The sequence below is a fragment of the Neobacillus drentensis genome, from assembly GCF_036965645.1.
Classification (GTDB): domain Bacteria; phylum Bacillota; class Bacilli; order Bacillales; family Cytobacillaceae; genus Neobacillus; species Neobacillus drentensis_D.
Map to the genome: position 1 here is coordinate 6,315 of NZ_JBALPZ010000074.1, position 41,857 is coordinate 48,171.

The window sequence follows — 41,857 nt, forward strand, 5'->3', positions numbered from 1 at the left end:
CTTGAGGCGACTCCTTATCCCCCGAACGACCTTGCCTTCCTCGGCTTCGACGCTTGAGGCGACTCCTTATCTCCCAAACGAACTACCCTTCCTCAGCTTCGACGCTTTATAATGCCTATCGTTTAAAATGGTTGAGTAATTGAACATTACTGATTTTTTTTGATGAGGAGGCTACCACTTTGCCTTTTTTTATTAGAACTCCATTGAAGAAAACAGCCAACAAACTGGTTGTAAAAATAATTACTCCTAATGGAAAAGCAGAATATTCACCCTCTATTCCCACTAATGGAGAAGCAACAGATCCCAACAAAAATGGAAGAATCCCTAGCAGTGCTGAAGCAGTTCCCGCAATGTGTCCTTGAGACTCCATCGCTAATGTAAATGAAATCGGTCCTATGATACCGTTTGATGAATTGAATAGGAAGAGTGAAATAACTAGTGCAACTAACGGTCCATGGAATAAGACCACAATTAAAACTGCGAGACTAGCTATAAATGCATACCACAAGCCAATCAAAAAAATATGACGTGGATTCATCCGTCCGGCCAGGTATTTAGTGAGTTGAGCAGCTAACATTAAACTAATTCCATTCAAGGCGAATAGTAGCGAAAAAACTTGAGGGGATACACCGTAAATTTTTTGGTAAATAAAAGGACTTCCCGAAACATAAGCAAATACACCTGCAAAGATAATTCCTGATACAAGCGCATATCCCATAAATGTTCGATCGAAAATCAACTTTTTGTAGTTATTCAATAACTCGCTAAAGTTACTCTGTATCCATTTGTCCACAGGTAAAGTTTCTTTTATCTTCCACGATGTTTTGATTGTTAGGTAGATCCCTAAAAGTGCTGTAAAAATGAACACACCCATCCATGAGGTAAAGGATGAGACGGCACTTCCTGCAAGTGGGGAGAGTAATGGAGTGACACTAGTAATCGTACTGAGTAGTGCAAAAAACTTCGTTAGTTCAACTCCGCTATATAGGTCCCGAACAATGGCGCGTGAGATAACCAGCCCAGCAGAAGCGACAAATCCTTGAATGAACCGTAAAGCAATAAAAATTTGAATATTTGCTGCAAAAGCACAGCCTATCGAGGAAATAAAATACAGAAACATGGAGATTAACAAAGGTTTACGTCTACCATGAACATCACTTAAAGTACCGTTTACCATTTGACCAATGCTCAGTCCTAATAGACTAGCAGTTAAACTCATCTGAACCATAGATGCATTTGTTCCAAAGGAGTTCATAATTTGTGGGAATGAAGAAAGATACATATCGACGGTAAATGGTCCTAACGCACAAAATACCACTAACATCAGGGCAAAACTAAGTTGATGTTTACTCGTTTTTGCATTCAATGATAACCACCCCTACTTAATTTTCCTTATTTTTTATTATTAACAGAAAAAGGAAGATGTCTTCAATGGTTAAATCAAAGAAGTTTGTTGTTTATACAACAAACCAACCGAATTTGTTGATTATCATTAAGAGATTAATTGGAGTTTTTCAACCTGTCAGTTAGCATACCAAGAAAAAGGACTGCATCAGCTGTCCCCTCATTAACTCTTGCCTTTTACCGCTCTGTTCTTAATAATAAGAGAGAGGCTAGGAAAGGAATCATGAAAAAAATAATGATTTATTTATTCATTTTTTTAGTTATATTATGTGTAGTCATAACATTGTTTTTGAATTTAAATCCAGTATTCGGCGGAACACCAAGTAAAGAACAAAGTGAGACTTATCAAACATTTAATAATTATGTTAACGGAAAGTTTGCCAATCAGGTGCCAACTAGCATGGCTATGAGCTTTTCTGATAATTTCTCGATGATGAAGGAATCTATTTCTGGTGGTGTTAACCGCACTCCTGCCAGTCAAATTCCTGTTTCCAAGATTGATTGGAACAAAATTAACAGTAAAGAAGATAGTTTAACTTGGTTGGGTCATTCTGCTTTTTTACTTAGTATCGATAACAAAAAAATCCTCGTAGACCCTATGCTAGGTCCAATTGCATCACCTGTTTCATTTGCAGGAAGCAAACGCTACACGGGAGATTTATTACCTATTATTAATAGTCTGCCGCCTATTGATGCTGTCCTTATTACCCATGATCATTACGATCACTTAGACTATCCATCCATACGAAAGCTGAAGGACAAGGTTAGTCATTTTATTGTTCCTCTTGGCGTTAGTAACCACTTAATTCGATGGGGAGTACCCAAAGAAAAAATTACTGAACTTAATTGGTGGGATGAAACGGAATTACAAGGTTTAACTGTTGTCTTGACTCCATCCAAACACTTCTCTGGAAGAGGGCTTTTTAATCGGAATTCGACGCTTTGGGGTGGTTGGGTCATTCTCGGTAAGAATATACGTTTCTTTACCAGCGGAGATGGTGGTTATGATGCACATTTCAAGGAAATTGGAAAAAAATACGGACCTTTTGATATCACGTTAATAGAAGGCGGTCAATATGATCGACGATGGTCTTGGGTCCATATGACACCCGAAGAAGCCGTACAGGCACACTTAAACGTAAATGGGAAGAATATGATGTTAATTCATTGGGGTGCTTTTACTCTTGCCTATCATAGTTGGACAGAACCAATAGAAAGAGCATTAAAAGCGGCAAAAGAAAAAGAAGTCAATCTAATCGCCCCTGAAATGGGTGAAACTGTTCAGTTAGATTCTGATCTGCACATTCCTATTTTTTCTCCATGGTGGGGATTTTTAGCATAAAAGGGCATTGTGAATAAATAAGTCGATTTCTTGTGTGTTTTAGAAATCGACTTATCAGGTTTTAAAAATCACTCTAAATGATTATTAATTTCTTTTATAACTCTTGCTGGTACTCCAGCAACAACAGTATTTTCTGGGACATCCTTAGTTACAACTGCTCCTGCCGCAACAACAGAGTTGTCCCCAATCGTCACACCGGGTAGTATTGTTGCGTTTGATCCAATCCATACATTTTCGCCTATCATAACTGGAGATGGGTATGTAATGTTTCTAGTTTCTTTGGGTAACCCATGATTAAGAGTGGCAATCGTAACATTCATCCCTATCATAGTGCCGTCTCCTATTTGAATTCCACCTCTATCTTGGAATGAACACCCTGTGTTAAAAAACACATTTTTTCCAATAGTGATATTTTTACCAAAGTCTGTATAAAATGGCGGAAAACACAAAAATATGAATCGACTTGGTTTCCGGTCAATTCACTAAAAATCTCTACGATTTCTTCTCTTGAATGGTAGGAAGTATTCAATTTCATTGTTATCTTTTGGGCTTCATAACTACATTGCTTTAGTAGTTCATGTAATTCCTTATCCTGACCTGAAATTGGATTTCCTTTTTTACAGAATACTATAAATTCCTTCATTTCCATCTTTTAAAATCACCTATCTTTTTTTCCTGCTAATTTCATTATACTTCTTGTTCTTGTGGGCGAATAATGGTCCTCAAATCTTCTTTAATTTAACGTCTCTACGGACTGCTAATACTAATTTAACCCTATTTTTCAAATGGAGGTGTACCTAAATAATCAACGGATGCACTGAAATCTTTTACGAAAAGAAGTATATAGAAGTATAATCAGAATTCCCAAAAGTCATTGACAAACATTCCATTAAATTATTTATATTTCTCTATTTGTTCTTTAATTGGGTTTCCGCCAAATACTGGAAGTAGAATTAACTCACCTGCTTTATAAAACAAGTGAATAACAATGAATAAACTAAGTTTTCACAGGCACATCTTACCGTTATTCACTGACGGAAAATGTAACCTTTACGCTACCTGAACCTAAAGCTTCAGTAAGACCTGTCGTATTGTCTATGTGTCCGAGCTTTACATAGCTATAGGAAGTATTGAATGTCTTGTAGAAAAGAACAAGACAGTTGTTACCATAGAGCATTAAATCGCCTTCGTTGATTCTGCCTGGAGAGGTTGACTTATCTGCACGCAGATTACCTGACAAATTATTATATTTTTCATTGCCATTGAGTTCAGACATATCTACTGTTAGCGGCAGCTGTTTAACAAGCGCTTTAGCGCTATCGTTATCCTCAAAAGTTGCGGTGAATGTCTTATCTCCGACTCTGATATTTAAGTTTTTCATTATTTTCGTCTCCTTCGCACGATCTGTTAGGCTTTTATCGTGTTCATCGGTTGAATTGTTTTTAGAAACATCAGATTTTTCAGATGATATTTCCCTATGGTTTGGTGAGGTATTACTGCATCCAGCCAAAGTCAAAATAACAACGAGAGTAAAAAATACTGGAAGGATTTTATTCATTTTTAACTGCTCCTCGTATAGCTAAGTTTTATACTGATCTACACGGATTTTCCCTCTTACCAATCGATTCGTTTTCCATCTCTGAAAAATCCCCCATTAGGTCCCTCAGGTCCATGTGTCGCCAGCCACAGGATAGACTCAGCTGCTTGCTTAGGAGTTCTTGGAGCAGATGGTCCGCCCATATCTGAGCTCACCCATCCTGGATCGACTGCATTAATTTTAATATCCCCATTGATTTCAGCTGCTACCAATCGTGTCAATCCATTTAGGGCAAATTTAGACAACTTATAAGCGCCTACTCCTGGATATGACATATCGCTCATCGCCCCATATTCTGAGGAAACATTAATAATTCTCCCATAACCTTGTTTTTCCATGAGGGGAATAAAGGAACGGATTACATGGTAAGCACCGAAGAAATTGGTTGTCATTGTTCTCTCCAGAATGTAGGGGTCTATAGCCACTAACTTCTTATTTTCCTCCAGATACACGCCCGCATTATTAATCAATACGTCCAAGGTTCCATACCGCTCATTTACTGTAATGGCAGCTTGACGGATGCTTTCTTGATTATCTACATCCATCAGCACAAACGAAACATCCAGATTTGATTCCTTAAGTTTTTGCACAGCTTCATGACCCGTTTCTGGCTCACGACCTGCCAAAATGACCTTAAAACCTTGCAAAGCTAATTGTTTAACCAGCTCATACCCAATACCTCGATTTCCACCGGTGACAAGTGCAACTTTTATATCTTTTGACATTTTAAATCCTCCATTTCTCATTCTCAGATTGAGTAGTATCTAAGTATCCTAATAGGCATATTCCTATTTTGAAAGTTGTTGTGCAGGGGTAAACATGTTGTTTCTTAGTAAAATAGTTACCAAACTTAATAGCAATGATAGGAATCCTACCAATACGACGTATTGTATGCCCATATCCGATATAATTAACCCTCCTACAGCAGCGCCAAATGTTGTTCCTAAATTAGCGGATGTTAAAAATAAGCCATTTGCAAAATCAGGAGCTTCGGGAGCTGAAGACGTAATCCAATATTGGTTAATATTGCCCCCTATTCCAGCTAAAATCCCCCAAATTAAAGTAATGATCGCCATTGGTAGGGTAAATTGGCCAAAAAAGAATAATAGGATGTAAACAACTCCCAATGTAAAAGGAAATGTCACTACAGATTTGATTGCATTTTTAGTAAGTAACTTCCCTGCGAGAATGGTTCCAATAATATTGGCTCCCCCGTATACGAACAATATTAGACTGATGGTATTGGAAGACATATTCGTAACAGTTTTCAGATAATCTGCAAGATAACTATAAACTCCAAATACGGCTGAGTTTAATAAAATGACAGACACAATCGAAAGCCAAGTAATAGATTTTTTTAATACCGATACTTGTGCTCCGTAAGAAAGTCTTTCCTTAACAGGCATAGAGGGTACAAAAAGTAAGGTAGCTACGAATGCCAACATATTTACAATAGCAAAGAACACCATCGCCATTTGTAAAGAAGTAGCACTAGCAATAAAACTTGCGATTGGTACACCGACTACCATACCGGCAGATACTCCTATAAATACTTTGGAAACAGCTTTTGGAGCTTCCTCTTTCCTTACTGAGGCAGCTGCCACTGTAAATGCCAACGAACAATAAATAGGATGAAAAAAAGCTGGAATGATCCGTGCCATTAATAGAATGGTAAAGTTAGTTGTAAAAATAGATACGATATTCCCCATTACAAAAACACCTAATACAAGTAACATGACCTTCTTCCGATTGATCCCTGAAAACAATAAAGGCATCGTTGGACCAGATACTGCAACCACAAGTGCAAAAAAACTCACCAGCCATCCAGCTTTTGCTATACTGACTTGAAAGTGATCAGCAATGGAAGGCAATATCCCAATAACCCCCATTTCGGTATTTAAGATGCCAAAGACTCCAATGGTTAATATAAAAATGAGTAAATTATTATGTTTTTGCAAAGAAGTTCCTCCAAACTCTTCCTCGAATTGACCTTTTCAATGCGAACGGTGAAATACCCATATATTTTTTCAAAATTTTCTTTTCCAGAATCCCCATAACCTTTATTAAAACGGATTAATTTCCCTACAAGAAAAATAAATATTGATTAGATTGTCTGTTCTGCTCTTGTTTCCTGCTTTTGGATAAATTTTAAAGCATAATGTGTCCCACAAATATAGATTCCCATAATAGATAAGTGATCAATTAAAAAAACTAGAGTAGAATTATCATTGAACCAATTACCAAATGGATTATAAATGAATAGCTTTGCACCAATTTCTCTCTTAAAGGAAGCATGCACCCCATATGCAACAATTAACACCGCCAAAATACGCAGCCCAATGGTGCGAAAACGGCTAGTTCCAGTTATTCCAGTCATCCTCCGCACTGAATTGATAATAATGTTCCAGGAAAATCCTACATGTACTGCCATGATGATAAATCCCAAATAAGCAGTCTGAGCATGTAACTGCCGTAGCATCATGTCGTTATTTATAGGAATATAGGGAAATAAATCACTTGAAATTAGCACAGCACTTATCATCATTACTGCCATCGTTACAAGAAAAAGTAGATTGATTACTATTTGTAGTTGGCGCCGTAAATGATGGCCCCCCTTTAAGATCACTTTATACCAACGTCCATTTAATAAATTATGGAGGATAAATAATAAAAGTACGACAACTCCAACGAGTTCATGTATTGTATTTCCGGTAATATAGTAAGCCATTGCTATCAACATGAGAACTGTCATAACAACGTCATTTACTAACTTGAATAACATCTTGCGATTCATAGTATTCACCTCTTTCCATAGCCTATTTATCACTAGATTTTGTTTCCATTGTGAGCATTTAAAATATCTTGTAAGGGCTACACAACCATTAGCTTTCATATTGCTGTAAATACATCTTCAGCAGAACTTCCTGAATCCTTTTCGCTGTTTCCTCATCATCTATTAATTTACTTTCTTCTTTATTTACATCCTTAGAATTCTTCCTATGTCCAGTAACCTTCCAATGATCTGTAGAGATTGATGCGATTAGGGATTCTGAGCTGCTGTTCTTCGAAACATTTCCTAAATCAAACTCTTTCAGTTGATCTAGTGAATTTATATATTGATCCCTTTCCTGATTTGCGTGGCACGAGAAGCAACGTCCAATATTATCTTTAGCCACTTCTCGCTCAGGAGTAAAATGCTGGTATTCCCATTCCCCATTTCGTTCTTCCGGCGAATATTGGGAACCCCAGCCGGTACGCTTTTCCATCACTAAATAGTGTTCAATCTCTCCATCCTTATAGCCAACTAGAGTAATAACGGTGCCGCTGGGAAGCTCCTTTCCGTTCTGCGCTGCTTCAATCGCTTCCTGACTATTTACGTAAATATCTTCATGAATATCTCCGCGATCGTAAGTGGCAAACACGATTCCCTTTTCAAGGTCTTTAGGAAATTTAACAAAGTTAGCCCCAGATCCAATCTCAGCGTATTCTCCAGACTTAGTTCCAAAGGAATTCTCTTCTTCTTGAGAAATGACCTTTATTTCAGTATCATTTTCGTTGCAAGCAGTAAGGATGAGGGTTAAAAACAATGCAAATGTATTAATGAATCGTCTTTTCAAATCTTTTACCTCCTCTAAGTTTCGTTTTATTGTCTCGTTAATTCATTGTGACTGCTGATTTACAAAGATAATTCCTGAAAGACTAGTTTCAATGAATGGGGATTATCAGAAACTGCTATAAGAAAAAAATTGCCTCAAACAAGCTATGAGGCAATTTTTAATCATTCATTAATAGCTCATCCATTAGTTAACTTGTTTCGTTAGACGAATAATGATTACACTTACCGCAATGTATGCTTTCACCACATTTTGATTCTTAAAGATACTTCACAACGAACTCGGTTGACTTTAGTCTTCAAGCTTATGCATCCGCGTAAGAAAGTGAAATCGAAAGGTCCCGATAGGCATTAATCTGGTTTTGAAGCTCTGCAACTTTCTGCTCAGCACCAGCAAGGGCATCTGCACCAGCGATCCAGCGAGATGGTGGTTCCTCCTGATTTACAATGGTGATTAAAGCCTTAGCAAGTTTGACAGGGTCTCCTTCCTGCTTTCCATTTTTTTCTTTCCAGAAAGTCTGGTATTGTGCATTACGCTCGGCGTAGTCATCAATAGATGGCTCGGCAAGGAATGTTGATTCTGGCTCTAAAAGTTCTGTACGGAAGAAACCTGGTTCAACAATGGTCGTTTTGATACCGTATGGAGCGACATCCTGATGTAACGACTCCATAAAACCCTCAAGACCGAATTTCGAAGCAGCGTAAGCGGCATTGTACTCAAATCCTACTAAGCCAGCAAGAGAAGAAATAGAAATAATATGTCCGGAACGAGCCTTACGCATCACAGGCAATACAGCACGAGTGACGTTCATTGGACCATAGAGATTGGTATGGATTTGTCGTTCAATCTGCTGTGAGGTCAACTCCTCGAAAAATCCGCCATAAAAGCGGCCTGCGTTGTTGACCAACACATCAATGCGTCCAAATCGGTCAATAGCCGACTTGACGGCAGCCTCAGCATCTGTTGGGTCAGTGACATCCAACTTCACAATTAACAGATTTTCGTCATCGCCAATAACTTTTGCTACCCTATCAGTATTACGACCAGTGGCGACGACCTGGTAGCCTGCGGCAAGGGCAGCTTTTACGAACTCAACGCCCATTCCACGCCCTGCACCTGTGATAAACCAAACTTTCTTATTATTAGTCATATTTATTTCCCCCCTAGATTTTCTTTAAAAAATATTCCTTTTACTCAACATCCACTAATCCACTCGTTGTGTCGGGCGGATGATAATTTTGATGCACCCATAATTACAACCACTTTATCTTTAATAGTAGGCACACTAAACACCATCTTTTCTAATGTGTTATTACTATTTATTTTAGCTACGGCTCTTTGATATAGCCAATGCTTATATCTCATATCATGATATGCTTGATGGGCATTTCAAAAACGTATATACTAAAACATCATAAAGGAGGGTTTTTTTATTGGAACTAAGAGTTTTGCGCTATTTTCTTACTGTTGCAAGAGAAGGAAGCATGACGGCTGCTGCAGATTTTTTGCATGTTACCCAGCCAACCTTGTCAAGACAATTAAAAGACCTTGAACAGGAGTTAGGGAAAAAATTATTTATTCGGAGTAGTCACAGTATCATTCTTACAGATGAAGGAATGCTTCTGCGAAAAAGAGCAGAAGAAATCATTGATATGGTCGATAAATTAGAGACAGAGTTTAGTTCCATGGAAGAAACTATAAGTGGTGATGTATTCATAGGTGGTGGGGAAACAGATGCGATGCGACAGATTGCACGGGTAGTAAAAGATTTACAGTTACGTTATCCCCATATCCGGTATCACCTCTACAGCGGAAACGAAGACGATGTGACTGAACGGCTTGACAAGGGATTGCTTGACTTTGGCATTTTAATTGAACCTGCAGATTTATCAAAATACAATTATTTTAATCTCCCTGGTAAAGATGTTTGGGGCGTTGTGATGAGGAAAGACAGTCCTCTTGCTTTGAAAGATACCATTCAAGCAGTGGATTTATTAAATGTTCCGCTGATCTGTTCACGCCAGGCTATGAAACAGACATTTTCAAAAAATGAATTTGCGGATTGGTTTGGTGAAGATTTTGATAAATTAAACGTCGTGACTACCTACAATCTTGCCTATAATGCAGCCATTATGGTTGATGAAGGCATTGGTTATGCCATAACTCTTGATAAAATAGTGAATACGTCTAGTGATAGTAACCTTTGTTTTAGACCCCTAGAGCCAAGACTTGAATCCGGCTTAAATATTGTTTGGAAAAAGCATCAGGTTTTTTCCGCTGCTGCAGAGATGTTTTCAAAAGAAATCCAGGAAAATTTTTCAAATTCTATCAATTGATGATAGACTCGGTTGGGTCAGTAATTCCGATTTTCAAATGAATTGCTTTTGTTTGATTTCACCTTGGACTTACCACTTTGGAGCTACTATATAAAAGGATGTCCAAAAAGCTAGGCTTATTGGACATCCTTGAAATTACCATTAGAATTTTTCAACTTACATTGTGTCAATGTCAATTACGAATCGATACTTCACATCTGAAGCTAATACCCGTTCGTAGGCTTCGTCAATTTGGTCGGCTGAAATGACTTCAATCTTAGGAACTATGTTATGTTCTGCACAGAAATTTAACATTTCCTGAGTCTCACGGATGCCTCCAATCATTGAACCCGCAAATGAACGGCGATGACCGATGAGAGAGAACACATTTAGTGACAGTGGCTCTGCTGGCGCACCGACGTTGACCAATGCACCATCTAGTGCCAGCAACGAAAGGTAGGCACTAATTTCAATCTTAGCGCTTACTGTATTAATAATAAGGTCGTACGTTCCCGCCAGTTTCTTAAACGTCTCTGGATCACTTGTGGCATAGTAATTGTCGGCTCCTAATTGCAAGCCATCGTCTTTTTTCTTCAATGATTGTGATAAAACGGTAACCTCGGCACCCATGGCATGTGCAATTTGGACAGCCATATGACCAAGACCGCCTAAACCAACAACCGCTACTTTCTTACCTGGACCAGCTCCCCAATGGTTTAATGGAGAATATGTCGTAATACCTGCACAAAGTAATGGTGCTGCGGCATCAAGCTCAATGCTATCAGGAATTCTGACTACGAAATCCTCGGTTACGACAATATGGGTTGAATAGCCACCTTGAGTTGGCTCGCCGTATTTGTCAACCCCAGCGTAGGTAGGAACATTTCCATTGAGACAGTATTGTTCTTCACCTTTTCGGCAATTTTCACATTCGCCACAGGAGTCAACCATACATCCGACTCCTACCCGGTCCCCGACCTTGTATTTTGTAACCTCTGCACCTACGGCTGTGACAATACCCGCAATCTCATGTCCAGGCACAAGTGGATAATTCACAGGACCCCATTCGCCGTGAGCAGTATGGATGTCAGAATGACAAATGCCTGCAAATTTAATTTCAATCAGAACATCTTGCGAATCAAGGTCGCGTCTTTTAATTTCAGCAGCTCGAAACGGTTTGTCTGGACCATCTACAGCTCGTGCTTTTGCAGTTATCATAAAAATAACCTCCAATAATTTATATTTTTCAAGAGAATGGCTTGTAACGGATACAAATGAAGCTAAAATTCCCCTTCATTCCCTTCTATCCTTACTTTCCTCTCTTGCAAAACCATCTTAATCCTTATAGTTAACTCTAGGTCAAGAGATTAGTTTTGATTCTTTTTGAAGATCTACTAATCAAAAAGGTTGGAAACCCATCATTTCCCTATTACTACCTACTTTTTTTCAGCAAGTATTTCTCGATAAAAAAGAGACAAGTTATCCTTTCCCGGAAAGTTGACTTTGACTTATAAAAAAGACCGTGATAAAATCTCCTCAACTATAGAGTTAACTCGAAGTCTATAAGAATAGGAGATATATGATGAAGACATATTCTATAAGTGAAGTTGCAAAAGAATTGAATCTTACAGTTTATACCTTACGTTACTACGACAAAGAGGGGCTAATTCCTTATGTAGAACGGACAACCAGCGGAATACGAGTATTTAAAGAATCCGATATCGACGCCTTAAAGGTAATTGAATGTTTGAAAGCTACCGGGATGCCTATTAAGGAAATCAAAACTTTCATTGATTGGTGTTCTGATGGGGATTCCACGCTGCAACAAAGATATGATATGTTTTTAGACCGAAAAGCTCATGTAGAAGCACAGATGGAAGAACTAAAAAAAACGATGGAAATCATTGATCATAAATGCTCCTATTACAAGAATGCATTAGATGCAAGAACGGAAGATATTCATAAAAATACTAAAATAGGAATCTCAATTCCTAATTAACAGAAAGTCACCGGATATCATAAATGTGGATATAAATTACAGGTCTCTACAATTTATTTCTATTGTAAATAAAATATAAGGAGAAGAAAATGCACGCATTAGTAATAGGAGCAACGGGAGCCACAGGTAAAGACTTGCTGGATTTATTGTTAAAAGACGATTCTTTTCATCAGGTAGATATTTTTGTCAGGCGTGATTTGGACGTCCAACATGAAAAATTAAAGATACATGTTATTGACTTCGATCAACCAGAACAATGGAAGCATTTAGTGAAGGGCGATGTTTTGTTTTCGTGCTTGGGAACTACCCTTAAAGCGGCAGGAAGTAAAGAAGCTCAATGGAAAGTTGACTACGATTTTCAATACCAGTTTGCTAAATTTGCCAGAGAAAACCATGTGAATAATTATGTATTGGTATCTTCCGGCTTTTCTTCCCCTAATTCTGTCTTCTTTTATACACGGATGAAAGGTCAGTTAGAAGAAGCTGTAAAGACTTTGGGGTTTCCAAAGTTGTCCATCTATAACCCGCCTGTATTGATACGAAAAAATAGTGATCGAACAATGGAAGTTGCCGGTTTGAAAGCCATCCAGTTTTTTAATCAAATAGGAATTTTTCGCTCTCAAGAACCTCTGCCGACAGAAAAATTGGCTCAAGCCATGATCAATTCCGCCAAAACAAAAGAAAACGGTATTTTTACGCTACAAGGCAAAGCGATTTGGAAATGTGCCGAAGCAAATAATTAATATTCTATTAATAAAACAATCTAGAACAAATCTTAAGTCAACCAGCCCCAAATAGGGCTGGTTTTTGATTTAGGTTTGTAAAATGAGTAACTGTTGTACCAAATAAGTATAATTAAATCCCCACATTTCCACTGTTAATGCCCTGAGTATTGTTTTCTAGCGGAAGCCAATTTAGCACTTTTTTAATATATTGATCCCAGAAATCCCAATCATGGCCGCCTGGTCCTTCTTCATACGTCACCGGAATGCCAATATCCTGCAAGTAATTCTTGAAATCTCGGTTTGCTTCGAGCAGCATGTCTTGATCTCCGCATGCCATATAGATTTTCGGTATGTTTGCTTTTTCCTCAACCCGTTTCCGCGGAAGCCATTTCGGGTTCATGTCACTGTCTATGAGCTTAGTAAGATCACCAAAAACACCTTCAGAAAAGGAACGGTTCAAAAAGCATAATGGACTTTCGTCTGTTCTTTTTACAATGCTTTCTGTCTCCAGAGCAGAAGATAATCCTGCAATACAGCCAAATGTATCATGGTATTTCAAGCCATTTCTGATTGCGCCGTATCCTCCCATTGAAAGACCTGCGATAAAAGTATCCTCTCTTTTATTCGATAGAGGGAACATTTTTCTCGTTATCTCGACAAGTTCTTTTCCAATAAACTCACCGTAATAATTGTGGCCGCTTGGATTGTCTACGTAAAACCTATTGTCACCGGAAGGCATGACAACGGCAAGGTCCTTTTCTTCTGCCCATCTCATAATATTCGTTCCGGTTATCCAGTCCGTGTAATTTCCTAAAACACCATGTAAGAGATATAGGGTCTTGAATGGTTTATTTTCTTTTACAGGCATCCCCGGAATTGACAATTTATCTACTGGTAATATGACATTCATAGGAACCGTTCGCCCTAATGTTTTCGACAAAAAATTAACTTGTAATAATGCCATGGTAATTCCCCTCTCTTATACTTTATATAACCATATTAATGTAAACGGGGTTCACCATCTTGTCCTTTTTTGCCTTATTAAAGGCAATTTCTTGACCTTTTAGTAAAACCTTTTATTTTGATTTTAGTATCCTATTTTCCTTTCGATATTGATTTGGAGTCACGGTATATAAAGTCTTAAATACCCTGTTAAATGATTTCTGATTAGGAAAACCATGTTCTAATGCTATTTGTATAATAGAATGATCCGTATTTACTAAATCGCGATACGATTTTTCAATGCGAATTGAATTAATATAGTCAAGTACAGTCATCCCCATGTACTTGATAAAGAAACGGGAAAGATAGGAGGGGGATAAATTAAATGTTGTCGCAATGAGATCAAGACTCAAATTCTGTTTATAGTTTTCTTTCATATAATCGGTAATCTTCGTTAGCCGGTCCAAATATTTATCTGTATTTATGTCACCGCCCCCTTTTTTCTTTACCTTAAAATTTTTTAATAGTAGATAAATTAACTGAAAGGACAACTCTTTTATTTTTATAAGTGCCAAAGAATCATTTTCTTTAACCTTGTAAACTTCAATCATGGAATCCAAATTTTTTCGTATTTCGTTAAATTGAATGGCCTTCTTTTCATCCGTTTCAAAAATCGAAATACAGTCAAATGCAAACGGATCAGTGTCATGATAGTTTGCTTTTATAAACTCTAAAGGAATGAAGACAGTCACTGCCTCACGATCACCTTTATCGACAGAAAATGAATGGATGGAGTTAGAATTTATGAGAACAATGTCACCTTGTTTGGATGTATAATCAACGCCATCAATATAGATATGATCAATTATTCCCCTTAGGACATAGGAGATTTCTATACTCTCATGCCAATGTCTTGGGATAAAATGCGGCTCGCCTGTAGATTGATGCAGAATGATTTTTATAGGTAAATCCTCTTCGAGTTTTATATGTTCATATTTGTATTCCATCTTAACCACCTATACTTAATCATATTTCCTTTAACACTCCTAGATTAATAAAATACTTTCCAGTAAAAATTGTAAAGAAAAAAACGATAATCTAATTAGAAAAACCGGCATTGGATAACCCATCATTTCATTTTGATTGTTTACACAGTCGTCTATAAAGTTGCACAGATGAACATTCAGCCCAGGCAAATTCCCCCTCTCTTGTTATGGGATTAACTTCCTTCATGCATAACAGTTGAATCTTACCTATTTCTTACAAATTTTTAAAAATTCCAAACAATAGTCTGATATAATGTAAAAAAGGTAGGTATATAGATCTATTATAATAAATTGATCTGTAGGATGAAAGTTGTCTCCAGATTCGTTTTTTCTAGTTAAAGCACGAACAACATGAAAATAACAAAAAGCAGAATCTGAAGGTTACCAGAAATCATTCAAAATTTCGTGGGTGAGAATATGAAAATTTCAATAGAAGAAATAAATAAAGAACTGGCTGAAGAAATCCTCATTAGGTGTCATGAGGTAGATGACGAAATAAATGAAATCGTAAACAAGCTGAAAACTGAAGACCTCATTATACTCGGATATCAAAATGATAAAGTTCACCGCATTAAGCTGAGAGATATCTATTATTTCGAGGCAGTTGATGGAAAGGTTTTTATTTACTGCAAGGACAACATTTTTGAGGTAAAACAAAAGCTATATGAGTTAGAGGAATTATGTAAGGGCAAGAACTGTTTTCGAGCATCAAAATCCACTATTTTGAACATAGCTAAAATTTCATCTATTTATCCGTCCTTAAGCGGCCGATTTGAAGCGGTGCTCGATAACGGAGAACGTGCTGTTGTATCAAGGCAGTATGTTCCTGTCCTAAAAAAAATGCTTGGATTGTAAAGGAGGATAAATATGAAGATGTCCGAATTCATACAAAAAATGATGAAAGATTGCTTAATCATCTTTGCATCCATCATCATTATTATTACTATTTTGAGACAAATTTATTATCCTAATATGGTCTTTGATTTGAAGTCGATTTATATCATTATGGGATTTTCATTGATAAGCTCATTAGTGGGATTTATTTTGTATTCTCCGAATGATATAAGTGAGAAGAACATGCAGATAAGAAGGGTCATTCATTTTATCACTTTAGAAATTCTATTGATTGCCCTTGGCAGCGTTTTTGGCATTGTAAATCGTGCAGAAGATGTAATCATTTTTTCACTGGAAATAGCAGTTATCTATATCCTAGTTCGACTGCTGTCATGGAAACATGATAAAAAAGAGGCCCAAAAAATCAACGATAAACTTAAGGCATTAAAGAAAGATGTGTATGAGTAGTTAATAAAATCATAAAGCGGTTGTTATCTGCAACCGATTAATTTGCGGTAAGCTATATGCTTTACCGCTTTTTTTGCATCTTATTTGCCTGTGGATACCACTTACTGATTTTCTCTATACTTCCTTTCACCAGTTTACTATGATGAGTTCATAAAAAATTATTCGAAAGAGAAGGTGTATCTACGATGGGAACTTTATTATTATTTATCGCTTTGATATTTGAAATTGCCTTTGCCATCTACTGTATGATAACTAAGCAAAACGATAAAAAATTTAAGAATTGGATTAGAGTTGCTTTATTTATTGCATTTGTTATTCTCACACTTTCATCAGTTATTGTGTGGAGTTTCCGCTGGATTATGCCAGCCATACTGCTTTTTATTTTAGCGTTCACGGGGGCAGTTTCTCTTATCCGTAACAAAACAAATACAAGAAAATACAAAACATCTAAAACTGTGTGGAAATCTATGATGATGATGTTGGCATCGATCATTGCACTTGCACTTGCACCTGTACTAGTTTTTCCGCTACATAAATCACCAAAAGTGACAGGAAAATATGAAGTGGCAACCGCTGCTTACACCTATATTGATAAAAACCGTATGGAGGAATTTACCGACAAAGGTCAGAACAGATTTGTTAATGTAGAATTTTGGTATCCCAAAAACGCAAATGGAACATATCCTCTATTGGTGTTCTCACATGGAGGATACGGTATTAAGGCAAGCAATACCTCTACCTATACTGAGCTTGCAAGCCACGGTTATGTAGTCGTTTCAATCGATCATCCTTATCATTCCTTTTACACTCGTTCAGAGGATGGTACGGTTGCTATGATCAATACAGATTATAACCGTGAAATCAGCAATCTCAATAAAGAAGGCATTTACACGAATGAAGAACTCTATGGACTCATTCAAAAATGGATGAAACTTCGAACAGACGATATGAATTTTGTTATAAATACAATCCTAAAAAAAGCTGAAAGTGATCATAATCCCCTTTATCAACTTATCAATACAGAGAAAATTGGTGTGTTTGGGCACTCCATGGGCGGCGCAGCAAGTGTTTGGCTAGGCAGACAACGGGAGGATATTCGTGCTGTGGTAAATATTGATGCCCCGTTCTTTAGTGAGCTTGATTATCAGCAAGAAACGAATGCTTTTGCTGCAAGAAATGAAGCCTACACGACCCCACTTCTTAACATTTATTCTGACGATGTTTGGGGACAGCTTGATCGTACTCCCTTTTATGTAGCGAACAATCCCAATAATGAACAATTCAAAGAAGCATATACGACTCATTTTCAAGGGGCAAAACATTTAAGCTTAACTGATTTACCGCTTTTCTCTCCTATTCTTGCAAATATCCTGCAAGGCGGAAAAGCAAAAATCGATAAATATTACTCTATTGACACTGAAAATGAACTAATTCTTAAATTTTTTGACTATGAGTTAAAGGGCATCGGCCAGTTCACTCCCAAGAAAACATATTGATTTTACCTAGTAGCTATAGAAGATATGGGTTTGACCTATTCTTTCCATCACTTGGTATGTCGTGGTAATAGTTGAAACGGCTGCCCTTCTGGATTTTATATTTGTATTCACCTTTTTCATTCGCTGCACAGAAAAGTTTCTCTAGGTGGCACACCGTCCAAATCTATTATATAGAACACCACATATAAAAAATTTATATAGGGCCCGATAGTTAATTGTCCGATTAAACAAAGTTTGGTAGAATTTAGATGGAACATTAGAAAGCGTTTTCTTTAATAGAACAATACGAAACGGTTATGGTTATGAAACGGAGGCAATATTATGGGACAGAAAAATGAATTTGCACACCGTATGGCCAGCAAGACCATCAGACTTTTGGATGTATCAGGAAATCCTGTTGCAGGAAAAGAAGTAGAACTTAAACAGACAAACCATAAGTTCTTATTTGGCTGCGGCATTTTTGATGTAATTCAAGTGGCCAATAAAAATGTGCCAGCAGACAGACTTACCTTTTTAGAAGAAAAACTGGATAAGTTCTTAGACGTATTTAACTCTGCAACATTACCTTTCTATTGGGGGACATTCGAGCCTGAAAAAGGTAAACCACTTACTAAAGAATTAAAGGCCGCTGCACAGTGGTTAAAGGAAAGAAACGTAACCGTGAAAGGACATCCTCTTTGCTGGCACACCGTAACGGCTCCATGGCTTCTGGATTTAAGCAATGAAGAAATTTTAAAAGCACAATTTGCTCGAATTGAACGTGAAGTATCAGATTTTAAAGGATTAATAGATATGTGGGATGTGATCAATGAAGTGGTGATCATGCCTATCTTTGATAAGTATGATAATGGCATTACTAGAATTAGTAAAGAACTTGGGCGTGTTGGGATTATTAAAGAAATGTTTGCCAAAACACGTGAATTTAATCCTGGTGCAACCCTTTTATTAAATGACTTTAATACATCTATTAACTATGAAATCTTAATTGATGGATGTTTAAATGCAGGTGTTCCAATTGATGCGATTGGTATTCAGTCCCATCAGCATCAGGGATATTGGGGACGTGAGAAATTAGAAGAGGTCTTAGACCGTTTCTCACACTTTGGTCTTCCCCTTCATTTTACAGAGAACACATTGACATCCGGTCATCTGATGCCGCCTCAAATTGAAGATCTGAATGATTACCAGATTCCCGAATGGCCATCAACACCAGAATTCGAAGAACGTCAGGCAAAAGAAATAGAAGAAATGTATTCTATTCTGTTTAAACATCCTCAAGTAGAAGCCATTACTGCTTGGTCCTTCAGTGATGATGGGGCATGGCTTGGAGCTCCTGCTGGATTTATCAGAACAGATAATAGCCCAAAACCATCATATGAAGTAGTAAAGAAACTGATTAAAAATGACTGGAATACAAATGTAACATGCAAGACTGATGACAGCGGAAAGTTTTTATTTGAGGGATATCTTGGTGATTATGACCTTGTTTGTAGAGATAAGAAAGTAAGCTTTAAATTAGATAAAGAGCCTGAAATAGTACAGATGGTAATCTAATTGAGCTGTATAGTTGAAAGAGCTTCCGGCCAAATCTAGGCCGGAAGTTTTGCATAAGGTAATATAGAATTCTTTTTAAAGTCTAGCTACAGTATGGCTTCATGAAACTATACTAAACGATAGAGCCGATCACGTTCTTATCTGTGGATAAAGAATTTTTCAAGAAATTCAAGGAAGTTTCTATCCGATTTTTAGCTACTTCATCTAATTCATACTGATTATTTTCTAATTTGTTTATTTGACTATCCAAAATAAAAGCACCTTTTAACAGATGGGTTGCGCCAAGCGCAGACAGCACTGGCTTCAATGCATAATCTAACATTAATAGATGGCCAAAGGTTCCCCCAACCGCAATCGGTAAAACAGTCTTACCTTCAAGACCATTTTGCGGTAATAGATCAAGATAGGTTTTTAAAACCCCTGTAAAAGAAGCTTTGTAAACAGGTGTCAGAATGACAATGATGTTTGAATCTTCGACCTTTTTATTAGCTTTAACTATTTCTTCACTATCAAATTTCGCTTGAATTAAATCCTCGGCTGGAAGATTTCGAACATGGATGATTTCAGGAATGATATTCTCCCCTTCTAAATGCCTGACAACTTCATCCAACACCCCATTTAATCTCGTATATTCAGAAGGACTTCCAGAAATAATTGTTATTTTACTCATCATTAAAACTCCCTTTCTTTAGTGAACTCGCTATTTTATCTCGAGCTCTTTCTATGTTCATATAAATTATGACTTCCAATTTACTAACGGTGAAAATCCTGTTTGGACAGTCCGCTATCTCATGAATCCTAATACTCTATTTTGTTAGTCTTAAATCACTTGTTGACAATTTGTCTTTCCCCAAAATTCGGTTTAATATTTGGCTCACGGTTGGAGAAAACATTGGATGTTCTCTCTGCCTAGGATATGGTAGTTTAATAGGCTGATTCATCACAATTTCCCCATCTTCAATTAAGATGACTCTATTCGCGAGCGCAACCGCTTCTTCGACATCATGGGTCACCAACACGGCAGTAAACTTTTTATCCATCCATAAATCCTCAATGAGCTGATGCATTTCGATCCGTGTCAGGGCATCCAGGGCCCCAAGTGGTTCATCTAATAATAGAATATTGGGCTCATGAACTAATGCTCTAGCAAGTGCTACTCTCTGGCGTTGTCCCCCTGATAATACAGATGGCCAATCATTTCCCCGGTCAGCTAATCCAACTTGTTCCAATACCTTTTCAGCACGCTGCCTCCAGTCTGTTTTCAAACCCAAACCAACATTTTGGACCACTCTTTTCCAAGGGAGGAGTCTGCCGTCCTGAAACATGATTTTTGCTAATTGATTTCTACCTTCTAAACGTTCACCATCCGTATAGATTTCTCCATCACTAGCCGTCTCTAATCCAGCAAGTAAGCGTAATAACGTACTTTTACCACATCCGCTTTTTCCTACAATTGCAATAAATTCTCCTTTTTGAACCTTTAGATTAATGTTGCGGAGTACTTTATGATTGCCAAATGATTTTTCCAAGTTAGAAATTTCTAATATAGGTAGTTCTCGTTCTTTTTTTTCAGGCATTATTTACCCTCCTTCCTATTTTCGATAAGATGGATTCCATTGTAAGAATCTCTTCTCAGCTATTTTCGCTATAAGGTCTGATAGTTTTCCGAGAAGTGCATATAGAATAATACTTAATACGACGATATCCAGTCTCATAAATTCTCTAGCGTTCATAGCCATATACCCTATACCAGAATTCGATGCAATTGTTTCAGCGACAATAAGGGTAACCCACGTAATACCTATTGCATAGCGAACTCCAACTAAGATAGAAGGAAGCGCGCCGGGCAAAATAATGTTCCAGAATAACGAAAACCCTTTAAGTCCATAAACATTTCCCATTTCAATTAGAGATTTGTCGATCGAACGGATTCCATGAAAGGTGTTTAAGTAAATCGGAAAAAAAGTACCTAATGCGACTAGAAAAAGCTTTGCCTCTTCTTCGATTCCGAACCATAAAATTACAATCGGAATTAACGCTAGATGTGGAATATTCCGAATCATTTGTAAGGAACTATCCAACAGACTTTCTGAAATTCTCGACAAGCCGTTCAACAGACCTAAAGCAAATCCTATTCCCCCGCCGATCAAAAATCCTATGATAGCTCGTTTACCACTTGCACCAATGTATTCGAAAAGCTGACCAGATCGGGCTAGCTCAACCGCTGACTTAAACACATCTACCGGGTTTGGCAGCACACGTGAAGATAATAGGCCAAATTGGCTTGATACTTGCCAGGAAGCAAGTAATAAAATGGGAACAATCCACGGAACGATCTGTTTTCTATTCATGTTCATTACCCCCTTACTTTAAGACTTTCGGCAATTCGTTGTTTGCCACAATTTCTCCAAAAGGACTGATAATATTCGTTGAATCCGATTGAGGAGCATCCTTGTCTAATGGAAGATGCGGGAATAATAATTCAGATACACGGTAAGCTTCTTCCAAGTGTGGATAACCTGAAAGGATAAAGGTTTCAATTCCAAGGTCAGCGTATTCCTTCATTCTTTGTGCGACCGTTTCAGGATCGCCTACTAATGCTGTCCCCGCTCCTCCTCTAACAAGACCTACTCCTGCCCATAAGTTCGGACTGATTTCTAATTGGTCCTTACTTCCATTGTGTAATTCCGACATTCTCTGCTGTCCAACCGAATCAAACCGCGAAAAGATCTTTTGAGAGGAGGCAATTAAATCATCATCTACATATTTAATCAAATCATTCGCTGCCTCCCAGGCTTCTTGATCGGTTTCTCTCACAATGACATGCAATCGAATCCCAAAACGAACGGTCCGGCCCTGCTGAGCTGCTAATTTTTTTACCTCGTTTATTTTTTCTGCCACTTTTGCAGGCGGTTCTCCCCATGTTAAGTAGTAATCCACATGCTTCGCAGCTATTTCTTGCCCAATTTCAGAAGATCCTCCGAAATAAAGAGGCGGATAAGGTTGTTGTACAGGTGGATATAACAATTTTCCATTATCGATAGTTAAGTAGTCCCCAGAAAAGTTGGCCTCTCCTTTTTCCAACAAGTCCCTCCATATTGTTAAAAATTCATCCGTTAATTCATAGCGTTCCGTATGATTTAAATGAAGACCATCTCCTGCCAGTTCCACAGGATCTCCGCCGGTTACCACATTGATTAATAGCCGGCCATTTGATAAGCGATCAAATGTGGCTGCCATTCTGGCGGCTTGTGATGGTGAACTTAAACCAGGCCGTACGGCAACTAGAAATTTCATACGTGAGGTAACGGAAATTAAACTTGATGCTACCACCCATGAATCTTCGCAAGATCTTCCTGTTGGAAGTAAAGCACCAGTAAAACCTAACTCATCTACTGCCTGAGCCACCTGTTTTAAGTAAGGCAAGGTAACTGCTCTGCCTCCTGTAGTTACTCCTAAATATCTTGAATCACCGTGTGTTGGAATAAACCAAAATACATTCATTTTTTAATCCCCTTTATTAATTATTAGTTTTTAAAAGTGCTTCTTGTACTTCAATATCTTCTGGAATTAATTTAAGCTTATAAAATGCATCAGCGATTTGTTGTTGATCCTTTGCTGTCTGGTCACTTACTTTTTCTAATCCAAAGGTTCTTCTATTGAGTGTTAATTCTAATGTATCCACACTCATTCCGATTTGAGGTGCTAGAAATTTGGCTGCTTCTTTTGGATTCGCTTGAACCCATTGATCGGTCTTTTCCAACTCCTTAAAGATAACGTCTAATACTTTAGGATTGGCCTTTGCAAATTGATTGGCAGCTAAGAAAAATTCGCGGTTGCTTACTAATCCTTCTCCATCTGCTAAGATCCTTGCTTTCGTAGCCAGCTGAGCATCTGCTAAGAAAGGATCCCAAATCACCCAGGCATCAACATCTCCTTTTTCAAATGCAGCCCGCGCATCTGCAGGTGTTAGAAAGATTGTCTTAATATCACTGTACGGGATACCTGCTTTTTCCAATGCTTTGACTAATAAATAATGGACATTTGAACCTTTATTTAACGCGATTTTTTTTCCCTTTAAGTCTTTCAGCGATTTAATTGGAGAATTTTCAGGTACGATAATCGCTTCCCCTTTTGGATTTGCAGTTGCATTGGCATAGTACACGAGCGGGGCTCCTGCCGCTTGAGCAAAAATTGGCGGCGCTTCTCCTGTATGACCAAAGTCTAAACTGCCTACATTTAATGCCTCAAGCAACTGAGGACCTCCAGGAAACTCGGTCCATTTCACCGTATATCCAAGTGATTTTAGATCTTTATCCAAAGTTCCTTTTGCCTTTAAAATGTTTAAGGTACCGAACTTTTGATAACCAATATTAATGACCTTTGATTCCTTACTATTTGAAGCCGTTTCTTTGCTTTCTCCTGAAGTAGAAGAACTGCACCCACTTACCAAAAAGGTCAAAAGTAAGATGAATGCCAACCACCATTGATTTTTATTTTTTTTAATCACGTATGACTCCTCCATTTTCTCTATTATTCTCGTAGATTCTGAAATATTTTTTCACTTACACACAATGAATCACTTCCTTTCAGTGGACTGATCAGAAAATATGTTTAATTAAAATTAACTACATTAAACCTATTTATTTAATCGGAATAAGGTGAATAAAAAAGGCCCCTGATCTCATTAATTAGAGAAAAGGAGCCTTCGGTAGTCCGATCAGCTTTTTTATGTATTTTCGTGAGCCTGGTAACCAAGTTAATTAATAGAAAATTTAAATATTATTTTATTCATACTTTTCCGACCTGTCAAGATAGAAATAATTATTTTCTAACTTAACCCACTTGTTTACTTGGTTTTAAAACTATGACTAAACTTTATATTCCTACGCTTCAATTGTCAACTGATTTTTTAAAATATTTTAAAAAAAAGAAAAAAATAATATTCCTACTTGACTCATCGGATTAATTGGTATAAGATTAATTAAAATTATATGAATTGTATGGCTGATTGGTCAACCAAAAGCACCTAACTCTATTGAGGAAGGTGCTTTTTTATTACAAAAGAAAAGAAAGAAAGGAGTTTTTTGATGTTAGAGAGATATCCCATTTTACCAGGAGCTGAACCATTTTTCTTTAAAGGTAATCATATCGGTATCTTGATTTCCCACGGATTTGTGGGAACACCTCAAAGTATTCGGTTTTTAGGAGAGTATATTGCTTCTCAAGGTTATACGGTCTATGGACCTAGATTAAAAGGACATGGAACACATTATGAAGATATGGAAAGATGCAGCTTCCAAGATTGGGTTCAAAGTCTAGAAGATGGATATCTCTTCTTACGCCAACATTGCAGTGATATCTTCATTATCGGTCAATCCATGGGTGGTACCTTAACACTAAATCTTGCAAGTAAATATTCTGACATCCAAGGGGCGGTGTTGATAAATGCTGCGATGACGACTATTCCTGTAATGGAGGAGTTTAGAGTAAAGCAGACGCCTCGGTTTATTGAGGAAGGCTCTCCTGATATTAAGGCAGCTGACGTATATGAAATTGCCTATGAAAAAGCACCAACCCAATCCATACAACAGTTGTTGTTATTAATGGATGAAACACGCAAAAAACTATCGAATGTTAAAAGTCCTGTGTTGGCCTTTCAATCAGTAGAAGACCATGTCGTTCCTCAAGAAAACACAGATTATATCATGGATCGTATTCAATCGGACTTCAAAGAAAACATTCCACTTTATAACTCTTATCACGTGGCTTCTATGGATAATGAAAAAGAATTTATTGCTAAACAATGCTGTGTATTTATTGAGAAATTTGCTGGTAACCAACAGAAAATGAGGATTTTATAATCCTTTTTAATCATAAAGAATGATTAAAATATAACTAGAGGATTTTCGGAGGTGTTTTGGAATGAAAAATATGCTTCGCCAGGCTGTTGAGATGAAAAAAAAAACTTAATAGATAAGTTGATATCCCTGAGGGCTTATAAAATTAATGACAAACATCTTTTTGAGTTGACATTGAGTGAACTTGAAGAGGAATATAGGTCCTTTAGAAAAGCAAGATAGACATATTGGGTGTTTAGATTAAATGTTGAATAGACCTATCCGACATACGGAAGGTCATCATTTTATTTTGATAAATGCAAATCAGATTTTTGGAATTCCATGAATAACCCCTTTATCCCTCAACGTAATCACCATACCCTTCTTCTGTAATATGTACTATAAACGTCACTTTGTAATCCTCCGAATTTGAACTTCAATTAATGATCCAGATGTCCACGACTGCAATTAAAGGTTTCATGCCCTTGTTTATAATAAAAAACTGTAGAAAATTTCTTCTACAGTTTTTTATATTTATTTCCTTTCACTTCAATGAACTTTCCACCACTTTTTTATAAGGCAGTCGATCTTTTGTGTTTAATGCCCATTCTTCTCCGTCAATTAATAATACATCCACTGCTTCATTATAAAAGCTTAGCAATCCTTTTATTTCATGCACCTCTGGAAGTGGTTCCTTATAGCTCCAGACAACATCCTTATATTCCTTTCCATTAATGAAAACTGACCAATACTTTGCAAATCCCTTATATGGGCACTGAGTTTGTGTTTGGGTCGGAATTAATAAATCCAGTTTTATATCTTCTGGCGGCAAATAATACCTAGCTGTCAATCCTGTCTCGTATAGAATAACAGGCCGCTTGCTGTCCGCAACAATCTCACCGTCGATTATGACTTGGACATGCCGAGTACTTTGAATGGCATCAATTCTTGAGTACGGATCCCTTGCATGGACAAACACTTCTTCCTCTTCTTCGTTCCATGCGTCTGCCTTATTCCAAACAAAAGATACTAGACCACTAATCACGGAACTTTTCTCTGGAGGATTTGGAAAACTCCAAGCGGCGTTCTCAATCACTTTATCGCCGGCCTTTATATGCCAATAAATGGCCTCTCCCTTGTTTGGGTCAACCGTTCGTTTATCAGATTTTATCAACTGATTTTGCCGAATATCTGCTAAGGGAAAATAATAGACTGGCAGTTTTCCTGTTTCCGTCACGGTAACGACACGTTTACTGTCAGCGATGAACTCACTCCCAAATTTCACTCGAATCCATTTTGGACTCTTTTCAGCTCTGATTTGCCATCCTTCACGATCGCCATCTCTCAATGACCATTGGGGGTCATGATGAACCATTAGCCTCACTCCTATTATTTCATTAAACTATATCTAGAAACTTCTCATTTTTAAAGAGCGTGTAAATTTTCTCAATATCGATGGTTAAATTTCGGTCCTCTGAATAAAATGGAACCACTGAGCGAATTGCCAGATAGGCTGCTTTTGTGCCCTTTCCTAACTGACTGGAACCGCGAAGATCGATGGCTTGAGCAGCATGAATGGCTTCAATTCCTAAGATAGTAAAGAGTTTATCCAGGATTTCTCTTGTTTTTGAAACAACAAACGGTGCATTAGTCCCATGATCTTCTATATCCCCTGCAAGTGAATAGTAATCGGCTGAAGCGGGATTGGATAAATGACGAATCTCCGCATCCAAGGCCGTAATTGTTTTCTGCAAGGTACAGAATCCGATCGACTCCTGTTCATTGGGTGTTAAGAAACGTGACAGACCCGTAAAAGAAGGATTTCCTAACTTAATCGTCCGGTAACAGGAACTTTTTGAAATATGGTGTAAAGCATTTCCTGCCATTTCAAAACCAAGAACCCACGAGAGAGGATCAAAATTGGCACAAGAAACAATTCGCTTTTCCTCTACGAGGACACATGGATTGTCATCGGAACTATTTATATGTAGTTCCAGCTGCTCTTTACAATAATGGTAAGCATCCCGAGCCGCACCATGAATTTGGCAAGCATCTCGAAAACTAAGCGGATCTTGCAGCGATTCTTTATTATAGCTGGTCCATAAGTCGCTGCCTTCAAGTATCTTTCTGATATTTTTTAAACTCCCTAATTGTCCAGGAAAGGGACGGACTCGATGTACCGCCTCATCGAGCGTGCTAATATTCCCTCGAATGGCCTCTAACGATAACGCATAAACCATATCGGCCCATTCTATCACTCTCTTAAAATCCAATAATGCGATAGCACCTGTCCCGGCTGATAACGCATTGGAACTTACGATGGCGAGGCCATCCTTTGGTCCGAGTTTAAGCGGCGCTAATCCCTCATTTTGAAGAGCTTTGGCCGCTGACAAGCGCACTCCATTCACTTCTACCTCCCCTTCACCAATCATGGCGAGACCAATATGAGAAATAGTCGAAATGTCTGCAGCACCTACCGACCCTTTTAAGGGCAGCACCGGATGGATACCTAAGTTGAGAAAATCTACATATCTCTCGACAATCTCAGGTTGAACACCCGTACAGCCTAACAGTAAACTGTTCAGCCTCGCAAGCATAACCGCGCGGATTTCCGCCTCTTCTGCCATTGGTTTTACACCAGCAGAATGAGAGAGAAGTAGATTACGATTATATAGTTCAAAGGAGGCTGGTCCAATGACTTTATCCTTGTTCCAGCCTACCCCCCGATTAAATCCATAAATCGGGACATCCCTGCTTGCAAGTTCATAGATTAGTTTCCTAGATTCACGAATTTTTTGTGTTACTTCCTCTTTTATTACTACTCTTCTTTTTTCAAATACAACAGAAAAAAAATCTTCAATTTTAAGATGATGGCCATCCAGTATCAATACTGAGCTCTGATCATTTTGAGCCGTACTGACCTTGACCGCAGTGGTTAGATCACACATTGATTTCTTTCTTTTCTTTGAAGGCATATTTATAGAGTTCGATGCCTAATACTTCCTCTACTTCTGGATAAACTGATGGGTCTTTCACGCTAGAACTTAGAGGAATCTTAGATTTATCAATCGCAAATACAGCGATTTCTGCCCCTTCTTCTAAATAGCCAACGCTGACAGGCTGACCTGTCTCTATGGAAAAGGTTGTAATGACATCAGGAAATGTACCATATCGTTTTCCGCCCTGATCCTCTACGGCCATATATTCATTCATTACATGGAGAATGAAGGTATTATCTGCACCTTCTACCTCAATCGTACCAATATCAAATGCGCCGGAATAATGGATATCTTTTTTACTTACCTTTCCCTTGCCAATAATCCTGCCGCCTGTTTTTTCCGTAATGGTCTCCAATACATGTGCCGGTCCAAAAGGCTCTGCCTCGATTATGGCTCTGCCTAAATCAATGGCAATGGAGATACCTCCAATCGCTGCATGTTCTTTTATATATTTAGCAGGAAGGGGATGTCTTGCAGCAGCAATAAATCCGCCAGCCATATCGGAGGCCGTACGCAAGATATTGGATGTCCTCGCTACCGTTCCTTTGACTACGAGTTCCAAATAGCTGCCGATCTCTGGTTTCCCCCCTGCCACAGCCTGTATGGTTTCGTATTCAATATTAGAAGAAAGTCCTAAAGAACCCATTTTTCCTGTAGGATGTGCTCTGATATCACCGGTAGCATCTACCACTACCAGGTCAAGAGCAGCAGCCGGCAGCCATCCGTTAATGGTACTTGACATCCCGTTTTGTGGAGTCATCACACCCACAATTTGCCCTTCATATTTTTCAATAATCAGCTGGACCGCTTTTATATAATCCTTCCCTAACATTTGCCAATCTCTTCCTGCTGGTGCCCCTATCGCAGTACAAGTCAAAATGATCGCATCATCCGGGAGCTCATCCACTGAAACCAGCTTTGGTTTTCCAACAGCTAGTGCTGCGCCTCCGATTTCTAAACCATGATCAACCCAACCGCCGCCGCCACTTGCAAATACCGATCCTCCCTTTACAGCTGCTAGCACATCATCTTTCGTTAATTCACGCATGAATGTTCTCCTCCTCATTTGTATTCACTCGATTGATACCCTTTTTGGATATTTCATCAAATGATTCTTCATAACCTGCATCCGCATAACGTAAAACGCCTAAACCAGTATCATTTTGCAGGAGTGTTTGAATTCGAATATCCGTCTCCTCCGAACCATCCGCCACAATCGTTACTCCTGCACTAGTCATAAAACCTGTGTAACCGCCTCCTCCCGAGTGTATCGCGACTAAATCAGCCATGGATGAGCAATTCAACATCGCATTTAGTAATGGCCAATCAGATATGGCATCACTTCCATCCTTCATCCGTTCTGTCATGATATTAGGATGGGACATAGCACCTGCATCCAAATGATCCCGCGAGAACGCAATAGGACCAGACAATTTCCCTTCTCTCACTAAACGATTAACCGCAAGTGCCAGTTTGGTTCGATCCTCATGACCTAACCATCCGATTCTAGCTGGGAGTCCCTCCACTGGAATATACTGGTTTGCTAGTCTTATCCAATTAGTAACAATTTCATTTCCGCTAAATTCCTCCAATAGATATTGATCAATAGTGCGAATATCTTCCGCATCACCACTAAGTGCTATCCAGCGGAATGGACCGATTGCTCTGGCAAAAAGTGGTCGTAGAAAGGCTTCTGTAAAAATATCAATATCAAAGGCCTCTTCTACCCCATATTGTTTTGCCTGTGTTCGAATGTTATTGCCATTATCAAATACGACCGCCCCTCTTTCTTTAAAGCCAAGCATGGCTTTCACTTCTTTTGCAATAGAGATCCCTGCATCTTCTTGAAGCTTTTCAGACCGTGTTTCTCTTGCTTTTGCTAATTGCTCAAGAGTGTAGTTACTTGGAACGTATCCATATAAAAGATCATGTGCTGACGTTTGATCCGTTACAATATCAGGTATGATGTTTCTTCTTAAAAGCTCCGGATAAACATCTGCTGCATTTCCCAGCAGACCAACTGACAAACTTTCCTTATTTGTCACCGCTTGTTGAATCCAGTTTAAGGCTTCAACCAGATTCTCCGTTTTTCTTTCCAGGTAACCTGCTGCTATTCTTCTGTCAATTCTTTCCTCGGATACTTCTACACATAGAATTGCCGCATTCGCCATTTTTCCTGCTAATGGCTGAGAACCGCCCATCCCCCCCAAACCTGCTGTTAAGATAAATCGTCCGGTTAAATCTCCTCCGAAATGAAGGCGCGCTATTCTTTGAAAGATTTCATACGTTCCCTGTATCACACCTTGTGAACCGATATATTGCCACGCCGCTGCTGTTAACCCACCCCAGATAATTAACCCTTTTTCCTGGAGCCGATAGAAGTTTTCACTTGTGGCCCATTTTCCTACTAAATTACAGTTGGCCATGATCACCAACGGAGCTTGGCGATGAGTTTTAAATATCCCAATCGGTTTACCAGATTGAATGACAAGAGTTTCGTCTTCCTCTAATTCCTTTAATGTACGAACGATTGCATGATAAGAAGGCCAGTTTCTCGCTGCCTTTCCTAGTGATGCATAAACAATCAGTTCATTAGGGTTTTCCCCATTTTCGAGTACGTTCTCGAGCATCCGCAATAGGGCTTCTTGTCTCCATCCTTTACAGCGGAGCTCTGTTCCTCGTTTTGCTAAAATAGTCGTCACTTTTTCACCTGATTTCTTTTATTTAACAGACGTTGTGGTAAAACGATTTTTAGGGCGTTCTAATCCAAGATTTTCACGAAGTGTTTTGCCGCTATATTCGGTTTTATACAGTCCCCTTCGCTGCAGTTCTGGAACCACCAAATCCACAAACTCATCAAGTGCACCTGGCAAATAGGGAAAGGCAATATTAAATCCGTCTGCTGCTTTGTTTACAAACCTTTCTTCTAGTTGATCTGCAATCTGTTCAGGGGTTCCTGCCATTCCTCGTGAATTAAACCTTTTGCACAACTGGCGAAGCGTTAAATTTTCTTTTTCCATCAATGTTCGAACAGCCAAAAGTTTGCTTTTACTTTTGTTAGCACTCTCGATATCAGGAAGAAAAGGTAATGGCTCGTCAAGTGGATAAACAGAAAGATCCTCACCAATCTCATGAGAAAGTAAATCGAGGCCTAACTGCCATGGTATTAAATTATCAATAGCTGCTAATTTTTCTTCAGCCTCTTCCTTTGTTTTTCCAATTACCGGCATAATGCCAGGCAGGATTTTCAAATGCTGATCTAACCGGCCATACTTCGCCATTCTTTCCTTAATATCTTGATAGAGATGAATACCTTCTTCTAATGTTCCTATAGGTGCAAATACAACTTCGGCCGTTGCTGCCGCTAATTCTTTTCCCGCTTCAGATGCACCCGCCTGAATTAGAACTGGATAACCTTGTGGCGTTCGTGCCACATTCAAGGGACCGCGCACGGAAAATTCTGGCCCCTTGTGCTGTAAATAATGAAGCTTATTGATATCTGCAAAAAGGCCGCTCTCTTTATCAAAAAGGAGAGCATCATCTTCCCAGCTATCCCATAATCCTTCCGTTACATCGATAAACTCTTTCGCCCGTTCATAACGTTTTTCGTGCAAAAGGTGCTTTTCTTTCCCAAAGTTTTGAGCTTCTTCATCGGTTCTGGAGGTCACAATATTCCATGCGGTTCTACCGCCGCTTAAGTGGTCAAGTGTCGCCAGTTTTCTGGCTATATGATACGGCTCATTGTAGGTAGTGGATATAGTAGCACCTAATCCAATTTGATTTGTAATAACAGAAAGGGCTGAAAGAAGCGTAAACGGTTCTGGCCGAATACTATTGGCATATTTCACACTGGATTCAAAGTCATCCCAAACATATAACTCATCCGCATAGAAAAAGAGATCAAATTTACCCTTTTCTGCTGTTTGAACAATCCGCTTGTAATAGTCAAAATTTAATAATCCCTCTGCCTCAGCATTCGGATGTCTCCAGCTGGAAATTTGCTCTCCAGCTGGAAAAAACATCATGGCACCAAGGATCATTTGACGTTTTTCTCGTTCCATAATCTCCTCCTTATTTCATATGGTTATGAAGTCAACCAGGACAGACGACGTTGATTGAAAATTTTATTTGATTAGCCCCTGCGCTTTTAACCATTCCTTAGCTACATCAAGCGGCGGTCGTTGGTTTAACTCCACTTCGCCGTTTAATTTTTGCATTTCTTCGTCGGTAATTTTACCAGCCAATTTATTAAGAGTCTTCTCGAGTTCTGGGTGTTCTTTGAGTACACTTTCTCTAATTAAAGGAGCCGCATAATAGGGTAAAAAGACATTTTTGTCATCCTGTAACACTTTCAGACCAGTTTCAGATATTTTGCTGTCTGTTGAATATACAATCATGGAGTCGATCAAATTTTGTTTAACAGCTTGATATTGCAAAGACTGTTCCTGTATTGTTTTGATTGCTTTGTATTTAAGGCCATATGTTTTTTCAATAATGGGCCATGAATCAGGTCTGTTCATATACTCCTGGCTGGCTCCAAAAACAAGCTGATCCGATACTTTTGCCAAATCTGAGATTGTTTTAATACCTAATTTATCCGCTTCTTCTTTCTTTACAGCTAAGCCATACGTATTATTAAAACCAATCGGCTCCAAAATTTTTAATTGATATTTCTCATCTAGTCCCTTTGACACCTTTTCATAAACTTGATCGGCATCAAATATCGGATCCTCTTTTAATAAATTAAGTAAAGCAGTCCCTGTATACTCCACATATGTATCTGCTTTCCCAGCCTTAATCGCATCCCATAATAGTTTGTTATCCAGCGTCTTCACTTCTGTTTTCAAATCCGTATCATTCTCAATGAGAAGTTTTTCCATGTTTGCTAAAATATCTGATTCGGCAAAGCCTTTTGTTGCAATCACGATGGTGTCTGTTTTACTAGTTCCTGAAGCCTTTTCATCTTGTGCACCGCATCCCGTTATGACAAACAACAGGGTGGCTATCATGGCAGCGAATAAGGTGCTTTTTGCTTTTCTCCTGTTATGAAACTTGAAAAATGTTTTCATCAATTTTCCCCCCTAGAAATCTATTATTATATTTTTGTTTGACCTCTTAACCCTTTCGGAGTTAAGAAATAATTAGCACCCAGTAATATTAGATTAACGACGATAACCAGAATTGATACGGGTATGGCTCCTTCTAAAATCGTAGCGGTATTCACCATTGAAATACCACGTGTAATGATATCCCCTAACCCTCCTGCAGCAATATAGGTAGCAATCGTGGCAAGACTAATTGTTTGGACCACAACAAGCCGAATCCCCGCCAAAATGACCCCTCTTGCGATGGGCAGCTGAATCATTCTAAGAATTTGGCGCTTCGTCATTCCCATTCCTGTTCCTGCTTCAATCAATGCCCCATTGACATCTAGAATTCCCACGTAGGTGTTCTGAAGAATTGGAAGTAATGAATATAACGTTAAAGCAATAATGGCGGGTGTTGTGCCAATTCCAAAGAACGGAATTAAAAAACCAAACAGGGCCAAGCTTGGTATCGTCTGAATAACGGAAATAAACGTAATAATCACGTTTGCCAGCTTTTTCTGACTGGTTAAAAAAATACCAAGTGGTATGGCAATGACACAGGCAATCAGGACCGAAATCAGCGAAAGATACATGTGTTCACTTGTCTTTTGTAGAATTAATTGCCAATCCGCTCTTAATGTTTCCCAAAAATAATTCATAACATCACCTCCTCTTAATTCAATTGCTAATCCTTCTACGGTTTCCTAATCCCACTGAATCGATTGTTTGGTATCTTTCTTCACCCATAAATTGTCGGACAAAGTCATTTGCAGGAGATTTTAGTATCTCTGCAGGTGTTGCATACTGAACGACCTGTCCCTGATGTAAAAGAATAATTTGATCCGCTATTTTTAATGCTTCGTCAATATCATGTGTGACAAAGATAATCGTTTTCTTCAGCTGCTTATTTAACTTTTTCAATTCATTTTGAAGTTGGACCCGGCTAATCGGGTCAAGGGCACTAAATGGCTCATCCATCAAAATAATAGACGGATTCGAAAAAAGCGCCCGGGCAACACCGATCCTCTGCTGCTGTCCACCGCTCAACTCGTGAGGATAGCGATTTCGGAAAGCCTTAGACTCTAATCCAATTAACTCCAATAACTCTTCTACACGACTTGTTAATGCCTTTCTCTTTTCACCCTTCAGCCGGGACACGATAGAAATGTTTTCTTCTATTGTCATATGTGGAAATAATCCGATCTGTTGGATCACATACCCGATATTCCTCCTTAATTGCACCGGGTCTAATCCTTTGATATTACTACCATCGATGATAATACTTCCCTCATCGGGCTCAATAAGCCGATTCACCATTTTAAGTAATGTGGTTTTGCCACAGCCTGAGGGACCGATAATGGTAATGATTTTCCCCTGGGGAATGGAAAGGCTGAAATTAGAAAGAACAGATCCAGAACCATAATCTTTACTAACTTCTTTAAACTCTACAGCTGTTTGGCTCACTTCCTTCATTCCTCTCAAAAAATATAAAAGGCCACATCCTCATGTGTGAGAATGTGACCTCCATTGGCATGGTCGATCTATGTTGATTTAATTGATTGATAATAACGTTTTTTAACAAAGTTCTATTTAGGCAAGAATAATTAAATCTCACTTGCATTAAAAAAATCTAGAGCAGAATAATGCCATTCGGGTTTTTTCTGCAATTCACCATCCACATATATTTCTACTCTTTCATTATAAAATGAGAGTAATCCCGCGATTTTTGGAATTTCTGGTATCGGGTTAGGGTAACTCCAAACAATATTTTCAAAACTCTTTCCCTCAATTTTGACGGACCAATACGATGCGATTCCCTTATAGGGGCATTTTGTTTTTAAATTGGATGGTTCAAGAATTTCCTGGGCAACGTCTTCTTTTGGAAGATAATATCTAACCGGGACTCCCGTTTCAAATACAATAACTGGTCTCCTGCTCTCAGCTATTGTTTTTCCCTCTAGGACTATCTTGATATGTCTTGAACTTAACAAGGCATCTACTCGTTTATATGGATCTCGTGGATGAACAAATATTTCCTCTTCTTCTTCAAACCAAGCATCTACCTGATTCCAGTAGAAAGAAAAATAGCCTTTAATCTCTTGACTCTCAGGAATAGGGTTCTGATAACTCCAAACCGCATTTTCTGCTGTTCGCTCCCCCACTTTAATCGTCCAATAGCTGGCATCTCCTTTTAATGGGCAGTGGCTGGTTTTATCGGTAGAAATCAATACATCTTTATTTACATCTTCTTCAGGAAAATAATAGACTGGCAGGTGCCCGCGTTCATGCAGGACCAATACTTTCTTACTATCTGCTATTATTAATCCATTAAATTTAACTCGTATCCATCTGGGTGTAGAATCTATTTTGATTGAACGTTGGGTTACACTTTTTTGAGGATCTCTTTTTAGCTGATTAATAGACTTTGACAATTTACTTCCCTCCAGTAATAAATTTTTATAACTTAGATTTTTTTCCGCCATGCTTTTGTTGGCAGTTCGTTTTTCCCTTTCTCATTTATTGAAAAATAAGAGGCCCTCAATTCAAGTTGATCTCACCTTGAATTGAGAGCCTCTAGTTAACCAGTCGGCATATAAATTATTGACCAAATATTTACTAATATCTTATACCCGACAATCCCTATCAGTCAAGTATAATTTAAACATTTTTACCAAATTTAACTAGGACCTTCGCCCGTTTAAAAACAGAGGGCTATACTCATCCCCCATATAAGGAGTTAAAAACGTCCCCTTGCTAACCTTGAATTTCAGTCTTTCTCAATGTAAATTGATTTTGCGGTATTTTGAGGCCAAGATTTTCTCTTAGCGTGTCCCCTTCATATTCAAATCGATACAACCCTCTTTCCTGCAAGATAGGGACAACCAACTTGACAAAATCTTCAAGGTCATAAGGGAGCAGTGGAAATTGGATCATAAATCCGTCTGCAGCTTTTTCAGTAAACCATTTTTCCATTTCATTCGCTACTTGTTCAGGAGTTCCGATAAAGCCGTCTTTTTTAGCTGCCCCGAAAAATCTTGTGTAAAGTTCACCGACTGTTAAATTCTCTTCATCAATGATTTTTTTCATTTCAAAAAACTGGCTTTGAATGCTATTTACAGGTGGAAACTCGACTTTCTTTGCGGGAGTAGTTAAAGAGTATTTTGAAAAATCCACATTCCCCATATATCCGGAAATAAATTTCAACGCTTCATATGGATCTATCCCTTTTTGCAATTCATGATATTTTTCTATTGCTATTTCTTCAGTTTCCCCCACAATCGGTGAAATCCCATGGAGGATCAATAGTTCATCTTCATTCCGTCCATATTCAGGTAGCCTCAATTTTAACTCTTTGTAAAATCGTTTTGCTTCCTCAATATCGTCACGGTGGGCAAATACAACCTCTGCGGTTCGTGCCGCCAAACGTTGGCCAGGCTCTGACGATCCTGCCTGAATAATGACAGGTTGCCCTTGCTTGGACCGAGCTATATTTAAAGGGCCTTTGACTGAAAAATATCTTCCCTGATAATGAAGTTCATGCATTTTCTCAGGATCAAAAAACTGTCCAGTTGTCTTATTGTATAAAAAAGCATCATCTTCCCATGAGTCCCACAATCCCTTGACCACATCAATAAATTCCTCGGCACGCTCATAACGTTGGTCATGTTCCCAATGCTTTTCCAGGTTAAAATTCAAAGCTGTTTCCCCTGTTGCATCTGCAGTAGTCACCATATTCCATCCAACTCTCCCACCGCTGACATGGTCCACTGAGGAAAATTGCCTTGCTAATATGTATGGCTCATTGTACGTTGTTGAAGACGTTCCAGCGATGCCGATTTTTTTAGTCGCCGCCGCCATTGCCGTAATAATAACAACCGGGTCAAACCTGTTTAAAATCTGGGGATGTGACTCTTTATTCACTGCCAAACTATCAGCAATGAAGGCAATATCAAATTTTCCCTTTTCTGCAAGTTGTGCATACGTGATATAAGCGGAGGGATCAATACTAGCGTTTGGCTTTGCTTTTGGATGCCGCCATGAGGCGACGTGCATTCCACTGCCAATTAAATAGGTAGCAAGCTTAATCTGCCTTTTTGTTGTCATTTACCTCGCTCCTCTTTCCAACTACTTTGTTTGAAAAGTTTCTTTGTAAGTACTTAATTCTTTTAAACTAATAAAGGTAGGGATATAGTTTCCTTTATACGTTTTCTTTATGAAATTCGCTGTATCTTCAGATTGATAGATAGATACCAGTTTTTTTAATTCTGGTCTATTTTTATCTTTCTTATTAGCAGCAATGATATTAATGTATGGCTTAGCGGTTTTGCTTTCATGAACCAGGGCATCCTTCAGGCCGAGACCTGCTTCAACTGCAACACCGTTATTAATGATCGATCCAGCGGTATCCTGCATCACGCGCGGAGTGTTCGCTGCCTCAACTGGAATAATCTTGAGCTTTTTAGGATTTTCCTTAATCTTATCCTGCCCGCCATTGCCGTCAAAATCATCGGTTACTTTAATGAGTCCTGCTTCCTGTAGGAGTAATAGAGCACGTCCCCAGTTAGGCGCGTCATTCGGAACAGCGATTTGTGCTCCCTGTGGAATCTCGTTGATTGACTTATATTTTTCAGAATATAAACCAAGCGGAGCGATAATTGTTGTGCCAATAGGTACGATATTAGTCCCATTTTTTTGATTAAACGAATCTAAATAGGCCACATGCTGGAAGGCATTTACATCGATGTCCCCTTCCGCTAAGGCTTGGTCAGGATCATAAGCAGAAGAAAAATTGACTAGTTCGATGGTTAAACCATCCTTTGCAGCCTTTTTCTTTATAAACTCCCAAGTCCTCAGCTCTGAACTTCTGATACCCACCTTAATTGTTGTACTGCTCTTAGTAGGCTGGTCTGATGTCTGGGTTGAGCATCCGGTGATAATAATGGTAATAATAAGCAATAAAGGAAAAATCCATTTCTTCATTTTTGGTATCCTCTTTTCTATTACGTAATCTCTATTTTTGATTTGATGTTAAACATCCAACTCTTATACCCTTCGCATTTTTCGTTCAAGAAGATTTCCTAACGATTGAATACCCTGAACAAGAATTACGAGTATGACAACTGTCACAACGATCGTAATCGTACTAAACCGTTGATAGCCGTAAGTGATCGCTAAATCACCAAGCCCCCCGCCGCCAATGGCCCCCGCCATCGCTGTTGCACCAATTAGACCAATCGTTACCGTCGTAATACTTAGTAGCAGTGAAGGAAAAGCTTCTGGGAATAAAAAGCGAAAAATAATTTGGGCTGGAGAAGCCCCCATAGCTTTTGCCGCTTCAATAATCCCGTCATCTACTTCGAGTAAGGAATTTTCAACCAGTCTTGACATATAAGGTCCAATATGTAGAACAAGAGGAACAATGGCAGCTGTGGTTCCAATTGATGTTCCTACAATAAATCTAGTAAAAGGAATAATAGCTACCAACAAAATAATAAAGGGAATAGACCGGAAGATATTTACAATTGGATTAAGAACGGAAAATATCAAGCGGTTCTCAAGAATATGACCTTTTCGAGTTACAACAAGCAAAACGCCTAGTGGGATACCGATCAGCGTTCCAAACACCAAGGAAATGCTAACCATGTATAAGGTTTCCCACATGGACGTGAGAATTAGTTGCGGACTTACCTCCAACATTTCCGGTCACCTCTCTTACTGTTATATTCTGTCGTTCTATATAGTCCCGAGCCTTTTCAATTTCTTTTTCAGAACCGATAAAATCTACAATTAAATGCCCGAACGGTACGCCTTGAAGTTCATTGATACTTCCAAACAAGATATTTGCTTGTACATCGAATTGTTTGGCCACTTGCGAAATGACCGGTTGCCCGGAATGAATTCCAAAGAACTTTATTTTGTAAATCTTGTGGTATTGATCATCGTTCTCTAGCAGTTCCCATAAACTAGCAGGAATTTCATCACGGACAACCGACCTGACAAAATTTTTAGCTGTTACCGTGCGAGGCTGGGAAAATATATCAAAGACACTGCCTGATTCAATTATGTTTCCATCCTCCATCACCGCAACCCGGTTGCAAACTTGCTTGATGACCTCCATTTCATGAGTAATAAGGACAATCGTAATCCGGTATTCCTCATTAATTCTTTTTAGGAGCCTCAGGATGGACTCGGTGGTCTGTGGATCGAGTGCCGAAGTAGCTTCATCACACAAGAGGACCGATGGATTAGTAGCAAGTGCACGTGCAATCCCGACACGCTGTTTTTGTCCTCCGGATAGCTGATTAGGATAACTTTCCAACTTGTCTTCTAACCCGACAAATTGAAGCAATTCTTCAACCCGCGGTTTGATATCCTTTTTCTTTTTGTTGCTTAGCAAAAGTGGCATAGCGACATTTTCAAACACCGTTTTTGACTCTAGTAAATTAAAATGTTGAAAGATCATCCCAATGTTTTTTTTCGTCTCACGGAGTTTCTTTTCAGAAAGCTCCGCCAAATTTATGCCGTTCACAAGTATTTCGCCAGCTGTTGGGTACTCCAGCAAATTAATCGTTCGGATCAATGTACTTTTACCCGCACCGCTGAACCCTATTACACCAAAAATATCTCCCTTTTCCACAGTCAATTGGATATTCTTTAATGCTGGTACCTTTTTCCCTTTGCTTTCAAATATCTTGGAGACATTATTAAATTGAATCATGCTGATGCTCCTTTTCCTATTAACTTTTGACTAGCAGAGAACTTAGAATGCTGGCACTACTGCACCCTGATATTTATCTTCAATGAATTTTCTAACCTCCTCAGATGTCAGTGCTTTGGCCAATTTTTGAATATTTTTATCATTTTTTCTTGATTTATCTGCAACTAAAATATTGACATATGGTGATTGGTCACCTTCGATAATAAGGGCATCCTTTTTGGGTTTAAATCCTCCCTCAAGGGCGTAATTCGTATTGATGGCAGCCGCTTCAACATCGTCAAGGGAGCGCACAAGTACGGGACCATCCACACCAATAAATTGAAGATGCTTGTCATTCTTAGTGATATCTTCAAGTGTATAATCAAAGTTGTCTTTCTCTTTTTGTTTAAGTTCGATTAACCCATTTGTAGCAAATAGCTGCAGGGCGCGGGAAAAATTCACTGGATCTTTAGGAATCGCAATTTTTGCGCCGTCTGACAAATTATCAATCGATTTAATTTTTTTGGAATATACACCGAATGGCTCAATATGTATTCCTTTAACACTGATTAAATCAAGACCGCTGTCCTTATTCACCTGGTTTAAATAAGGGATATGCTGAAAGTAATTGGCATCTAATTCTCCGTTTGCTGTTTGCTGATTGGTTTGAATTCCATCGTTAATCACTACGATATCTAACTTAATTCCCTGCTTTTTTAGTTCTGGCTCGATGAACTTTAAAATTTCTGCATGCGGAGTAGAAGAAGCGCCTACTTTTAGGACTACCTCCTTCTGTGAATTGTCTTTCGCTGTCGTTGAAGTCTCTTTGTTAGCACCGCAGCCTGACAAAACAACCCCGATTAATATAAGTATTGGTAGCAATGGTAATAAAATCTTTTTCATATGCTTTTTCCCCCTTCTTTTTTATGTCTATAAATGATTAATCTAATTGATGATGTATAAAATAATAGAGACCAAAACATTCTGTTGTTTACAGCAACAAGTGTTTTTGTCTCCAGATGTCTAGTGGACTATTAATCTTTTTATTGATGAATTTTATTACTTCCCTGCTTTTGACTAGCTTTAATTGCATGTTCAAGGTCAAAGATACTATCATCAAGTGCTTCGGTTCCCACTGATAAACGGATTAATCCAGGGGTAACACCTGCATCTAATTGCTCTTGAATGCTTAATTGTTGATGGGTGGTGCTGGCTGGATGAATAATTAGTGATTTTGAATCCCCTACATTGGCTAGGTGTGAAAAGAGCTTGACGGAGTTAATAAGTTTCTTCCCTGCCTCTACTCCTCGTTCCACCTTCAAGTGCAGTGATCCTTCTTTCAAATGCATCAGTTGTTGGATTCATAATCCTGGTGTAAACAAATCCTTCCTCTTCTAAATTAAAAAGCTTTGCTGCATGATCACTATCCTCAAAAACATAGGATGAAGTTTGATAAATAGGCACCACCCTTGATAGTGTTGTTGGATCCACCTCCTGACCAGCATGAACGGCAAATGTTTCAAATTGAAATTTTTTTACAATGGTCATCATATTTCCTCCTAACAATTTAGTTCTAGATTTTTCTTAGCTCATCTATCCTCACTTTGGTCAAAAGTATATCCTGTGACTTTCCCCAACCATTAACCAGCTGCAGCTATTTTTATTTAGGGAGACTGAGGCGTTCATTTGAAGAAGTTATAAAAAAAAGAGGCTCTCCATTCAAGAAAGGTTATCTTGAATGGAGAGCCTCTAATTGCCTAGTCGGCTAACAATTTAAATTAAAAGTTAATTTTGAATTATTTGCATTTTATATCAAATAATCCCTATATGTCAAGTGGGATTTATGGAAATATTCTTCTGCATCAGTAGTATTTTATAATTTATTATTCCAATTGAAT

42 protein-coding genes and 1 pseudogene are annotated in these 41,857 nt (G+C 38.5%); 10 read left to right on the forward strand and 33 right to left on the reverse strand.

Annotated features, from left to right (window positions below; genetic code table 11):
- Nucleotides 1-115 precede the first annotated feature (115 nt).
- Nucleotides 116-1,366, reverse strand: a complete 1,251-nt coding sequence (locus V7266_RS14790; protein ID WP_335468660.1) for a multidrug effflux MFS transporter — start codon at nt 1,364-1,366, stop codon at nt 116-118.
- Between the two features lie 273 nt (nt 1,367-1,639).
- On the opposite strand from V7266_RS14790, the gene V7266_RS14795 reads away from it, so the two are divergent.
- Nucleotides 1,640-2,746, forward strand: coding sequence for an MBL fold metallo-hydrolase (locus tag V7266_RS14795; protein WP_335468712.1), 1,107 nt, complete (start codon nt 1,640-1,642; stop codon nt 2,744-2,746).
- Between the two features lie 68 nt (nt 2,747-2,814).
- On the opposite strand, the gene V7266_RS14800 is transcribed toward V7266_RS14795, so the two are convergent.
- The 8 genes from V7266_RS14800 to V7266_RS14835 all read right to left on the reverse strand — a co-directional run bounded on the left by V7266_RS14800 (nt 2,815) and on the right by V7266_RS14835 (nt 9,107).
- Complete coding sequence (locus V7266_RS14800; protein WP_335468713.1) at nt 2,815-3,138, reverse strand: DapH/DapD/GlmU-related protein; 324 nt, start codon at nt 3,136-3,138, stop codon at nt 2,815-2,817.
- On the reverse strand, nt 3,087-3,395 hold the full coding sequence (locus tag V7266_RS14805; protein ID WP_335468714.1) for a hypothetical protein: 309 nt from the start codon (nt 3,393-3,395) through the stop codon (nt 3,087-3,089). The genes V7266_RS14800 and V7266_RS14805 overlap by 52 nt, the downstream gene beginning before the upstream one ends.
- A 375-nt stretch (nt 3,396-3,770) precedes the next feature.
- Complete coding sequence (locus V7266_RS14810; protein WP_335468661.1) at nt 3,771-4,304, reverse strand: cyclophilin-like fold protein; 534 nt, start codon at nt 4,302-4,304, stop codon at nt 3,771-3,773.
- Nucleotides 4,305-4,360: 56 nt separating this feature from the next.
- The gene (locus V7266_RS14815; protein WP_335468662.1) at nt 4,361-5,068 is read right to left on the reverse strand and encodes an SDR family oxidoreductase; all 708 of its coding nucleotides are present in this window, start codon (nt 5,066-5,068) and stop codon (nt 4,361-4,363) included.
- A 63-nt stretch (nt 5,069-5,131) separates the two neighbouring features.
- Complete coding sequence (locus V7266_RS14820) at nt 5,132-6,301, reverse strand: MFS transporter (protein ID WP_335468663.1); 1,170 nt, start codon at nt 6,299-6,301, stop codon at nt 5,132-5,134.
- Nucleotides 6,302-6,447: 146 nt separating this feature from the next.
- The gene (locus tag V7266_RS14825) at nt 6,448-7,137 is read right to left on the reverse strand and encodes a DUF4405 domain-containing protein (RefSeq protein ID WP_335468664.1); all 690 of its coding nucleotides are present in this window, start codon (nt 7,135-7,137) and stop codon (nt 6,448-6,450) included.
- Between the two features lie 88 nt (nt 7,138-7,225).
- Entirely contained in the window at nt 7,226-7,960 is a 735-nt protein-coding gene (locus V7266_RS14830) for a cytochrome P460 family protein (RefSeq protein WP_335468665.1), read from the reverse strand.
- A 301-nt stretch (nt 7,961-8,261) separates the two neighbouring features.
- Nucleotides 8,262-9,107, reverse strand: coding sequence for an SDR family NAD(P)-dependent oxidoreductase (locus V7266_RS14835; protein ID WP_335468666.1), 846 nt, complete (start codon nt 9,105-9,107; stop codon nt 8,262-8,264).
- A 283-nt stretch (nt 9,108-9,390) separates the two neighbouring features.
- Here V7266_RS14835 and V7266_RS14840 point away from each other — a divergent pair, with 283 nt between their 5' ends.
- Nucleotides 9,391-10,293 (forward strand): LysR family transcriptional regulator, encoded by a 903-nt coding sequence (locus tag V7266_RS14840; protein ID WP_335468667.1) that lies wholly within the window; start codon nt 9,391-9,393, stop codon nt 10,291-10,293.
- A gap of 156 nt (nt 10,294-10,449) precedes the next feature.
- Here V7266_RS14840 and V7266_RS14845 read toward each other — a convergent pair whose 3' ends face one another.
- Complete coding sequence (locus tag V7266_RS14845) at nt 10,450-11,490, reverse strand: NAD(P)-dependent alcohol dehydrogenase (RefSeq protein WP_335468668.1); 1,041 nt, start codon at nt 11,488-11,490, stop codon at nt 10,450-10,452.
- A 364-nt stretch (nt 11,491-11,854) separates the two neighbouring features.
- Between V7266_RS14845 and V7266_RS14850 the strand changes: the two genes are divergently transcribed.
- Together V7266_RS14850 and V7266_RS14855 are read left to right on the forward strand one after the other, a co-directional pair.
- Complete coding sequence (locus V7266_RS14850; RefSeq protein ID WP_335468670.1) at nt 11,855-12,271, forward strand: MerR family transcriptional regulator; 417 nt, start codon at nt 11,855-11,857, stop codon at nt 12,269-12,271.
- A gap of 89 nt (nt 12,272-12,360) precedes the next feature.
- The gene (locus V7266_RS14855; RefSeq protein WP_335468672.1) at nt 12,361-13,014 is read left to right on the forward strand and encodes an NAD(P)H-binding protein; all 654 of its coding nucleotides are present in this window, start codon (nt 12,361-12,363) and stop codon (nt 13,012-13,014) included.
- A 112-nt stretch (nt 13,015-13,126) separates the two neighbouring features.
- On the opposite strand, the gene V7266_RS14860 is transcribed toward V7266_RS14855, so the two are convergent.
- Nucleotides 13,127-13,960 (reverse strand): alpha/beta hydrolase, encoded by an 834-nt coding sequence (locus V7266_RS14860; RefSeq protein ID WP_335468673.1) that lies wholly within the window; start codon nt 13,958-13,960, stop codon nt 13,127-13,129.
- Between the two features lie 112 nt (nt 13,961-14,072).
- A complete protein-coding gene (locus tag V7266_RS14865) occupies nt 14,073-14,945 on the reverse strand; it encodes an AraC family transcriptional regulator (protein WP_335468674.1) in 873 nt (290 codons plus the stop codon).
- A gap of 456 nt (nt 14,946-15,401) precedes the next feature.
- Here V7266_RS14865 and V7266_RS14870 point away from each other — a divergent pair, with 456 nt between their 5' ends.
- The 4 genes from V7266_RS14870 (at nt 15,402) to V7266_RS14885 (ending at nt 19,336) form a co-directional block, all read left to right on the forward strand.
- A complete protein-coding gene (locus tag V7266_RS14870; RefSeq protein WP_335468676.1) occupies nt 15,402-15,839 on the forward strand; it encodes a LytTR family DNA-binding domain-containing protein in 438 nt (145 codons plus the stop codon).
- Nucleotides 15,840-15,851: 12 nt separating this feature from the next.
- Nucleotides 15,852-16,286, forward strand: coding sequence for a DUF3021 family protein (locus V7266_RS14875; RefSeq protein WP_335468677.1), 435 nt, complete (start codon nt 15,852-15,854; stop codon nt 16,284-16,286).
- 185 nt (nt 16,287-16,471) lie between these two features.
- Nucleotides 16,472-17,782, forward strand: coding sequence for an alpha/beta fold hydrolase (locus tag V7266_RS14880; protein WP_335468679.1), 1,311 nt, complete (start codon nt 16,472-16,474; stop codon nt 17,780-17,782).
- A 321-nt stretch (nt 17,783-18,103) separates the two neighbouring features.
- A complete protein-coding gene (locus V7266_RS14885; protein ID WP_335468680.1) occupies nt 18,104-19,336 on the forward strand; it encodes an endo-1,4-beta-xylanase in 1,233 nt (410 codons plus the stop codon).
- A 112-nt stretch (nt 19,337-19,448) separates the two neighbouring features.
- Here the strand turns inward: V7266_RS14885 and ssuE are convergent, their stop codons facing one another.
- From ssuE to V7266_RS14910, 5 genes are all read right to left on the reverse strand, one after another.
- Complete coding sequence (ssuE, locus tag V7266_RS14890; RefSeq protein ID WP_335468681.1) at nt 19,449-20,006, reverse strand: NADPH-dependent FMN reductase; 558 nt, start codon at nt 20,004-20,006, stop codon at nt 19,449-19,451.
- 136 nt (nt 20,007-20,142) lie between these two features.
- On the reverse strand, nt 20,143-20,913 hold the full coding sequence (locus tag V7266_RS14895) for an ATP-binding cassette domain-containing protein (RefSeq protein WP_335468683.1): 771 nt from the start codon (nt 20,911-20,913) through the stop codon (nt 20,143-20,145).
- A 15-nt stretch (nt 20,914-20,928) separates the two neighbouring features.
- Nucleotides 20,929-21,687 (reverse strand): aliphatic sulfonate ABC transporter permease SsuC, encoded by a 759-nt coding sequence (gene ssuC / locus V7266_RS14900; RefSeq protein ID WP_335468685.1) that lies wholly within the window; start codon nt 21,685-21,687, stop codon nt 20,929-20,931.
- A gap of 13 nt (nt 21,688-21,700) precedes the next feature.
- Nucleotides 21,701-22,840: an FMNH2-dependent alkanesulfonate monooxygenase gene (ssuD, locus tag V7266_RS14905; RefSeq protein ID WP_335468686.1), complete on the reverse strand. Its 1,140-nt coding sequence runs from the start codon at nt 22,838-22,840 to the stop codon at nt 21,701-21,703.
- Nucleotides 22,841-22,856: 16 nt separating this feature from the next.
- Nucleotides 22,857-23,846: a sulfonate ABC transporter substrate-binding protein gene (locus V7266_RS14910; RefSeq protein ID WP_335468688.1), complete on the reverse strand. Its 990-nt coding sequence runs from the start codon at nt 23,844-23,846 to the stop codon at nt 22,857-22,859.
- A 580-nt stretch (nt 23,847-24,426) separates the two neighbouring features.
- Here V7266_RS14910 and V7266_RS14915 point away from each other — a divergent pair.
- The gene (locus V7266_RS14915) at nt 24,427-25,200 is read left to right on the forward strand and encodes an alpha/beta hydrolase (protein WP_335468689.1); all 774 of its coding nucleotides are present in this window, start codon (nt 24,427-24,429) and stop codon (nt 25,198-25,200) included.
- 117 nt (nt 25,201-25,317) lie between these two features.
- Nucleotides 25,318-25,419 carry a Fur-regulated basic protein FbpA gene (fbpA, locus tag V7266_RS14920; RefSeq protein ID WP_335468690.1) on the forward strand — a complete coding sequence of 34 codons (102 nt, stop codon included), beginning with the start codon at nt 25,318-25,320 and terminating at the stop codon, nt 25,417-25,419.
- Between the two features lie 301 nt (nt 25,420-25,720).
- On the opposite strand, the gene V7266_RS14925 is transcribed toward fbpA, so the two are convergent.
- The 16 genes and pseudogenes from V7266_RS14925 to V7266_RS30755 all read right to left on the reverse strand — a co-directional run bounded on the left by V7266_RS14925 (nt 25,721) and on the right by V7266_RS30755 (nt 41,510).
- A complete protein-coding gene (locus tag V7266_RS14925; protein ID WP_335468692.1) occupies nt 25,721-26,551 on the reverse strand; it encodes a DUF427 domain-containing protein in 831 nt (276 codons plus the stop codon).
- Between the two features lie 22 nt (nt 26,552-26,573).
- Nucleotides 26,574-28,124: an HAL/PAL/TAL family ammonia-lyase gene (locus tag V7266_RS14930; RefSeq protein WP_335468694.1), complete on the reverse strand. Its 1,551-nt coding sequence runs from the start codon at nt 28,122-28,124 to the stop codon at nt 26,574-26,576.
- Nucleotides 28,117-29,223, reverse strand: a complete 1,107-nt coding sequence (locus V7266_RS14935; RefSeq protein ID WP_335468695.1) for a DUF917 domain-containing protein — start codon at nt 29,221-29,223, stop codon at nt 28,117-28,119. Before V7266_RS14935 ends, V7266_RS14930 begins: the two co-directional genes overlap by 8 nt.
- The gene (locus tag V7266_RS14940; RefSeq protein WP_335468696.1) at nt 29,216-30,877 is read right to left on the reverse strand and encodes a urocanate hydratase; all 1,662 of its coding nucleotides are present in this window, start codon (nt 30,875-30,877) and stop codon (nt 29,216-29,218) included. The genes V7266_RS14935 and V7266_RS14940 overlap by 8 nt, the downstream gene beginning before the upstream one ends.
- 18 nt (nt 30,878-30,895) lie before the next feature.
- Entirely contained in the window at nt 30,896-32,236 is a 1,341-nt protein-coding gene (locus tag V7266_RS14945) for an LLM class flavin-dependent oxidoreductase (RefSeq protein ID WP_335468698.1), read from the reverse strand.
- Between the two features lie 63 nt (nt 32,237-32,299).
- The gene (locus V7266_RS14950; RefSeq protein WP_335468700.1) at nt 32,300-33,244 is read right to left on the reverse strand and encodes an ABC transporter substrate-binding protein; all 945 of its coding nucleotides are present in this window, start codon (nt 33,242-33,244) and stop codon (nt 32,300-32,302) included.
- Nucleotides 33,245-33,270: 26 nt separating this feature from the next.
- Nucleotides 33,271-33,921 (reverse strand): ABC transporter permease, encoded by a 651-nt coding sequence (locus V7266_RS14955; RefSeq protein ID WP_335468702.1) that lies wholly within the window; start codon nt 33,919-33,921, stop codon nt 33,271-33,273.
- Between the two features lie 19 nt (nt 33,922-33,940).
- Entirely contained in the window at nt 33,941-34,726 is a 786-nt protein-coding gene (locus tag V7266_RS14960) for an ABC transporter ATP-binding protein (RefSeq protein ID WP_420491409.1), read from the reverse strand.
- A 140-nt stretch (nt 34,727-34,866) separates the two neighbouring features.
- Entirely contained in the window at nt 34,867-35,694 is an 828-nt protein-coding gene (locus V7266_RS14965; protein ID WP_335468704.1) for a DUF427 domain-containing protein, read from the reverse strand.
- Nucleotides 35,695-36,016: 322 nt separating this feature from the next.
- On the reverse strand, nt 36,017-37,366 hold the full coding sequence (locus V7266_RS14970; RefSeq protein WP_335468705.1) for an LLM class flavin-dependent oxidoreductase: 1,350 nt from the start codon (nt 37,364-37,366) through the stop codon (nt 36,017-36,019).
- Nucleotides 37,367-37,387: 21 nt separating this feature from the next.
- A complete protein-coding gene (locus V7266_RS14975; protein WP_335468706.1) occupies nt 37,388-38,242 on the reverse strand; it encodes a MetQ/NlpA family ABC transporter substrate-binding protein in 855 nt (284 codons plus the stop codon).
- Between the two features lie 63 nt (nt 38,243-38,305).
- On the reverse strand, nt 38,306-38,959 hold the full coding sequence (locus V7266_RS14980; protein WP_335468708.1) for a methionine ABC transporter permease: 654 nt from the start codon (nt 38,957-38,959) through the stop codon (nt 38,306-38,308).
- Complete coding sequence (locus V7266_RS14985) at nt 38,898-39,980, reverse strand: methionine ABC transporter ATP-binding protein (protein ID WP_335468710.1); 1,083 nt, start codon at nt 39,978-39,980, stop codon at nt 38,898-38,900. Before V7266_RS14985 ends, V7266_RS14980 begins: the two co-directional genes overlap by 62 nt.
- Nucleotides 39,981-40,022: 42 nt before the next feature.
- A complete protein-coding gene (locus tag V7266_RS14990; RefSeq protein WP_335468711.1) occupies nt 40,023-40,862 on the reverse strand; it encodes a MetQ/NlpA family ABC transporter substrate-binding protein in 840 nt (279 codons plus the stop codon).
- A gap of 140 nt (nt 40,863-41,002) precedes the next feature.
- A pseudogene (locus V7266_RS30750) lies at nt 41,003-41,278 on the reverse strand (PLP-dependent transferase); the annotation flags it as partial.
- Entirely contained in the window at nt 41,238-41,510 is a 273-nt protein-coding gene (locus V7266_RS30755; protein WP_420491411.1) for a PLP-dependent transferase, read from the reverse strand. The gene V7266_RS30755 and the pseudogene V7266_RS30750, both read right to left, overlap by 41 nt.
- Nucleotides 41,511-41,857 lie beyond the last annotated feature (347 nt).

What these genes read in the sequence shown, in the direction of transcription:
- ssuE (WP_335468681.1), bottom strand. Translation starts at nt 20,006, where the DNA reads ATGAGTAAAATAACAATTATTTCTGGAAGTCCTTCTGAATATACGAGA.
- V7266_RS14935 (WP_335468695.1), bottom strand. Translation starts at nt 29,223, where the DNA reads ATGCGTGAATTAACGAAAGATGATGTGCTAGCAGCTGTAAAGGGAGGA.
- V7266_RS14895 (WP_335468683.1), bottom strand. Translation starts at nt 20,913, where the DNA reads ATGCCTGAAAAAAAAGAACGAGAACTACCTATATTAGAAATTTCTAAC.
- V7266_RS14925 (WP_335468692.1), bottom strand. Translation starts at nt 26,551, where the DNA reads ATGGTTCATCATGACCCCCAATGGTCATTGAGAGATGGCGATCGTGAA.
- V7266_RS14985 (WP_335468710.1), bottom strand. Translation starts at nt 39,980, where the DNA reads ATGATTCAATTTAATAATGTCTCCAAGATATTTGAAAGCAAAGGGAAA.
- V7266_RS14845 (WP_335468668.1), bottom strand. Translation starts at nt 11,490, where the DNA reads ATGATAACTGCAAAAGCACGAGCTGTAGATGGTCCAGACAAACCGTTT.
- V7266_RS14875 (WP_335468677.1), top strand. Translation starts at nt 15,852, where the DNA reads ATGAAGATGTCCGAATTCATACAAAAAATGATGAAAGATTGCTTAATC.
- V7266_RS14955 (WP_335468702.1), bottom strand. Translation starts at nt 33,921, where the DNA reads ATGAATTATTTTTGGGAAACATTAAGAGCGGATTGGCAATTAATTCTA.
- V7266_RS14915 (WP_335468689.1), top strand. Translation starts at nt 24,427, where the DNA reads ATGTTAGAGAGATATCCCATTTTACCAGGAGCTGAACCATTTTTCTTT.
- V7266_RS14825 (WP_335468664.1), bottom strand. Translation starts at nt 7,137, where the DNA reads ATGAATCGCAAGATGTTATTCAAGTTAGTAAATGACGTTGTTATGACA.
- ssuC (WP_335468685.1), bottom strand. Translation starts at nt 21,687, where the DNA reads ATGAATAGAAAACAGATCGTTCCGTGGATTGTTCCCATTTTATTACTT.
- V7266_RS14795 (WP_335468712.1), top strand. Translation starts at nt 1,640, where the DNA reads ATGATTTATTTATTCATTTTTTTAGTTATATTATGTGTAGTCATAACA.
- V7266_RS14870 (WP_335468676.1), top strand. Translation starts at nt 15,402, where the DNA reads ATGAAAATTTCAATAGAAGAAATAAATAAAGAACTGGCTGAAGAAATC.
- V7266_RS14930 (WP_335468694.1), bottom strand. Translation starts at nt 28,124, where the DNA reads ATGTGTGATCTAACCACTGCGGTCAAGGTCAGTACGGCTCAAAATGAT.
- V7266_RS14975 (WP_335468706.1), bottom strand. Translation starts at nt 38,242, where the DNA reads ATGAAGAAATGGATTTTTCCTTTATTGCTTATTATTACCATTATTATC.
- V7266_RS14805 (WP_335468714.1), bottom strand. Translation starts at nt 3,395, where the DNA reads ATGGAAATGAAGGAATTTATAGTATTCTGTAAAAAAGGAAATCCAATT.
- V7266_RS14815 (WP_335468662.1), bottom strand. Translation starts at nt 5,068, where the DNA reads ATGTCAAAAGATATAAAAGTTGCACTTGTCACCGGTGGAAATCGAGGT.
- V7266_RS14970 (WP_335468705.1), bottom strand. Translation starts at nt 37,366, where the DNA reads ATGACAACAAAAAGGCAGATTAAGCTTGCTACCTATTTAATTGGCAGT.
- V7266_RS30755 (WP_420491411.1), bottom strand. Translation starts at nt 41,510, where the DNA reads ATGATGACCATTGTAAAAAAATTTCAATTTGAAACATTTGCCGTTCAT.
- V7266_RS14980 (WP_335468708.1), bottom strand. Translation starts at nt 38,959, where the DNA reads ATGTTGGAGGTAAGTCCGCAACTAATTCTCACGTCCATGTGGGAAACC.
- V7266_RS14855 (WP_335468672.1), top strand. Translation starts at nt 12,361, where the DNA reads ATGCACGCATTAGTAATAGGAGCAACGGGAGCCACAGGTAAAGACTTG.
- V7266_RS14865 (WP_335468674.1), bottom strand. Translation starts at nt 14,945, where the DNA reads ATGGAATACAAATATGAACATATAAAACTCGAAGAGGATTTACCTATA.
- ssuD (WP_335468686.1), bottom strand. Translation starts at nt 22,840, where the DNA reads ATGAATGTATTTTGGTTTATTCCAACACACGGTGATTCAAGATATTTA.
- V7266_RS14880 (WP_335468679.1), top strand. Translation starts at nt 16,472, where the DNA reads ATGGGAACTTTATTATTATTTATCGCTTTGATATTTGAAATTGCCTTT.
- V7266_RS14810 (WP_335468661.1), bottom strand. Translation starts at nt 4,304, where the DNA reads ATGAATAAAATCCTTCCAGTATTTTTTACTCTCGTTGTTATTTTGACT.
- V7266_RS14950 (WP_335468700.1), bottom strand. Translation starts at nt 33,244, where the DNA reads ATGAAAACATTTTTCAAGTTTCATAACAGGAGAAAAGCAAAAAGCACC.
- V7266_RS14850 (WP_335468670.1), top strand. Translation starts at nt 11,855, where the DNA reads ATGAAGACATATTCTATAAGTGAAGTTGCAAAAGAATTGAATCTTACA.
- V7266_RS14860 (WP_335468673.1), bottom strand. Translation starts at nt 13,960, where the DNA reads ATGGCATTATTACAAGTTAATTTTTTGTCGAAAACATTAGGGCGAACG.
- V7266_RS14945 (WP_335468698.1), bottom strand. Translation starts at nt 32,236, where the DNA reads ATGGAACGAGAAAAACGTCAAATGATCCTTGGTGCCATGATGTTTTTT.
- V7266_RS14885 (WP_335468680.1), top strand. Translation starts at nt 18,104, where the DNA reads ATGGGACAGAAAAATGAATTTGCACACCGTATGGCCAGCAAGACCATC.
- V7266_RS14835 (WP_335468666.1), bottom strand. Translation starts at nt 9,107, where the DNA reads ATGACTAATAATAAGAAAGTTTGGTTTATCACAGGTGCAGGGCGTGGA.
- V7266_RS14990 (WP_335468711.1), bottom strand. Translation starts at nt 40,862, where the DNA reads ATGAAAAAGATTTTATTACCATTGCTACCAATACTTATATTAATCGGG.